This window comes from Agreia sp. (genome assembly GCF_964263775.1).
Classification (GTDB): domain Bacteria; phylum Actinomycetota; class Actinomycetes; order Actinomycetales; family Microbacteriaceae; genus Agreia.
This window is the reverse complement of the sequence record NZ_CAXVWM010000133.1, coordinates 1-57671: the sequence shown is the minus strand read 5'-3', so window position 1 is coordinate 57671 and position 57671 is coordinate 1. Positions and strand designations below refer to the sequence as shown.

53 protein-coding genes, 1 pseudogene and 1 riboswitch (1 of these 55 running past the window's edge) are annotated in these 57671 nt (G+C 66.4%); of the genes and pseudogenes, 34 read left to right on the top strand and 20 right to left on the bottom strand.

All coding sequences use genetic code 11. From position 1 onward, the window contains the following. The 5 genes in view from ACE5CZ_RS10520 to ACE5CZ_RS10500 are tightly spaced (at most 11 nt apart) and all read right to left on the bottom strand, a layout consistent with a single transcriptional unit that may run on beyond the window. Positions 1–360: the start of a hypothetical protein gene (locus ACE5CZ_RS10520; protein ID WP_374947279.1), read on the bottom strand. It extends 522 nt beyond the left edge of the window; 360 of the gene's 882 nt are visible here — the first part of the coding sequence; the start codon lies at positions 358–360; its stop codon lies off the left edge, out of view. Between the two features lie 11 nt (positions 361–371). Next, complete coding sequence (locus ACE5CZ_RS10515) at positions 372–1142, bottom strand: ABC transporter ATP-binding protein (protein ID WP_374947278.1); 771 nt, start codon at positions 1140–1142, stop codon at positions 372–374. Further along, positions 1139–2152, bottom strand: coding sequence for an ABC transporter ATP-binding protein (locus ACE5CZ_RS10510; protein WP_374947277.1), 1014 nt, complete (start codon positions 2150–2152; stop codon positions 1139–1141). The genes ACE5CZ_RS10515 and ACE5CZ_RS10510 overlap by 4 nt, the downstream gene beginning before the upstream one ends. Then, entirely contained in the window at positions 2145–3122 is a 978-nt protein-coding gene (locus tag ACE5CZ_RS10505) for a branched-chain amino acid ABC transporter permease (RefSeq protein WP_374947276.1), read from the bottom strand. The genes ACE5CZ_RS10510 and ACE5CZ_RS10505 overlap by 8 nt, the downstream gene beginning before the upstream one ends. An 11-nt stretch (positions 3123–3133) precedes the next feature. Next, positions 3134–4555 carry a branched-chain amino acid ABC transporter permease gene (locus tag ACE5CZ_RS10500; RefSeq protein WP_374947275.1) on the bottom strand — a complete coding sequence of 474 codons (1422 nt, stop codon included), beginning with the start codon at positions 4553–4555 and terminating at the stop codon, positions 3134–3136. A gap of 210 nt (positions 4556–4765) precedes the next feature. Here ACE5CZ_RS10500 and guaB point away from each other — a divergent pair, with 210 nt between their 5' ends. The 8 genes from guaB to guaA all read left to right on the top strand — a co-directional run bounded on the left by guaB (position 4766) and on the right by guaA (position 14173). Continuing rightward, positions 4766–6268 carry an IMP dehydrogenase gene (gene guaB, locus ACE5CZ_RS10495; RefSeq protein ID WP_374947274.1) on the top strand — a complete coding sequence of 501 codons (1503 nt, stop codon included), beginning with the start codon at positions 4766–4768 and terminating at the stop codon, positions 6266–6268. A gap of 37 nt (positions 6269–6305) precedes the next feature. Continuing rightward, the gene (locus tag ACE5CZ_RS10490) at positions 6306–7424 is read left to right on the top strand and encodes a GuaB3 family IMP dehydrogenase-related protein (protein WP_374947273.1); all 1119 of its coding nucleotides are present in this window, start codon (positions 6306–6308) and stop codon (positions 7422–7424) included. 79 nt (positions 7425–7503) lie between these two features. Beyond that, complete coding sequence (locus tag ACE5CZ_RS10485; protein WP_374947272.1) at positions 7504–9231, top strand: glycerol-3-phosphate dehydrogenase/oxidase; 1728 nt, start codon at positions 7504–7506, stop codon at positions 9229–9231. A gap of 99 nt (positions 9232–9330) precedes the next feature. Then, a complete protein-coding gene (locus ACE5CZ_RS10480) occupies positions 9331–9864 on the top strand; it encodes a cation:proton antiporter regulatory subunit (RefSeq protein ID WP_374947271.1) in 534 nt (177 codons plus the stop codon). A gap of 3 nt (positions 9865–9867) precedes the next feature. After that, a complete protein-coding gene (locus ACE5CZ_RS10475) occupies positions 9868–11307 on the top strand; it encodes a cation:proton antiporter (RefSeq protein ID WP_374947270.1) in 1440 nt (479 codons plus the stop codon). Then, positions 11304–12131 carry an SURF1 family cytochrome oxidase biogenesis protein gene (locus tag ACE5CZ_RS10470; RefSeq protein WP_374947269.1) on the top strand — a complete coding sequence of 276 codons (828 nt, stop codon included), beginning with the start codon at positions 11304–11306 and terminating at the stop codon, positions 12129–12131. Before ACE5CZ_RS10475 ends, ACE5CZ_RS10470 begins: the two co-directional genes overlap by 4 nt. 4 nt (positions 12132–12135) lie before the next feature. Continuing rightward, complete coding sequence (locus ACE5CZ_RS10465; RefSeq protein WP_374947268.1) at positions 12136–12588, top strand: DUF3817 domain-containing protein; 453 nt, start codon at positions 12136–12138, stop codon at positions 12586–12588. Next, entirely contained in the window at positions 12584–14173 is a 1590-nt protein-coding gene (guaA, locus tag ACE5CZ_RS10460) for a glutamine-hydrolyzing GMP synthase (protein WP_374947287.1), read from the top strand. The genes ACE5CZ_RS10465 and guaA overlap by 5 nt, the downstream gene beginning before the upstream one ends. Here the strand turns inward: guaA and ACE5CZ_RS10455 are convergent. Beyond that, positions 14157–15323: a DUF418 domain-containing protein gene (locus ACE5CZ_RS10455; RefSeq protein ID WP_374947267.1), complete on the bottom strand. Its 1167-nt coding sequence runs from the start codon at positions 15321–15323 to the stop codon at positions 14157–14159. The two genes, guaA and ACE5CZ_RS10455, sit on opposite strands and share 17 nt — an antisense overlap. Positions 15324–15337: 14 nt before the next feature. Next, positions 15338–16123: a Bax inhibitor-1/YccA family protein gene (locus ACE5CZ_RS10450; RefSeq protein WP_374947266.1), complete on the bottom strand. Its 786-nt coding sequence runs from the start codon at positions 16121–16123 to the stop codon at positions 15338–15340. Between the two features lie 127 nt (positions 16124–16250). Between ACE5CZ_RS10450 and ACE5CZ_RS10445 the strand changes: the two genes are divergently transcribed. Together ACE5CZ_RS10445 and ACE5CZ_RS10440 are read left to right on the top strand one after the other, a co-directional pair. Further along, entirely contained in the window at positions 16251–17288 is a 1038-nt protein-coding gene (locus ACE5CZ_RS10445; RefSeq protein ID WP_374947265.1) for a glycerophosphodiester phosphodiesterase family protein, read from the top strand. Positions 17289–17312: 24 nt separating this feature from the next. Continuing rightward, positions 17313–19724, top strand: a complete 2412-nt coding sequence (locus ACE5CZ_RS10440; RefSeq protein WP_374947264.1) for an ATP-dependent helicase — start codon at positions 17313–17315, stop codon at positions 19722–19724. Positions 19725–19800: 76 nt separating this feature from the next. Here the strand turns inward: ACE5CZ_RS10440 and ACE5CZ_RS10435 are convergent, their stop codons facing one another. Then, entirely contained in the window at positions 19801–20616 is an 816-nt protein-coding gene (locus tag ACE5CZ_RS10435; protein WP_374947263.1) for an oxygenase MpaB family protein, read from the bottom strand. A gap of 53 nt (positions 20617–20669) precedes the next feature. Continuing rightward, on the bottom strand, positions 20670–22223 hold the full coding sequence (locus tag ACE5CZ_RS10430; protein WP_374947262.1) for a hypothetical protein: 1554 nt from the start codon (positions 22221–22223) through the stop codon (positions 20670–20672). A gap of 257 nt (positions 22224–22480) precedes the next feature. On the opposite strand from ACE5CZ_RS10430, the gene sucC reads away from it, so the two are divergent. The 9 genes from sucC (at position 22481) to ACE5CZ_RS10385 (ending at position 33716) form a co-directional block, all read left to right on the top strand. Then, positions 22481–23644, top strand: a complete 1164-nt coding sequence (gene sucC, locus ACE5CZ_RS10425; protein ID WP_374947261.1) for an ADP-forming succinate--CoA ligase subunit beta — start codon at positions 22481–22483, stop codon at positions 23642–23644. Positions 23645–23679: 35 nt separating this feature from the next. Continuing rightward, positions 23680–24567, top strand: a complete 888-nt coding sequence (sucD, locus tag ACE5CZ_RS10420) for a succinate--CoA ligase subunit alpha (RefSeq protein ID WP_374947260.1) — start codon at positions 23680–23682, stop codon at positions 24565–24567. Positions 24568–24658: 91 nt separating this feature from the next. After that, positions 24659–25162: a hypothetical protein gene (locus tag ACE5CZ_RS10415; protein ID WP_374947259.1), complete on the top strand. Its 504-nt coding sequence runs from the start codon at positions 24659–24661 to the stop codon at positions 25160–25162. A 52-nt stretch (positions 25163–25214) separates the two neighbouring features. Continuing rightward, positions 25215–26495, top strand: coding sequence for a DUF6350 family protein (locus ACE5CZ_RS10410; RefSeq protein WP_374947258.1), 1281 nt, complete (start codon positions 25215–25217; stop codon positions 26493–26495). Positions 26496–26497: 2 nt separating this feature from the next. Beyond that, positions 26498–27091, top strand: coding sequence for a phosphoribosylglycinamide formyltransferase (gene purN / locus ACE5CZ_RS10405; RefSeq protein WP_374947257.1), 594 nt, complete (start codon positions 26498–26500; stop codon positions 27089–27091). Further along, positions 27088–28749, top strand: coding sequence for a bifunctional phosphoribosylaminoimidazolecarboxamide formyltransferase/IMP cyclohydrolase (gene purH, locus ACE5CZ_RS10400; protein WP_374947256.1), 1662 nt, complete (start codon positions 27088–27090; stop codon positions 28747–28749). Before purN ends, purH begins: the two co-directional genes overlap by 4 nt. 44 nt (positions 28750–28793) lie before the next feature. After that, positions 28794–30002 (top strand): dimethylargininase, encoded by a 1209-nt coding sequence (gene ddaH / locus ACE5CZ_RS10395; RefSeq protein WP_374947255.1) that lies wholly within the window; start codon positions 28794–28796, stop codon positions 30000–30002. Between the two features lie 169 nt (positions 30003–30171). Continuing rightward, a complete protein-coding gene (locus ACE5CZ_RS10390) occupies positions 30172–31905 on the top strand; it encodes an ABC transporter ATP-binding protein (protein ID WP_374947286.1) in 1734 nt (577 codons plus the stop codon). Continuing rightward, entirely contained in the window at positions 31902–33716 is a 1815-nt protein-coding gene (locus tag ACE5CZ_RS10385) for an ABC transporter ATP-binding protein (RefSeq protein WP_374947254.1), read from the top strand. The genes ACE5CZ_RS10390 and ACE5CZ_RS10385 overlap by 4 nt, the downstream gene beginning before the upstream one ends. Positions 33717–33726: 10 nt before the next feature. On the opposite strand, the gene ACE5CZ_RS10380 is transcribed toward ACE5CZ_RS10385, so the two are convergent. From ACE5CZ_RS10380 to ACE5CZ_RS10370, 3 genes are read right to left on the bottom strand one after another with little or no spacing between them, the layout of a single operon-like run. Then, positions 33727–34131 carry a hypothetical protein gene (locus ACE5CZ_RS10380; protein WP_374947253.1) on the bottom strand — a complete coding sequence of 135 codons (405 nt, stop codon included), beginning with the start codon at positions 34129–34131 and terminating at the stop codon, positions 33727–33729. Beyond that, positions 34128–34499: an MGMT family protein gene (locus tag ACE5CZ_RS10375; protein WP_374947252.1), complete on the bottom strand. Its 372-nt coding sequence runs from the start codon at positions 34497–34499 to the stop codon at positions 34128–34130. The genes ACE5CZ_RS10380 and ACE5CZ_RS10375 overlap by 4 nt, the downstream gene beginning before the upstream one ends. Before the next feature lie 10 nt (positions 34500–34509). Further along, complete coding sequence (locus ACE5CZ_RS10370; protein ID WP_374947251.1) at positions 34510–34962, bottom strand: GNAT family N-acetyltransferase; 453 nt, start codon at positions 34960–34962, stop codon at positions 34510–34512. A gap of 112 nt (positions 34963–35074) precedes the next feature. Between ACE5CZ_RS10370 and ACE5CZ_RS10365 the strand changes: the two genes are divergently transcribed. The 8 genes from ACE5CZ_RS10365 (at position 35075) to ACE5CZ_RS10330 (ending at position 44156) form a co-directional block, all read left to right on the top strand. Continuing rightward, entirely contained in the window at positions 35075–36289 is a 1215-nt protein-coding gene (locus ACE5CZ_RS10365) for an NADP-dependent isocitrate dehydrogenase (RefSeq protein ID WP_374947250.1), read from the top strand. Between the two features lie 167 nt (positions 36290–36456). Next, positions 36457–37653, top strand: coding sequence for an ROK family transcriptional regulator (locus tag ACE5CZ_RS10360; protein ID WP_374947249.1), 1197 nt, complete (start codon positions 36457–36459; stop codon positions 37651–37653). Positions 37654–37732: 79 nt separating this feature from the next. Further along, positions 37733–39007 (top strand): extracellular solute-binding protein, encoded by a 1275-nt coding sequence (locus ACE5CZ_RS10355; RefSeq protein WP_374947248.1) that lies wholly within the window; start codon positions 37733–37735, stop codon positions 39005–39007. 120 nt (positions 39008–39127) lie between these two features. Continuing rightward, on the top strand, positions 39128–40123 hold the full coding sequence (locus tag ACE5CZ_RS10350; RefSeq protein ID WP_374947247.1) for a carbohydrate ABC transporter permease: 996 nt from the start codon (positions 39128–39130) through the stop codon (positions 40121–40123). Continuing rightward, entirely contained in the window at positions 40120–40962 is an 843-nt protein-coding gene (locus ACE5CZ_RS10345; RefSeq protein WP_374947246.1) for a carbohydrate ABC transporter permease, read from the top strand. Before ACE5CZ_RS10350 ends, ACE5CZ_RS10345 begins: the two co-directional genes overlap by 4 nt. Further along, the gene (nagZ, locus tag ACE5CZ_RS10340) at positions 40959–42437 is read left to right on the top strand and encodes a beta-N-acetylhexosaminidase (protein WP_374947245.1); all 1479 of its coding nucleotides are present in this window, start codon (positions 40959–40961) and stop codon (positions 42435–42437) included. The genes ACE5CZ_RS10345 and nagZ overlap by 4 nt, the downstream gene beginning before the upstream one ends. Then, positions 42434–43372 (top strand): ROK family protein, encoded by a 939-nt coding sequence (locus ACE5CZ_RS10335; protein ID WP_374947244.1) that lies wholly within the window; start codon positions 42434–42436, stop codon positions 43370–43372. Before nagZ ends, ACE5CZ_RS10335 begins: the two co-directional genes overlap by 4 nt. A gap of 1 nt (position 43373) precedes the next feature. Further along, positions 43374–44156 (top strand): glucosamine-6-phosphate deaminase, encoded by a 783-nt coding sequence (locus ACE5CZ_RS10330; RefSeq protein ID WP_374947243.1) that lies wholly within the window; start codon positions 43374–43376, stop codon positions 44154–44156. A gap of 19 nt (positions 44157–44175) precedes the next feature. Here the strand turns inward: ACE5CZ_RS10330 and nagA are convergent, their stop codons facing one another. The 3 genes from nagA to purU are packed head-to-tail and all read right to left on the bottom strand — an operon-like array spanning position 44176 to position 46558. Then, positions 44176–45324 (bottom strand): N-acetylglucosamine-6-phosphate deacetylase, encoded by a 1149-nt coding sequence (nagA, locus tag ACE5CZ_RS10325; protein ID WP_374947242.1) that lies wholly within the window; start codon positions 45322–45324, stop codon positions 44176–44178. After that, positions 45324–45683 (bottom strand): YrdB family protein, encoded by a 360-nt coding sequence (locus ACE5CZ_RS10320; RefSeq protein ID WP_374947241.1) that lies wholly within the window; start codon positions 45681–45683, stop codon positions 45324–45326. Before ACE5CZ_RS10320 ends, nagA begins: the two co-directional genes overlap by 1 nt. A 23-nt stretch (positions 45684–45706) precedes the next feature. Next, entirely contained in the window at positions 45707–46558 is an 852-nt protein-coding gene (gene purU / locus ACE5CZ_RS10315) for a formyltetrahydrofolate deformylase (protein WP_374947240.1), read from the bottom strand. 210 nt (positions 46559–46768) lie between these two features. Between purU and ACE5CZ_RS10310 the strand changes: the two genes are divergently transcribed. Next, complete coding sequence (locus tag ACE5CZ_RS10310; protein ID WP_374947239.1) at positions 46769–48016, top strand: MFS transporter; 1248 nt, start codon at positions 46769–46771, stop codon at positions 48014–48016. On the opposite strand, the gene ACE5CZ_RS10305 is transcribed toward ACE5CZ_RS10310, so the two are convergent. Beyond that, positions 48013–49911: a sigma-70 family RNA polymerase sigma factor gene (locus ACE5CZ_RS10305; RefSeq protein WP_374947238.1), complete on the bottom strand. Its 1899-nt coding sequence runs from the start codon at positions 49909–49911 to the stop codon at positions 48013–48015. The genes ACE5CZ_RS10310 and ACE5CZ_RS10305 overlap by 4 nt on opposite strands. Positions 49912–49980: 69 nt before the next feature. Further along, positions 49981–50062, top strand: a riboswitch (ZMP/ZTP riboswitch). Between the two features lie 67 nt (positions 50063–50129). Between ACE5CZ_RS10305 and glyA the strand changes: the two genes are divergently transcribed. The 4 genes from glyA (at position 50130) to ACE5CZ_RS10285 (ending at position 53455) form a co-directional block, all read left to right on the top strand. Further along, positions 50130–51413 carry a serine hydroxymethyltransferase gene (glyA, locus tag ACE5CZ_RS10300; RefSeq protein WP_374947237.1) on the top strand — a complete coding sequence of 428 codons (1284 nt, stop codon included), beginning with the start codon at positions 50130–50132 and terminating at the stop codon, positions 51411–51413. Continuing rightward, positions 51410–52294, top strand: a complete 885-nt coding sequence (locus tag ACE5CZ_RS10295; RefSeq protein ID WP_374947236.1) for a bifunctional methylenetetrahydrofolate dehydrogenase/methenyltetrahydrofolate cyclohydrolase — start codon at positions 51410–51412, stop codon at positions 52292–52294. Before glyA ends, ACE5CZ_RS10295 begins: the two co-directional genes overlap by 4 nt. Before the next feature lie 40 nt (positions 52295–52334). Then, complete coding sequence (locus tag ACE5CZ_RS10290; RefSeq protein WP_374947235.1) at positions 52335–52472, top strand: hypothetical protein; 138 nt, start codon at positions 52335–52337, stop codon at positions 52470–52472. Positions 52473–52537: 65 nt separating this feature from the next. Then, on the top strand, positions 52538–53455 hold the full coding sequence (locus tag ACE5CZ_RS10285; protein WP_374947234.1) for an aldose 1-epimerase family protein: 918 nt from the start codon (positions 52538–52540) through the stop codon (positions 53453–53455). 6 nt (positions 53456–53461) lie between these two features. On the opposite strand, the gene ACE5CZ_RS10280 is transcribed toward ACE5CZ_RS10285, so the two are convergent. Continuing rightward, positions 53462–53626: a hypothetical protein gene (locus ACE5CZ_RS10280; protein WP_374947233.1), complete on the bottom strand. Its 165-nt coding sequence runs from the start codon at positions 53624–53626 to the stop codon at positions 53462–53464. Between the two features lie 642 nt (positions 53627–54268). On the opposite strand from ACE5CZ_RS10280, the gene ACE5CZ_RS10275 reads away from it, so the two are divergent. After that, the gene (locus ACE5CZ_RS10275; protein WP_374947232.1) at positions 54269–54592 is read left to right on the top strand and encodes an ATP-dependent DNA ligase; all 324 of its coding nucleotides are present in this window, start codon (positions 54269–54271) and stop codon (positions 54590–54592) included. A 35-nt stretch (positions 54593–54627) separates the two neighbouring features. On the opposite strand, the gene ACE5CZ_RS10270 is transcribed toward ACE5CZ_RS10275, so the two are convergent. After that, positions 54628–55407, bottom strand: a complete 780-nt coding sequence (locus ACE5CZ_RS10270; RefSeq protein ID WP_374947231.1) for an EI24 domain-containing protein — start codon at positions 55405–55407, stop codon at positions 54628–54630. A gap of 126 nt (positions 55408–55533) precedes the next feature. On the opposite strand from ACE5CZ_RS10270, the gene ACE5CZ_RS10265 reads away from it, so the two are divergent. Further along, entirely contained in the window at positions 55534–55854 is a 321-nt protein-coding gene (locus tag ACE5CZ_RS10265) for a hypothetical protein (protein ID WP_374947230.1), read from the top strand. An 80-nt stretch (positions 55855–55934) separates the two neighbouring features. Here ACE5CZ_RS10265 and ACE5CZ_RS10260 read toward each other — a convergent pair whose 3' ends face one another. Continuing rightward, on the bottom strand, positions 55935–57101 hold the full coding sequence (locus tag ACE5CZ_RS10260) for a MarP family serine protease (RefSeq protein ID WP_374947229.1): 1167 nt from the start codon (positions 57099–57101) through the stop codon (positions 55935–55937). Positions 57102–57220: 119 nt separating this feature from the next. Further along, positions 57221–57671 (bottom strand): annotated as a pseudogene (locus tag ACE5CZ_RS10255) (oxidoreductase); the annotation flags it as partial.

The following is a 57671-nucleotide window of genomic DNA, read 5'->3' as shown; positions in this document are numbered from 1 at the left end:
GCGCACGCGTGTCTCTTCGGGCGTTGCCGGGGCGCACACGGTCTCTTTGAGCACGACCCGCAGATCCCTGGTCACGCCGCGGGGAATCTCCGACGTTCGTGTGGTCGACGATCCGGTCGCGAATACGGAACTCTCGACCGTGGCGCGCGTGACCTTTATGGTCGCGTCGCTCTCGTTGGCGACCTTGATCTCGAGTCGCCGAGGCCCGTAGTCGTCGCGATTCTGCTGGATGTCGACGGTCACGCCCTGGGGAAGCGCATCGAGCGGCACAGGCCCCTGGCATGCGCAGAGGCCCAGCAGTCCGGCCGCCAGGATGCCGGTGCGGGCGAATCGTGGGGCTCGGGCGCCGGGCCTCAGCATGGCCTCGGCTGTCAGCCGCCCACCGTCGGCGTCGAGGTGGTGACCTCGTTCGTCGTGGCGAGGGTTCCGAGGTAGAGCTCGATGACCTTGGGGTCGTTCATCAAATCGCGCCCAGGACCTTCGTACGCATCTTTTCCCTGGTCGAGAACGTAGCCGCGATCACAGATCTGCAGCGCACGGCGCGCGTTCTGTTCGACGATCATGATCGAGACGCCGGCGCGATTGATGCGCTGCACGTTCACGAACGTCTCGTCTTGACGCATGGGCGAGAGTCCGGCGCTGGGCTCGTCGAGAAGCAGCATGCTCGGGTCCATCATCAGGGCCCGCGACATGGCGACCATCTGTCGCTCACCGCCCGACAGCGAACCGGCACGCTGCTTGAGCCGCTTCGACAATTCGGGAAACAGGTCTTCGACGAACGCCAGCCGCGTCTTGAACAGCTTGGGCTTCTGGTACATGCCCATCTCGAGGTTCTCTTCGATGGTGAGCGAGGGAAAGACGTTGTTGTTCTGCGGCACGAAGCCCACGCCCTTCGACACGAGCTTGTCGGCCTTCAACCCGGTGATGTCTTCGCCGTCGAGTTCGACTGTGCCGCTGCGGATGTTGACGAGACCGAAGATGGCCTTGAGCAGGGTCGACTTTCCGGCACCGTTGGGGCCGATGATGCCGACGAGTTCGCCGCGGTTCACGTAGACGTTCGACCCGTTCAGAATGTTGACGCCGGGAACGTAGCCCGCGTAGAGCTCACGGGTGACGAGGACGCGATCGGTGACGGTGCTCACTTGTTTTCCTCTCGATCGACGGGGTTCGCCGCGACGGGGTTCAACGCGACGGGGTTCGACGCGGCCTCGCGCTCTGGCACGGCGATTCCTGCGGCCTCCGCGTCGTGCTCGACCTCGTTGCGGATGAGGTCGGACTCCATCTCTTCCGCGACCTCGAGCTGGCCCTCGATTGTTCCGAGGTCGCTGGCGTGATGAGCCCCGAGGTAGGCGTCGATGACCGCGGGGTCGGACATGACGGATGAGGGCGGGCCCTCGGCGACGACCTTGCCCTCGGCCATCACGATCACCCAGTCGGCGATCGTGTTGACCATGTGCATATCGTGCTCGACGAAGAGCACGGTCATGCCCTCGTCTTTCAGATTCACGATGTGACCCAGCAGCGACTGGGTCAGCGCCGGGTTGACGCCGGCCATCGGCTCGTCGAGCATCACGAGCTCGGGGCTCGACATGAGCGCGCGCGCCATCTCGAGCAGCTTCTTCTGCCCGCCCGACAGGCTCGACGCGTAGTCGTCTTTCTTCGTGTCGAGCTTGAACTTGGTCAGCAACTGCATGGCCCGCTCGGTGATCTCGTCTTCCTTGGCCTTCCAGAGCGGCTTGAACAGCGAGACGAAGATGTTCTCCCCGCCCTGCTTGGTGGCACCGAGGCGCATGTTCTCGAGAACCGTCATGCCGCTCAGCGCCTTCGTGAGCTGGAACGTGCGCACCATGCCCATTCGCGAGACCTTGAAGGCGGGAACTCCGGCCAGGCTCTTGCCCTTGAAAGTCCAGTTGCCCGTGTTCGGCTTGTCGAAACCGGTGAGCAGGTTGAAGAACGTGGTCTTGCCGGCGCCGTTCGGGCCGATGAGAGCGGTGATCGAGCCGCGAGGAATCTCGAGGTGAGCGACGTCGACCGCGGTGAGGCCGCCGAATCGGCGACTCACGGCGTGCGCGACGACGATCGGGTCTTTCTTCTTGACGCCCGGAGCGATCACGTCGTCGGTGATGTCGGATACGAGTGTTTTATCAGGCAAAGTGCAGATCCTTCTTCTTGCCGAAGATTCCTTGCGGACGGAATATCACGAGCAGCATCAGTGCGACACCGACGATGATGAATCGGATCGGGCCGGTCTGGGTCGTCGTGAGCGGGAGGACTCCGGCCTCGATGCCGAGGCTGAGGAGTCCGTCGGTGAGCGACAGGGTGACCCAGAAGATGATGGAACCCACCACCGGGCCGAACACGGTGGCCGCTCCGCCGAGAAGCATGATCGTGTACAGGAAGAACGTGAGCTGGGTGCCGTAGTTGTCGGGCTGCAGCGACCTGGGCAGAATGAACACCACTCCCGCCAGGCCTCCGAGCACGCCACCCAGGATGAGCGCCTGGATCTTGTACGAGAACACGTTCTTGCCGAGGGACCGCACGGCATCCTCGTCTTCACGGATTCCCATGATGACCCGGCCCCAGGGACTGCGCATCAGAAGGAAGACAAGGAGGCAGGCGAGGGCGACGAGGCCCCAGCCGACTATGCGGATCCACCATTGGTCTTGGTTGAAGACCAGGGGAGTTCCGGTCAGCCCCCAGCGGCCCTCCGGCAGCGGGTTGACGGCATTGAAGGCCCGTGCGGCGCCGTTGATGCCCTCTGAGCCGCCCGTGACGTCCGAGAACTCGGGGGTCTTGACCGATAGTCGGATGATCTCGGCTGCCGCGATGGTCACGATGCTCAGATAGTCCGCCCTGAGTCTCAGGGTGGGTATTCCCAAGATGAGTGCGAACACGGTGGCCGCGGCGATGGCCGCGAGGAACGAGCCCCAGAGCGGCCAGCTGTAGACCACCGAGGTGATCGCGAACGCGTAGCCGCCGACGGCCATGAACCCCGCCTGCCCGAAGTTGAGCAGGCCGGTGAAGCCGAAGTGGATCACGAGCCCGATGGTTGCGAGTGCGTAGGCCGCGGTTGTCGGCGAGAAGATCTCGCCGATGGCGAGCCAGATGAAATTGCCGTTCATGGTGACCTTCCCTAGCCGACGCGCTCTTTGCGGCCCAGGATGCCCTGGGGCCTGACGAGCAGAATGATGATCATGAGCACGAGCGGGGCGACGAACTTGAGGTTCTCCGGAATCCACAACGTCGACAGGTTCATGATGAGGCCGATGACCACCGCTCCCACGAGAGCGCCGTATGCGGAGCCGAGTCCACCCAGGGTGATCGCCGCGAAGATGAGAAGCAGGATCGACGCGCCCGTGTCCCACCGGAGCGACTGGTAGTAGCCCACGTAGACACCGGCGAGGGCGGCCAGCGCACCCGAACCCACCCAGACGACGCGGATGACGCGCTCGACGTTGATGCCGGATGCCGATGCGAGCGCCCGGTTGTCGGACACGGCGCGCATGGCCTTTCCGATCTTGGTCTTGGTGAGCACGAGGGCGACGCCGAGGATGACCACGATCGCGATCACAGCTCCCGCGACGTCGGTGAACTTGAGGCTGACCGAGCCGATCACGAGGAACGGCTTGGTGCTGTTCGGCAGGGTCAGTCGGTCGGGTCCGAAGAGGAGGACGAAGACATACCTCAAGGCAAGCGAGAGACCGATGGTGACGATCATCATCGGAATCAGGCCCAGCCCGCGCTTGCGCAGCGGTCGCCAGATGCCGGCATCCTGGGCCCACCCGAACAGGCCGCCCAGTACCATCGCCGCGGGAATCGCGATGACGGCGGGGAGCCCGATGATTCCCGAGAACAGATAGGCCATCAGGGCGCCGAAGGTGACCAGCTCTCCGTGGGCGAAGTTGTTCAGCCCGGTGGTTCCATAGATGAGGGACGCGCCGATCGCCGCCAAGGCGATCAGCAGACCGAAGATGAGGCCCGTGACCAGCTGCGGCCAGAAGCGCAGCCAGAACGTGTCGGCCGTGACCGGCGCGGTCGTCGACGTCGATCCGGTCTCGTCGCCGGCGCCCGGGGCCGGCTCGCTGGTGGAGGAGTCGGTGGGAGCCGCGACGGCGCCCTTGGTGTTGTCGGGCGACAAGAAGAAGATGGCGGGCACCTCGGTGTTGCCCGCGAACACCTCGACCTCGGCCGGGTTCGTCGACGGGCGCGGATAGCCGGTCTCGACCGGCAGCGCGTCTTCGTCGATCGTCACCGTATAGGTGCCCGCTTCGCTCACGGGGATGACGGCCTTGCCGTCTTCGCCGGTGACCCCCGTCTCGGTGCCGCCTTCGCCCTCGACGGTGATCGAGACGTTCGCGACACCGGCCTTATCGGCGTCGGTGCGCACCCACGCCAAAATCGATTGCTCCGTCGTGGTGGACGTGGAAACGGCCGTGTCAGCAGCTGATGCGCCGAGGGCGGATCCTCCGAGCACGACGGATAGACAGAGAACGACAGACGCGATGAGCATCGCGATCAATCGAGCCGACTGCCCGGGTCTTATGCCAGCGAGCAAGGGTGCACCTCCTGTGAGGAGCTCCGGACGGGACCGGGCTCCGGTATCTATGGTCGAGCAACGTTGCTAGAACATAGCGCCCCATTGTTGCCTTCTTGTTTCGACACGAGAGAAAAACTCAGGGGCGCGCAGGTACTTTCTTACACTGGAATAACGTGCGCACCTAACCGTTACTCTTGTGGAGAGATTTTTCTACTAGGTGAGGTGCATGTGGACCAGGCGGATCCCTTCGGTTTTATCGGACTGACGTACGACGACGTGATGCTCCTGCCGGGGCACACAGACGTCATTCCGAGCGAGGCCGACACCGCGTCGAGGTTGACTCGCCGCATCGACGTCGCGACGCCCCTTCTCAGCGCCGCCATGGATACCGTCACCGAGTCGCGCATGGCCGTCGCCATGGCGCGGCAGGGCGGTCTCGGCATCCTTCACCGCAACCTCTCGATCGCCGACCAGGCGAGCCAGGTCGACCTGGTGAAGCGCAGCGAATCGGGAATGGTCACCGATCCGGTCACCACGACCGCCGATGCCACCGTCGCCGAGGTCGACGCCCTCTGCGGTCACTTCCGCGTCTCCGGTCTTCCCGTCGTCGACCAGGGCGGCGTGCTCGTGGGAATCATCACCAACCGCGACATGCGCTTCGTCTCGCAATTCGAGAAGGCCACGACCCTGGTGCGCGACGTGATGACCAAGGCTCCACTCATCACCGGTCGCCAGGGCATCGATCCCGACGACGCCGTCGCCATCTTCGCCCAGCACAAGATCGAGAAGCTGCCCATCGTCGACGAGCAGGGCAGACTCACCGGCCTCATCACGGTCAAAGACTTCGACAAGAGCGAGAAGTACCCTTTCGCCACGAAAGACTCGGCCGGGCGCCTGCGCGTCGGGGCCGCGATCGGATTCTTCGGCGACGCCTGGCAACGCGCCACGAGCCTGCTCGAGGCGGGGGTCGATGTCATCGTGGTCGACACGGCGAACGGCGACAGTGCCGGAGTGCTCGACATCATCCGCCGGTTGAAGCGCGACAGCGCGTTCGAGGCGGTCGACATCATCGGCGGCAATGTCGCCACCCGCTCGGGTGCGCAGGCGTTGGTGGATGCCGGTGCCGACGCCATCAAGGTCGGCGTCGGCCCCGGGTCGATCTGCACGACGCGGGTCGTCGCCGGGGTCGGCGTGCCGCAGGTGACGGCCGTCTACGAGGCGTCCCTCGCGGCCAAGCCGCACGGCATCCCGGTGATCGCCGACGGAGGGCTGCAGTACTCGGGCGACATCGCCAAGGCGCTCGTCGCCGGTGCCGACACCGTCATGCTCGGCTCGCTGCTCGCCGGCTGCGACGAGAGCCCGGGCGACCTGGTCTTCGTCAACGGCAAGCAGTTCAAGAACTATCGCGGAATGGGCTCGCTCGGTGCCCTGCAGACGCGCGGCGAGAAGACGTCGTACTCGAAGGATCGCTACTTCCAGTCCGATGTTCCGAGCGACGACAAGCTCATCGCCGAGGGCATCGAGGGCCAGGTTCCCTATCGGGGCCCGCTCGCGAGCGTCGCCTACCAGCTCGTCGGCGGCCTGCGCCAGTCGATGTTCTACACGGGTGCCCGCACGATCGGCGAACTCAAAGAGAAGGGCCGTTTCGTGCGCATCACGGCCGCTGGTCTGAAGGAGTCGCACCCCCACGACGTGCAGATGGTCGTCGAGGCGCCGAACTACCGCCGGTAGGCTCTCGGCCCTACCGGTAGGCTTGTGGCCCGTGAGTATGGATATCGAAATCGGTCGCAACAAGCGGGGCCGTCGCGTCTACGCCTTCGACGACATCGCCGTCGTGCCCTCGCGGCGCACCCGCGACCCGCACGACGTGTCGATCAACTGGACGATCGATGCGTACCATTTCGGCATGCCGGTGCTGGCCGCCCCGATGGATTCCGTGGTCTCCCCGGCCACGGCCATCCGCATGGGACAGCTCGGCGGCGTGGGGGTGCTCGACCTCGAGGGCGTCTGGACGCGCTACGAGAACCCCGAGCCGATCCTCGACGAGATCCGCACGCTCGATGAAGGCTCGGCGACCGCGCGCATGCGCGAGATCTACGCCGAGTCCATCAAACCCGAACTCGTCACGGCCCGCCTGGCCGAGATCCGCGCGGCGGGTGTCACCGTCGCCGCAGCGCTCTCGCCGCAGCGCACCCAAGAACTCTACGAGACGGTCGTCGCCGCGGGCGTCGACCTCTTCGTGATCCGCGGAACGACCGTCTCGGCCGAGCACGTCTCGAAGAGCACCGAGCCGCTGAACCTGAAGAAGTTCATCTACGAGCTCGACGTGCCGGTCATCGTGGGCGGCGCAGCCACCTACACCGCCGCGCTGCACCTCATGCGCACCGGGGCCGCCGGCGTGCTCGTCGGATTCGGCGGAGGAGCCGCGGCGACCACCCGCGCGACCCGCGGCCTCCACGCGCCCATGGCCACGGCCGTCGCCGATGTCGCCGGGGCTCGCCGCGACTACATGGACGAGTCGGGCGGCCGCTATGTGCACGTCATCGCAGACGGTGGCCTCGGCACCTCGGGCGACATCGTGAAGGCAATCTCTGTGGGAGCCGACGCCGTGATGCTCGGCACCGCCCTGGCACGCGCGACCGATGCGCCCGGTGGCGGATATCACTGGGGCAGCGAGGCGCACCACACGCAGCTTCCCCGAGGAAACCGGGTTCACGTGGGACAGGTCGCCCCGCTCGAGGAGATCCTCAACGGACCGTCGCCCGTCGCTGACGGCACGGCGAACCTCATGGGCGCGCTGCGTCGCGCCATGGCGACGACCGGATACTCCGACCTGAAAGAATTCCAGCGCATCGACGTGGTGGTCGCTCCGTATCTGACCCACTAGCCACCTGATCCGGGTCGCCGTTTACTGACCCGTCCCGGGTAGACTGAGGCGACCGATTCTCTATGACGAGGAGGCCCAAATGGCTGAAGCGAACAGTGTGTCCCGGTCGACGAAGCTGGGCCCCGAAGAGCGTGAAGCCGCCATCGAGGCGTTGAAGAGCAAAGAGCTCGACATCCTGGTCGTGGGCGGCGGCATCGTCGGGGCGGGAGCCGCACTCGATGCTGCGACGCGCGGATTGCGGGTGGGCATCGTCGAGGCGCGCGACTGGTCGAGTGGAACGAGTTCTCGCTCGTCGAAGCTCGTACACGGCGGCGTTCGCTACCTCGAGCAGCTGAATTTCCGCCTCGTGCGCGAGGCACTGATCGAACGAGGGCTGCTGCTGCAGCGCATCGCGCCGCACCTCGTGAAGCCGGTTCGCTTTCTCATTCCCCTCAAGCGCCGCTTCATCGACCGCTTCTACATCGGCGCCGGCATGGTTCTCTACGACCTCTTCTCGTACACCGGCGGTCGCCCACCCGGCGTTCCGCACCACCGCCACCTGACCCGCGGCCAGGTGCAGCGGGCCATTCCGAGCATGGCGCACGACGCCCTCATCGGAGGCATCACCTACTACGATGCCCAGGTCGACGACGCGCGCTATGGCGCTTCGGTCGTGCGCACAGCCTCGTCGTACGGCGCCCACGCGGCGAGCCGGGTGCGAGTCGAAGGATTCGTCAAGGTGGGCCAGCGCGTGGTCGGCGTGCACGCGCACGACCTGCAGACGGGTGAGAAGTTCGAGATCCGCGCCAAGCAGGTCGTCAACGCCACCGGCGTGTGGACCGACGACACCCAGGCCATGGTCGGTGAGCGCGGGCAGTTCAAGGTGCGCGCATCGAAGGGCATCCACCTCGTGGTGCCGCGCGACCGCTTCCAGTCATCGATGGGCCTGCTGCTGCGCACCGAGAAGAGCGTGCTGTTCGTCATTCCGTGGGGTCGGCACTGGCTCGTCGGCACCACCGACACCGACTGGCACCTCGACAAGGCCCATCCTGCGGCGACCGCCGCCGACATCGACTACGTTCTCGAGCACGTCAACACCGTTCTGAACGTGCCCCTCACGCGTGACGACGTCGAGGGCGTCTACGCGGGTCTGCGCCCACTCCTCGCGGGAGAGAGCGACCAGACGTCGAAGCTGTCGCGCGAGCACCTCGTCGCGCATTCCGTTCCGGGCCTCGTCGTGATCGCCGGTGGCAAGTGGACGACCTACCGGGTCATGGCGAAAGACGCGATCGATGCGGCCGTCTCGGCACTCGACGGCAAGATCGCGGGCAGCGTCACCGAAGACATCGCGCTTCTGGGGGCGGAGGGCTACCAGGCGGCGTGGAACAAGCGCAGCAAGATCGCCCGCAAGTTCGGCGTGCACACGGTGCGCATCGAGCACCTGCTCAACCGCTTCGGAACGCTGACCGACGAATTGCTCGATCTCATCACGGCCGACCCCGAACTCGCCGAACCCTTACCAGGAGCCGACGACTACCTGGCCGCCGAGGTCGTCTACGCGGCGAGCCACGAAGGCGCTCTGCACCTCGAAGACGTGCTCGCGCGACGAACGCGCATCTCGATCGAGGCGTGGGACAGGGGAGTCTCCGCGGCTCCGGTCGCCGCTCGACTCATGGCCGGTGTGTTGGGCTGGGACGAGGCGCGGATTGAGCGCGAAGTCGCGAACTACCTGCGCCGGGTCGCTGCGGAGCGTGCGAGCCAGGAGCAGCCCGACGACATCTCGGCCGATCGCATCCGGCTCGAGGCGCCCGACATCGCGGGCGAGTAGCAGGCCCCTCGCCAAGCTGAGGCAACGGACGCGTCGTTCAGCGCGCGGGTAGACTGAGGTCTTCCGCCCGCACGTTGCAGCCACCCGAGGAGTTCAGTCATGGTCGATGTTCGACGGGTCAAGCTTCCGGGAGTGGGGGTGCTTCACACCTTCATCACGGCCGACGGCGGCAAGGTGGGCGTGATCGCCCACCGCTCGGGCCACAGCGACCTGATCACGTTCGCCGACGAAGACAACACCTCAGACGCGGCGAAGGTCTCGCTGCGCCTCAGCGAAGATGAAGCACGCACGCTCGCCGAGCTTCTCGGCGGCACTCAGATCACCGAGTCGCTCACCGCCCTCGACCAGATACCCGGTCTCAGCATCGACTGGTTCACGGTCGACTACGAAGACCACATAGCCGGGCAGCCGCTGGGCAACACGGCCGAGCGCGACATCGTCGGCCTCACCGTCGTCGCCGTCGTACGGGGCGAATCGGCGAACCCCGCTCCCGCGCCCGACTTCAAGGTCTTTCCGGGCGACACCCTCGTCGTGGCCGGGTCGCCGGAGAAGGTCGCCAAGGCGTTCAACTTCTTCCGTACGGGCGAGATGCGCGCCAAGAGCGGTGCCGTCGACGGTTCCCCCGGGCGCTAGGCGATGCACTTCGGGCCCGATCTGCTCATCCTGGGCGCCCTGTTCGTCATCGCCTACGTTCTCGGCCGGCTCGGCAAGGCCATCGGCCTGCCCGCGATTCCGATCTACATGGCCGTCGGCCTGCTGGCGAGCCCCAACTTTCACTTCTTTCCCCTCGAGTTCGTGCACACCGAGTACATCGAACTCATGGCCGTGTTCGGGCTCGTCTTGCTGCTGTTCAACCTCGGCCTCGAGTTCGATCAAGACGAGTTCTTCTCGAACGCCGGCAAGCTGATCATCTCGGGCGGCTCCTATATCGCCTTGAACATGGGCGCCGGGTTCGCTTTCGGATTCATGCTGGGGTGGGGAACGCGCGAGGCGCTGATCGTCGCGGGAATCACCGCGACGAGTTCGAGCGCCATCGTCACGAAACTGCTCATCGAGCTCAAGCGCCTGGCCAATCCCGAGACGCCGATGATCCTCGGCGTCACCGTCGTCGAAGACATCTTCATCGCCATCTACCTGGCGATCGTCTCTGTCGTGCTGTCGGGCGAGACCGAGGTCTGGCCCGTGGTCGGCAAGCTCGCAATCGCATTTTTGTTCCTCATCGTGATGTTCACCGTTGCCCGCTGGGGCGGGCGCTTCGTGTCGCGACTCTTCCGCACCAAAGACGACGAACTCTTCACCATCCTGTTCTTCGGCCTGGCCATCATGTTCGGCGGCATCGGCGAGATCCTCGGCGTGACGGATGCCATCGGCGCGTTCCTGATCGGACTCGTGCTGGGCGCGACCCGGTACCGCAACCGCATCGAGAACATCGCCATCCCGCTGCGAGACGTCTTCGGCGCGTTCTTCTTTCTCAACTTCGGACTCGGGCTCGACCCGACGAAGTTCGCGCCGGTGATCATGCCCGTTCTCGGCGCCGTGCTGATGACCGTGGTCTTGAACGCGGGCGCCGGCCAGTTCGTCGCGTGGCTGAACAAACTCGGTCCACGGGCCGGCATCAACGCGAGCGTCATCCTGCAGAACCGGGGCGAGTTCGCGCTCATCCTCGCAACCCTGTCGCTGTCTGCGGGGCTCGACGAACGCATCCAGCCGTTCGCCGGCCTCTACGTTCTGATCATGGCGATCATGGGCCCGATTCTCGCCGCGAACTCGGAGAAGATCGCGAATCTCATCCTCCGGCCCGCGTCGTCGCAGACCGCTCAGGCGAAGAGGATGCGGGATCCCCTGCTCGACGAGGAGATCGCGCTGGTCAGCGGGGCGACGGCCGGGCAGAACGTGTCGTTGCCCCGCGCAGACGACACCAGCGAGCCGACGCTCGGCACGACGCCCCGGGCCGGCGCGGCAACTCAGGAGCCCGTCGCGGGCGACATCGACGCCCTCATCGAACAGGCGATGCGCCAGAGCGACGACCTCGGGTCCCGGGATCTCGGCGCCCGGGAGAGAGACAGCGAATATTGACCCTCTTCAGCGTTATGCGCCGGCCGCGATGGATCGGCGCTCTGGTGCTCGCCCTCGTGCTTGCGGCGGTCTTCGCGGGTCTGGGGCAGTGGCAGCTCGAACGGGCGGTGTCGAGCGGCCAGGTCGATGACCGGCCCACCGAGACCGTGCAGCCGCTCTCGTCGGTCGCCTCTCCGCAGCAGCCGGTGCTTGCCGTCGAAGCGGCGCAGCGCGTCTCTACCCGGGGCACGTTCGAGCCAGAGGACTACGGGATCGTCGCAGACAGGCTCAACGACGGTGACGCCGGCTACTGGGTCATCGGACACCTCGCGGTCGATGAGCTGGGAACACCCGCCCTCGCGGTCGCCCTGGGCTGGGCGGCCGATCGAGACGCCGCCATCGCGTCGCGTGACGCGCTGGCCGCCGAGCCCCGCGCATCCGAGCCCGAGGCCATCGACGGACGCTACGTCGACCCCGATGCGCCCGATGTCGACGACGCCGAGTCGAGCGATGGCGATTCGTTCGACCTCACCACCATGAGCCCGGCGGCCCTGGTCAACATGTGGACGGCGCTCACGGATTCGACCGATGTCTACGGCGGCTACGTCATTGTGAGCACGGCCCCCGACGGCCTCGACGTGATCGACGCTCCCGAACCCGATCGCTCGGTCGAGCTCAACTGGCTCAACATCTTCTATGCCGCCGAGTGGGTGATCTTCGCGGGTTTCGCCGTGTTCCTCTGGTACCGCCTCGCGCGGGATGCGTGGGAGCGCGAAAAGGACGAGCTCGAGGAGATCGAGCACGACGCTGCGGCCCGGAGCCTCGCCGAGCACGGAATACACTAGACGCATGGCCCTCGAACCGAAACCCCGCGATTTTCCGCGCATCCGCAGTGCGGTCACGCTCTACCGGGTCTCGTCGATCATCACCGGTGTGATGCTGCTTCTGCTGTGCCTCGAGGTCGTGCTCAAGTACGTTCCCGCGTTCGGCGTCGAACTCGAACTGGGCGGCCCGCGGGGCTTTCTCGCGCTGGTTCCCGAGGGCACCGTCGCCGCAGTCAATCTGTCCACCGGCATCCTGATCGCCCACGGCTGGTTCTATGTGCTCTACCTGTTCGCCGACTTCCAACTGTGGAGTCGCATGCGCTGGCCGTTCCGGAAGTTCGTGTTGATCGCCCTGGGCGGCATCGTTCCCCTGCTCTCGTTCTTTCTCGAGGTCAGAATCACCCGTGAAGTGAAGTCGTACCTGGCCGGCCGCGAGGCCGAGTTGTCCGCACCCGCCCCCGTGGAGGTCACCCATTAGCACGTCCAGCCCCGACAGCCAGTCCCGGCCCGTTCTCGTCGTCGACTTCGGCGCGCAATATGCCCAGCTCATCGCCCGGCGGGTGCGCGAGGCCAGCGTCTACTCCGAGATCGTTCCGTCGTCGATCACGGCAGAGGAGGTCGCCGCGAAGTCCCCGGTGGGTATCGTGCTCTCGGGAGGTCCGTCGAGCGTGTACGAGCCCGGGTCGCCCGAACTCGATCCCGCCATCTTCGACCTGGGCGTTCCCGTCTTCGGCATCTGCTACGGATTCCAGGTCATGGCGCGCGCCCTGGGCGGCGAGGTCGCCAACACCGGACTGCGCGAATACGGATCGACGGACATGGCGGTCACGGGAGAGGGCGGCTCGCTGCTCGGCGGCCAGCCCGGGTCGCAGACCGTGTGGATGAGCCACGGCGACTCGGTCTCGCAGGCACCCGAGGGCTTCGAGGTTCTCGCAAGCACCTCGTCGACCCCCGTCGCCGCGTTCGGCTCGAAGGAGCGCCGCATGTACGGCGTGCAGTGGCATCCCGAGGTCAAGCATTCCGAGTTCGGCCAGCGCGTGCTCGAGAACTTTCTGCACGACACGGCCGGAATCCCCGCCGACTGGACCAGCAGCAACGTCATCACCGACCAGGTCGCCCTGATAAGAAAGCAGGTCGGCGACGGCAAGGTCATCTGCGGCCTGTCCGGAGGAGTCGACTCCGCCGTAGCCGCAGCACTCGTGCACGAGGCCGTCGGCGATCAGTTGACCTGCGTCTTCGTCGACCACGGTCTTCTCCGCCAAGACGAACGCAAGCAGGTCGAGGTCGACTACGTCGCCTCCACCGGTGTGCGGCTCGTCACCATCGACGCGCGCGAACAGTTCATGGATGCCCTCGCGGGAGTGACCGATCCCGAGCAGAAGCGCAAGGTCATCGGCCGCGAGTTCATCCGCAGCTTCGAGGCCGCCGCCGAGGCGCTGGTGCTCGAGGCGGCGGCGACCGACGGCGGGCCCGTCAAGTTCTTGGTGCAGGGAACCCTGTACCCCGACGTCGTCGAATCGGGCGGCGGAACGGGCACGGCCAACATCAAGAGCCACCACAATGTGGGGGGCCTTCCCGAAGACCTGCAGTTCGAGCTCGTGGAGCCCCTGCGCGCCCTGTTCAAAGACGAGGTGCGCGCTATCGGCCGCGAGCTCGGGCTCCCCGAGGTCATCGTGGGACGCCAGCCGTTCCCCGGCCCCGGCCTCGGCATCCGCATCGTCGGCGAGGTCACCTGGGAGAGGCTCGAACTGCTGCGCCAGGCCGATGCCATCGTGCGAGCCGAGCTGACTTCGGCGGGCCTCGACGATGAGATCTGGCAGTGCCCTGTCGTGCTGCTGGCCGACGTTCGCTCCGTGGGGGTGCAGGGCGATGGCCGAACCTACGGCCACCCCATCGTGCTTCGCCCCGTGTCGAGCGAAGACGCGATGACGGCCGACTGGACCCGCCTGCCCTACGACCTGCTGGCCCGCATCTCGAACCGCATCACCAACGAGGTAGCCGGTGTGAACCGCGTGGTGCTCGATGTCACCAGCAAGCCGCCGGGAACTATCGAGTGGGAGTAGCGCTTTCCCCGCGCTGAATTGCACTGGCTGGGTCTCGGTGCACTCGCCACGCACGACGCAGCGTCAGACGCGCGAACAGCCACTCCAGTGGGCCCTGCGCGAAGAGCAGTCGCCAGGCGACGGCGAAGACGAGTGAGCCGATCGCGAGGCTGATAAACAGCATCCACGAGAACGCGTCGCTGGAGGCGTCTGGATGCAACTCGGCGACGAGTGCGATGACGAGCACCTGCGCCGTGTAGATGCTCAGGGGCATCGAGCCGGCCGCGACCAGCGGGCGCACGAGCATCCGGCCCAGCGGGCGCACGAGCATCCGGCCCGGGCCACCCGCGAGCCGGCCGGCGCCTGCCACGGCGAGGCCCACGATTCCGATGGCGAGTGCGCCCGACGAGATCGCCTCCGCGGTGGTGTCGGAATGCGCCACGACGGGATCGCCGAGGGCTGCCGAGAGTCCGTAGCCGAGCGCGGCCACGATCGCGCCTCCGATGATCATGATGCGCAGCACGCGGGGTCGGGTGACTCCGAATCGGGCGAGCGCGAGACCCGCGAGCACGTACGCGAGCCAGACGGGCGCCGGATAGTACGAGTCGAGCCACGAGACCGGGATGGAAAGAGCGCTGTCGGCCGCGACGGGCAGCGGCCCGATCGGCGATGTTGCCGCCGCGATCGCCTCGACCACGGCCGGGCCGAGAACGGCGCAGAGGACGGCGAGGGCGCCGAGGGCCCAGCGGTTGACGAACAGCAGCGGCACGCAGACCACGAACATGAAGCCGTAGGAGTCGAGGATGATCGCAATGTTCGTTCCGAGCAGCCAGAGGCCGAGCCCCAGGGCGATGAGCAGCAGCGCCCGGATGACGATCGACAGCCTGGCGCGCCCCCGGCTCGCGCCGACGACGGCCGCCCCGCGGGGCACCGGATGAGCTCCGCCGGTCATCAGGCCGAGCGAGATTCCCGCGAGAGTGGCGAACAGGATCGAGCTGCGACCGTCGTAGAAGGCGTTGCCGTCACCCGGCAGGGTGTGGGCGGCCAGCATGCCGAGAATGGCCAGGCCCCGCGCCGCATCCAGGCCCGGGATGCGCGAATCGCGCCGATGAGAAACGACAAAGGCGGGGTCGCCCCGAAGGACGGCCCCGCCGATGTCGTCTGCGGACACGCGAGTGCGGGCTGCTAGTTGCGGAAGATCGCGATGAGGCGAAGCAGCTCGACGTAGAGCCACACCAGCGTGACGGTGAGGCCGAAGGCGGCCGACCAGCCGTATTTGCGGGGCGCGCCCGTCTTGACGCCGCGCTGCACGAAGTCGAAGTCGAGCACGAGCGAGTAGGCCGCAAGAATGACAGCGAAGACGCCGATGATGATTCCGAAGATTCCGGCGCGGGCGCCGAACATGTTGTCGGCCGGAAAGACGCCGGCGATCATGAGCACGAAGTTCAGCAGCGAGAAGACGGCGTAGCCGACCATCGCGACGAGGAAGATCTTGGTCGCGCGCTTGGATGCGCGGATCTTTCCGTTCGCGAACAGGGCCAGCGTGGTGCCGAACACAGCCAGGGTGGCGAGCACGGCCTGCACGACGATGCCCTCGTAGCGCTGCTCGAAGAACGCCGAGATGCCGCCGATGAAGAGGCCCTCGGCCGCGGCGTAGAGCAGAATGAGCACGGGCGAGGGCTCGCGCTTGAACGAATTGACGAGGCCGAGAACCAGCCCGACGAGAGCGCCGGCGATCCAGACTCCGGGAACGACCCAACCGACGACGGCCGCGGCCAGCAGCACGACGAACATCAGTGCGGTCTTGACGATGGTGTCGTCGTAGGTCATGCGCGAGGTGTCGGCCGGGGTGGCCGAAGGGCGCTCGTACAGGTCTTGCAGCTGTGTGCTCGACATCGTGGGCGCAGCGTCAGCAGCGCCCTTTCCGTTGAAGACGGGGTTGCGTGTGAACGCGGGGTTCGCCGACGGCATGGGTTCCTCTTGTACGTAGGTGGACGGAGTTCAAATCTACCCGGTCGACAGGGAGCTTCACCCGTGGACCGGGCGATTTCGCAGGCTTTTCGCCCAGAGCGCAGGCGATCCCGGTTAGCGTGGTGGTGTGACCGCACCCCGGCTTCCTCTTGTCATCGGACATCGTGGTGCGCCCGGGTATCGCCCCGAGCACACCCGGTCGTCGTACGAGCTGGCCATCGCGCTCGGTGCCGACGCCGTCGAACCCGACATCGTCGCATCCCGAGACGGAATCCTCGTGCTGCGGCACGAGAACGAGATCTCGGGAACCACCGATGTGGCGTCGCGCGCCGAGTTCGCCTCGCGCCGCACGACGAAGTCGATCGAAGGCGTGCGGCACACAGGCTGGTTCACCGAGGACTTCACCTGGGCCGAACTCTCGACGCTGCGCGCTCGCGAGCGTCTGCCGGCTATCAGGCAGTCGAGTTCGTCGTTCGACGGGCAGGCCCCGATCATGCGCTTCTCCGATCTTCTGCAGCTTCTCGATCGCGCCAGCGAAGAGAACGGCCGTCCGATCGGGCTCGTGGCCGAGATCAAGCACGCGAACTACTTCGAATCGGTCGGCCTGCCCCTCGACGAGCTCGTCGCTGCCGAGCTGACGAGCGCCGGTTGGAACTCGGGCGACGGACGCCTCACCGTGGAGTCGTTCGAGAAGACCGTGCTCGACCAGCTGCGGAGCCGGGGCATCCGGTCGAAGAACGTCTTTCTGCTCGAGGCGGCCGGTTCGCCTCCCGATCTGGTCGCCCGCTTCGGCACGGGCGCAGACAGCTACGCGTCGTTTCTCACCCGCGACGGTCTTCGGATGCTCCGCCGCGACGTCGAGGGGATCAGCGTCGACAAGAAGTTGATTCGGCCGCGTGTCGAGTCTGAGAAGGGCCGGATGTCGTCGGCGCTCGTCGATGACGCCCACGCAGCGGGGCTCGAAATCTACTGCTGGACTCTGCGGCCGGAGAACACGTTTCTCGCCCGCGCCTTTCGACAGGGCCCGGATGCGTCGGCGTTCGGCGACTGGGAGAGCGAGTTCGCGTCGATTCTGGCGACGGGCATCGACGGGGTCTTCGCCGACCAGGCCGACCTCGCCGTCGCCGCACGCGACGCCCTGTTCGGATCGCGGGGAACTGTCTGAGGTTCGGCTTAAACTTGAGGCGACATGACAAGCCTCTTCGACCTTTCCTCGACCGACCCGGGCGCCGCGAGCCTGAAGCCCGTCATCCTCGACGGTTCAGGCCCGAGCGGCGCAGAAGGCGACCTTCTCGACGGCCTCAATCCCGAGCAGCGCGAGGCGGTCGAGTACCGTGGCCCCGCACTGCTCATCGTCGCGGGCGCCGGCTCGGGCAAGACGCGCGTGCTCACCCACCGTGTGGCCAGCCTCATCGAGAGCCGCGAGGCCTGGCCGAGCCAGATCCTGGCGATCACCTTCACCAACAAGGCCGCTGCCGAGATGCGAGAGCGGGTCGAGCACCTGCTCGGGCAGGCATCCCAGGGAATGTGGATCTCGACGTTCCACTCGGCGTGCGTGCGAATTCTTCGTCGAGAGGCCGAGAACTTCGGCTTCACCAAGAGCTTCACGATCTACGACTCGGCCGACAGTCGCGTGCTCATCAAGCGCATCATCAAAGAACTCCAGGCCGATACCTTCGGGTTCACGGTCGGGTCGGTGTCGGCCAAGATCTCGAAACTCAAGAACGAACTCGCCGACGTCGAGAGCTACGCGCGCACGGCCAACTTCGCTGATCCTCAAGAAGCCCTCTTCGTCGAGATCTTCCGTCAGTACACGCGCAGCCTCCAGGCGGCCAACGCCTTCGACTTCGACGACCTGATCAGCCAGACCGTGTTCTTGTTCCGCGCCTTTCCTCGCGTGGCAGAGCAGTACCGGCGCCGGTTCCGCCACATTCTGGTCGACGAGTACCAAGACACGAACCACGCGCAGTACTCGCTCATCCACGAGTTGACCCTGTCGCCGGGCTCCGTCGACCCCGGGCAGCCCCCCGTGGCGGGCGCCTCGCTCACTGTCGTCGGCGACTCCGACCAGTCGATCTACGCGTTCCGTGGCGCCGACATCCGCAACATCGTCGAGTTCGAGCGCGACTACCCGGGCGCCAAGGTCGTTCTGCTCGAACAGAACTACCGATCGACCCAGAACATCCTGTCGGCCGCCAACGCCGTGATCTCGAACAACTTCGATCGCAAAGACAAGAAACTCTGGACCGCCATCGGCGATGGCGACAGAATCCTCGGCTACACGGGCTACTCCGGGCACGACGAGGCCCAATTCATCGCCGACGAGATCGCCAAGCTGCACGACGCCGGCACGGCATACAAAGACATCGCCGTCTTCTACCGCACGAATGCGCAGACCCGGGCACTCGAAGAGATCTTCATCAGGTCGGCGCTGCCGTATCGGGTACTCGGCGGCACGAAGTTCTACGAGCGCGCCGAGATCAAAGACACGATGGCCTACCTGATCTCGGTTGCCAATCCGCAGGATGCGCTTGCGCTGCGGCGCATCCTGAACAGCCCGAAGCGCGGCATCGGCCCCGCCACAGAGACGCAGCTCGCCAGCTTCGCCGAAGCGAACGAGATCTCCTACCGCGAGGCGATGAGGCAGGCGGGCTCGCTGGGGCTGGGCCCGAAGGTCACATCGGCGATCCTGCAACTCGCCGCATTGCTCGATGAGGCGTCGGAGATGAGCGATCCCGGGCGTGACCAGGGCGCGGCGTCGGTGTTCGACATTCTGGGCCTGCTGCTCGAGAGAAGCGGCTATGTCACGGCGCTGCGCGCCAAGCGCGACCCGCAAGACGAAGCGCGCGCCGAGAACGTCGAAGAACTCCTGGCGGTCACGAAAGAGTTCGGCAAGAACAACCCCGACGGCGGGCTCATCGACTTTCTCACCGAGGTCTCGCTGGTGGCGGCGGTCGACGACCTCGACGACTCCAGCGGAACCGTGTCGCTCATGACTCTCCACACGGCCAAGGGCCTCGAATTCGAGGCCGTGTTCCTCACCGGCATCGAAGAAGACCTGTTGCCGCATCGAATGTCGGCCAATGAGCCGGGTGGTCCGGCCGAGGAGCGCCGCCTGTTCTATGTGGGCATCACCCGCGCGCGCAGACGCCTGTACCTGTCGCTCGCCATGACGCGCGCCCAGTACGGCGAGACGGCCGTTGCGATGCCCAGCAGATACCTCCAGGAGATTCCCGCCGAGCTCATCGAATGGGTGCAGTCGCCAGGCATGGCCACGTCGCGGGGAGGAACTCAGCCTCGCGCACTCAATGCCAACCGCTCGTCACGACAGGCATGGAACACGTCCGGCTCTCAGTCGAGCGATTTTCCGGCTCTTCCGCCGCGCCCGAAGGCCGAGTGGGCGAACACGATCACCAACAAGGTGCGCGACAACGGCGACCTCGAGCTGGCGGCCGGCGACCGCATCCGGCACAGCGATTTCGGCGAGGGTCGGGTGAATCAGGTCACAGGAGAGGGCACCAAGCGTGTGGCGCACGTGATGTTCGAGAGCGCGGGAGCCAAGAAGCTGCTGATCAAGATCGCGCCCATCGAAAAGATCTGACGTCGAGAAGTTCTGACGTAGAAGAGATTTGACGTCGAGAAGCTCTGACGTAGAAGAGATTTGACGTCGAGAAGCTCTAACGTCGAGAAGCTCGATCGGCAGCGTCGCGCAGCGCGCGGTCGCGGGGCAGGTGCCGCAGCGCGCGCGGTAGACGCGGATACACGACCCGGGTGACAGCCAGCAGTGCGGTGAACACGCGGCGTCTGGCCGGCGACCAGGGCAGATCGAACTGCTCGCGAAGGGGCGGTGGCAGCAGTGCCGCGGTCACGATCCGTGCGACGGGCATGCCCGCCTTCAGCCAGAACGGCGCGGCAGTCGGGTGCAGGAGGGCATGCGCCACCCGTCGAGTCGTGGCGTCTGTTCGCAGCGATTCGACCTCGAGCGCCCAGTATTCGCGGAATGCCGCCCGATTCGCCGGCCACAGGTCGTGGGGAACCTGAAGGGCGGTGCCGAGGACTGCGTAGTCCTGGTAGACCTGCTCGGCAGACGCGTCATCGAGAGGTCCGTACACACGTTCGTGCAGGTCGATCGCCGAGTCGTAGAGCGTCGCCGCGACCCACAGTTGCAGTCGCGGATCGAACGCCGAGTATCCTGCAGCGGCGCCCCGCGCAGTCGACCGCACCGGTGCGTGTGCGCGCGACACGAAACGCACCGCCTCGGCGATCTGGTCGGGACTGCCGTAGACGACGGTGTAGACGTAGCTCAGCGTGCGGATCAGGCGATCGAGCGGCCGTGACGCGAAGTCGCTGTGTTCGGCGACCCCGCGCCCGACGCCCGGATTCGCCAGCTGCAACAGGATGGCACGGCCGCCGGCTGCGATCAATACCGACTCTGCGGCGATGTCACCGATGCGACGCACAGGCGGGCTGTTCGCGGGTCGAGCGTGGGCCACGGGGTTCCTCTCGGCGTCGGATAAGGCGAGGGCCGACGACAAACCCCGACGGCTCACCGGGCGGTCGCATGCAGCCCGCGGACGGCGAGCCTTCGTCGCCACAGTACCCCGACGCCGAGCAGCATTCCGAGACCGAGGGCGGCCCCGGAAAGCAACAGCAGCGTGCCCGTGCCCGTGCTGCCGGTGTCTGCGAGTACCGGCAGAGCAGCCGGCTGCGGCGCGGGAGGTGTTTCGGGAACGGGCGGCGCCGCGACGAACGTCACCTCGCTCGCCGTACCGAACGGCGACTGCCACGGCAGGATGCGCGCGCCGCCCTGTTCGACAGGGGTTCGCGAGCCGTCGATGCGTTCGACCCAGACGTAGTATCCGGGCGCGGGCAGAGTGCATTCGGGCGTTCGGTAGGTGCCCGGACCCGTCTCGATGAGAATCTCGACCGCGCACACGATCGGAGCGTCGATCGGGGCCTCTGCGGCGGGAGAGATGGGATCGGCGAAGGGTCCGAGTAGCGAGCTCTCGACGATGACGGGAACAGGCAGCATGCCGTTCGCATCGGCGGCGGGCATGGATCCGGTGGTCGGGGGAGTCGACGGGCGATAGAGGCCCCAGCCGGCAAGCAGGCCTTCGCGGGTGGGGTCGACCAGAGCCGAGACGGTCAGTTCATCGCTGATCGCGTCGTCCGCGCTGGCGGCGCTCGCGCTGGCCTGAGTGGCCACGATGGGTTGAAAACCCTTCGTCGAGGGCACGGTCGCGGTGATGGTGGCCCTGCCCGAGGCCGACCCGGGACGTGCGACGAGCACCTGCTGCACATCGTCGCCGGCGAGCCCGGCGGTGAAGGCCGAGCCGTAGGGGAGGCCGTCATAGCGGACCGTGGCCACGACGTCGGAGCTCGGGACCGTGCCTGTCGTCGTGATCGACAGCACATCGCCGTTCGACACCGATCGTTCAGCCTTTCCGTCGTCGAAGACCGCACCCGACAGGCTCATCGTGCCCGAGTGGCTTCCCGCCGCCAGCACTGTCGTTCCCGTCGACAGGAAGTCGACGGTCAGGGTGCTCGTGACGGTCATGCGGCCGTGTTCGTCGACGGGCGTGAGCGCGACGGCGCCCGCGACGCTCCGAGACGCGCCCAGCGGGCCCGCGGCGGTCTCGAGGAGTTGACGGCTTCGGTCGAGCACGGCTTGGCCGGACGCGCCGGCCCGTTGGGCGTAATACTCCGGGCTCTGGCCGTTGAGGCTGGCGATGCTCCACGTCGCGAGTTGCCCCGCTGCGGCTTCGGTCGCATCGGTCGACGACGCGGACGTGCGTGAGATGTACGCGAGACGAGCGAGGTCGTCGGGAGCGAATCGTGCGAGTGCGCTCGCGTCGACGAACTCGTAGTGGTGGCCGGTGGGTGCCTTCTTGCCGGCTTCGAGGCAGAAGACGAGCGATCCGTCGTCGAGCCGGTAGGAGCCGATCCATGCGACCCCATCGTCGGCGAGGTGCCCGACCCCGTGGCCCGTGGAGGCTGCGGCGGTTGCCGGGGGTGCCCCGGCCAGGAGGAGTCCGAGGGTCGTGGCGACCGTGGTGAGAGCGGTGAGAAGGGCGGCGATGCGCCGGCGAGATTGTGTCATGCCGATCACCCTCGCGGGCGAGGGCAGCCTCGTGGCGCCGCTGACCGATCTCGGTGGATCGCAACGGAGTTCGTCGCGTTGTGGAGGACTGGGCGTGTGGCCGCTCGCATGTGTGCGTGTTCTTCAGGGCGGTAAGGTTTCAGGTGGCGAAAGTCTGCGGCGGAGCAGCCAAATCTGTCAGCCGCAGCTCGCCTGAGTACTCTCCGAGCCGAGCACCAACCCCCGTGCCGGCTGAGACCTAAGCGGATTGGATGAGCGTGGATCTGTTCGAATACCAGGCACGAGACCTGTTTGAAAGCTACGGAGTTCCGGTCCTCCCGGGCATCGTCGCGGACACCCCGGAAGAGGTGCGCGCTGCCGCCGAGAAGTTGGGCGGAGTGACAGTCGTCAAGGCGCAGGTCAAGGTTGGCGGCCGAGGCAAGGCCGGCGGCGTCAAGGTTGCGAAAGACCCGCAGGCCGCGTTCGAAGCGGCCGAGGCGATTCTCGGCCTCGACATCAAGGGCCACGTGGTGAAGCGAGTGATGGTCGCCGGCGGCGCCCGCATCGCCGAGGAGTTCTACTTCTCCGTGCTGCTCGACCGTGCCAACCGTTCGTACCTGTCTCTGACGAGCTACGAGGGCGGCATCGAGATCGAGCAGCTCGCAGTGGAGCGTCCCGAAGCTCTTGCCCGTGTCGAGGTCGACCCCATTGCGGGGATCGACCTCGAGACGGCCACAAGCATCGCGGTCGCCGCGAAGTTTCCCGCCGAGCTCGTCGACAAGGTCGCACCCGTGTTCGTGAAGCTGTGGGAGGTCTACACGGGCGAAGACGCCACCCTCGTCGAGGTCAACCCACTCGTGCTCACAGAAGACGGCGACATCATCGCACTCGACGGCAAGGTGACCCTCGATGAGAACGCCGGGTTCCGGCATCCGAACCACGAGGCGCTCGAAGACACAGACGCGGCCGACCCCCTCGAGGCCAAGGCCAAGGCGGCCGACCTCAACTACGTCAAGCTCGACGGCGAGGTGGGAATCATCGGAAACGGTGCTGGTCTCGTGATGTCGACCCTCGACGTCGTATCGTACGCCGGCGAGAAGTACAACGGCGTCAAACCGGCCAACTTCCTCGACATCGGCGGCGGAGCCAGTGCCGCGGTCATGGCCGCCGGCCTCGACGTGATCCTCGGCGACGAGCAGGTCAAGAGCGTCTTCGTGAACGTCTTCGGCGGAATCACCGCGTGCGATGCAGTGGCCAACGGAATCGTCGGCGCACTCGAGGTTCTGGGTGACACCGCCACGAAGCCCCTCGTGGTGCGCCTCGACGGCAACAAGGTCGACGAGGGCCGGGCCATCCTCGCCGCGGCGAATCACCCCCTGGTCACCCTGGCGACCACCATGGACGAGGGCGCCGACAAGGCCGCCGAACTCGCCTCCCACTGACTATTCCTCGCGAGAAGATAAGGACCACTACAAGAATGTCGATTTTCCTCAATAAGGATTCCAAGGTCATCGTGCAGGGCATCACCGGCGGCGAAGGCACCAAGCACACCGCGCTCATGCTCGCCGCCGGAACGAAGATCGTGGGTGGGGTCAACGCCCGCAAGGCGGGCACGACCGTCACCCACGGCGAACTCGAGCTGCCCGTCTTCGGCACGGTCGCGGAGGCGATCTCCACCACGGGTGCCGACGTATCGATCGCCTTCGTTCCGCCGGCCTTCGCCAAAGACGCCATCATCGAGGCCATCGACGCCGAGATTCCGTTGCTCGTCGTCATCACCGAGGGCATTCCCGTCGGTGACGCGGCCGAGGCCTGGGCCTATGCCACGCAGAAAGGCAACAAGACCCGTATCATCGGCCCGAACTGCCCCGGCATCATCACCCCCGGCGAATCGCTCGTAGGCATCACGCCGGCGAACATCACGGGTAAGGGGCCGATCGGCCTGGTGTCGAAATCGGGCACGCTGACGTACCAGATGATGTTCGAGCTACGCGACCTCGGCTTCTCGACGGCCATCGGCATCGGAGGCGACCCCATCATCGGCACGACGCACATCGACGCGCTCGCGGCATTCGAGGCCGACCCCGAGACTAGGGCGATCGTCATGATCGGCGAAATCGGCGGCGACGCCGAAGAGCGCGCTGCAGAATTCATCAAGGCGCACGTCACCAAGCCGGTCGTCGGGTACGTGGCCGGCTTCACTGCGCCCGAGGGCAAGACGATGGGCCACGCCGGGGCGATCGTCTCGGGCAGCGCCGGAACCGCCCAGGCCAAGAAAGAGGCCCTCGAGGCGGCCGGCGTTCGCGTCGGCAAGACCCCGAGCGAGACGGCCGCGCTGCTGCGCGAGGTCTACGCGGCACTCTGATCCATACACGAACGGCGGGCATCCTTCTCTCTAAGATGAGGGTGCCCGCCGTTCGTCCGAGAGCGCGTGCGTCGTCAGAATGGGGATCTCGATGGGTGAGTCGCAGAGCCGCTGGGAGCGCATCCGGCTCGCCCTCGTGACGCCCGAGCTGATCTACGGCACCATCATCAGCTCGGCGGTCATCGCCGTAGCCGAAGACGACGACGATGACTTCGACGTGTTCGTGGTCACATTCGTGACGATGCTCGTGTTCTGGGCGGCTCACGTATTCGCGATCGCCGTGGCGAACCACGGAAAGCGCGACGGCCGCATCATCGGAATCGGGCAGGCCTTCCGCGACGGGATCCACCATTCGGTGGGACTCCTGTACGCGTCGATCATTCCACTTCTGTTCCTGATCCTCGGCTCCGTCGGGGTGATCGACGAGGACACCGCGTACCTCGTCGCGCTTGTCGTCGGCACGATAGTCCTGGGAATCCTGGGCTGGATGGCGGTTGCCGACGCGGGCAGGCCGTGGCCGATGAGACTACTCGGCGGCATCGGAACGGCACTCTTCGGATTGGTCATCATCATCTTCAAAGCGGTCCTCCACTAGAGCGGCGGGGTGCCCTGTCAGCCATGGGCGCAGGGGGTACGCTCGGCACGGCATGAATCGACCATTTACCGCATTCCTCGCGTTCCTCGACGCGCTCCTCGTCGGAGCCATCGGCCTCGGAATCCTTCTGGTTCCCCTCACGATCCTCTGGCTCACCCAGTTCGAGCTGGCCGTCGACTACGGTGCGTTCTGGCGGGTGGCTGCCAACTTCTGGCTGCTCGGCAATGGTGTCGACCTGCTCGTCACGATCGATCCCACCCTGGCCCTCCGGCTGGCCCTCGAGGGAGCCGGTGTTCCATTCGAGATCGGGTTCGCCCCGCTCGGCGTCGCGGTGTTGACGCTGTTGCTCGGCTGGCGATCCGGCCGGCGGCTCGCCGATTCCGAGCATCGCCTGGTGGGCGGCGCGGTCGGCGTTCTGACGGTCGTGGGCATCGGATGGCTGGTCGCCGTCGGGGCGGGCTCCGACAGCGCCCGCCCGTCGGCGCTCCAGGCCCTCGTCTTTCCCGCGGCCGTCTACGCGATCGGCCTGGCGACGAGTATCTTCTCCCGATCCGGCGCCGCGGCCGCGACGGATGCTGCGGGACAGGCGGTCGACATCGTGTCTCGCAGTCTCGGCGCGATCGTCGCGGGGCTGCCGACGCCGGTCAGAACAGTGGCGTCGCTCTCGGCGCGAGGCGGCGCGCTCGCCGTCGCCGCGCTGATGGCTGTGGCCGGGGTGCTGGTCTCCGGCCTCGTCGTGGGCCACTACGGGCAGATCATCTCTCTGTACGAATCGCTTCAGTCGGGCCTCGTGGGCGGCATCGCCCTGACGGTCGGACAGCTCTCGCTCATCCCGAACCTCGTCGTCTGGGGCGCGTCGTGGCTGCTCGGCCCGGGGTTCACCCTCGGCTCAGGCAGCATCGTGTCGCCGGTGGGCACGCAGGTGGGTCTCCTGCCCGGCCTGCCGGTTCTCGGAGCGCTGCCACTGGGTGTTCCCACGCTCGGCTATGCGGTGATCGTCGTTCCCGTCGCGATCGGTTTCGTCGTGGGCGTTCTCCTGAAGCCTCGGCTGAGCACGAAGGACGCCCCCGCATCCCCTCTGGTCTTGGTTCTGTCAGGCCTGGGTGTCGGGGTCGTGGGGGCCAGCATTCTCGCCGTTCTCGCTCTCTGGTCGGGTGGAGCCGCCGGTCCGGGACGCCTCATCGACATCGGGCCGGATCCGGCCGAAGTGTGGCTCTGGTCAGCGATCGAACTCGCTCCGAGCGCCGCGCTCGGTCTCACGGTCGGCCTCACGCGACGACTGTTCGGCGGATCCGGCCGCGTCGACCCGAAGACGGATGCCCATAAACTGTGACGGTGCTGTCGCTGGTCGTACTCATCTCCGGCGGAGGATCAAACCTCCGCGCCCTTCTCGACGCGCAGTCCGATGCCGAGTTTCCGGCGCGAATCGTCGCGGTCGGCGCAGACAACGACGCCGACGGGCTGTCCCACGCCGACGAGTTCGGCATCCCGACCTTCACGGTCGTGCCCACGTCGTTCGAGTCGCGGGCCGCGTGGGGCGATGAGCTTCTCGAGCAGATCCAGGTGTGGAACCCCGACCTCGTCGTGTGCGCCGGATTCATGCGCATCCTGCCACCCCGCGTCGTCACAGCGCTGTCTCCCCAGCTGATCAACACCCACCCCGCGCTGCTTCCGGCGTTTCCCGGTGCGCACGCCGTGCGCGATGCTCTGGCCGCCGGCGTCTCCCAGACGGGCGTCACGGTGCACATCGTCGACGAGGGCGTCGATACCGGGCCCGTGATCGTGCAGGAGGCCGTGGCCATCGAGCCCGGCGACACAGAATACGAACTTCACGAACGAATCAAGACGATCGAGCGGCGCCTCCTCACCCAGGCCGTGCTCGACATCGCGAACAGCAGAGTCGACCTCAGGGAGCTAGCCACAGCATGAGCGGTCCAATCCACGATCCGAACCTCTACACCCAGCGCGACGTCGTGCGCATCGATCGGGCACTGATCTCGGTGAGCGACAAGACCGGGCTCCTCGAACTCGCCGCCGCCCTCGCCGGAGCCGGAGTGGAGATCGTCTCGACCGGGTCGACCGCCAAGACCATCGCCGATGCGGGCTTCGCCGTCACCGAGGTGAGTCAGGTGACAGGGTTTCCCGAGTCGCTCGACGGTCGGGTGAAGACACTGCACCCCGCGGTTCACGCGGGCATCCTGGCCGATCTCCGTCTCGAGTCGCACAGGGTCCAGCTCGACGAGCTCGGCATTCGTCCGTTCCAGCTCGTCGTGGTCAACCTCTACCCGTTCCGCGAGACCGTCGCGTCGGGAGCCGAGAGTTCCGCCGTGATCGAGCAGATCGACATCGGAGGACCCGCGCTGGTGCGCGCATCCGCCAAGAACCACGCCAACGTCGCGATCGCCGTCTCGCCGTCGAGCTATGCAGGCATCATCGAGTCGCTGCCGGCGGGTACCACGCGTGCGAGTCGTCGTGATCTGGCCGCGAAGGCGTTCGCCCACACGGCGGCCTACGACACGGCCGTCGCCTCATGGTTCGCCGACACAGCGACGGATGGCGCAGCCGCCGACACGGCGACGGATGGCGCAGCCGCCAATACGGCGACGGATGGCGCAGCCGCCGACACGACCGGGTTCGGCGATGCACTCTCTATCGAGGGCACCCTATCGGCGACCCTGCGCTACGGAGAGAACTCGCACCAGCCGGCCGCACTCTACGTGCGAGAGGACGGCACGGGCATCGCCCAGGCCGCCCAGCTGCACGGCAAAGAGATGTCGTACAACAACTACGTCGACGCCGATGCGGCCGTGCGCGCCGCCTTCGACTTCGACGAACCCGCCGTCGCCATCATCAAGCACGCCAACCCGTGCGGCATAGCCGTGGCGCAGTCGAGCGACGCCGACGCGATCGCGGGAGCCCACGCCCGGGCCCACGCCTGCGACCCCGTCTCGGCCTTCGGAGGGGTGATCGCGGCGAACCGCATCGTGACGAAAGCCATGGCGGAGGGTGTCGCGGAGGTGTTCACCGAGGTGCTGGTGGCGCCGGGCTTCGAGCCCGAGGCGCTCGAGATCTTGAAGGCCAAGAAGAACATCCGACTTCTGACGCTTCCCGAAAGCTACCAGCGCGACGCGATCGAGATCCGACAGGTGAGCGGCGGCTTCCTCGCACAGAAGCCCGACGGATTCGCCGGGTTCAGCTCGGTGAAGTGGCAGCGGGTCGCCGGCAAGCACGTCGACGACGCGACCCTTGCCGATCTCGAGTTCGCGTGGAAGGCCTGCCGTTCCGTCAAGTCCAACGCGATCCTGCTCGCGTCGGGCGGGGCATCCGTCGGCGTCGGCATGGGCCAGGTCAACCGGGTCGATTCGTGCCACCTCGCGGTCACCCGCGCGGGAGACCGGGCCGCGGGTTCGGTTGCGGCATCCGACGCATTCTTTCCGTTCGCCGACGGACTGCAGGTTCTGATCGATGCCGGAGTGACCGCGGTCGTTCAACCGGGAGGATCGGTTCGCGACGCCGAAGTCATCGAGGCGGCCCAGGCGGCGGGCGTCACCCTGTATTTCACAGGTGAACGGCACTTCTTTCACTAGAGGCGTTCGTCATGCGCACAGAAAGCAGAAGTAGGGTCGCGCCCATGGATTTCTTCCGACCGCGGCCGATCGTGGCCTCCGTTGTGGCTGCGTTGCTCATCGCCGCCATCACGCACCTGGCCACCATGCTCTCGTTCTTCGTCGGCAGTGACCCGCAGTCGATCGTGCTGCTGCAGATCAACAACTTCTTCGTGCCGTCGACGCTGCTGCTGCTCGTGCTGGTGTTCGTGTTCGCCCTCACGACCCGCCTGTCGCGCTGGTATACGGCGGCCATCGCGGGACTGGTGTCCGGCGTGGTCGCCGCAGTCGTGGGCACCGGCATCCAGACCCTCGCCCAGGGCAACGCGCTCGACCCCAGGGTGATCGCCTACGTTCTCAGCACCCTGGGAAACATCAACCTGATCTTCCTCCTCACGGCGACCGTGGCCACGGCCACGCTCGGTCGTCGCGTGTATTCGGCGCTCAGTCGGTCTGAGGCGCCGCCGCGCACGGCGTCGGGAACGGTTCTGGTGCGGCGGCCATCCTCCAACCTCGCAGAGGGCATCGTCACTCACCTGGAGCGAGCCGAGGTCGATCCGCAGCTCGCCGACGAGCAGTGGGAATCGTACGTCGCGACGCTGATCGGGGCGGGATGGAGGCCGGTCGAGGTCGAGCGCGCCTCAGAACTGGCCGATTCGGTCTTCGTCGAGGACTCCGTCGTGATGTTCGGCCGACTCGCCGTGCTCGCGAGCCCCGCGGCGCCGACCCGCATAGCCGAGATCGTCGACGTGGAGAAGAGCGTGCGCTCGCTCGGCCTCGATGTCACGCGAATCGTGCAGCCGGGCACCCTCGACGGGGGAGACGTGCTGAAGATCGAGAAGCGTGTCTACGTGGGGCGTGGCGGACGCACGAACGCCGAAGGCATTCGGCAGCTCCGTCACATTCTGGCCCCGCTCGGCTACACCGTGATCGCCGTGCCGACCTCGAAGGTTCTGCACCTGAAGAGTGCGGTCACGGCCCTTCCCGACGGCACGGTCATCGGATATCCGCCGGTCGTCGACGACCCGAAGATCTTCGACCGTTTTCTCGCCGTGCCCGAAGAGGCCGGAGCGCACGTCGTCGTGCTTTCCGACGACACCGTGCTGATGTCTTCCGCCGCCCCAGAGTCGGCGCAACTCATCGAGAGCCTCGGCTATCGGGTGATCGCCGTCGATATCACGGAGTTCGAGAAGCTCGAGGCCTGCGTGACCTGCCTCTCGGTTCGCGTGCGCTGACCGGCGCGTAGCGCGTTGCGCAGCGGCGGCAGTCGGGAGTAGCTTAGAAGGCTGCCCGGATCCGGGTGGATCCCCACCCCCCTGTTCTCGAGGTTTCTCCGTGTTCACGCCCGCACCCCCGTCCACCCTGGCCTCTTTGGGCCGGTTGTACCGCTACGCGAAGCCGGCGATGCCGCGCATCTACGTTGCGATCGTGGCGTCTCTGCTGGCGAGCCTCGTGGCATTGGCGATTCCCCAGGTGCTGCAGTGGCTCGTCGACGGGCCGCTCACGGGAACCGACGTGTCGCTCGTCTGGTTCTCGGTCGGCCTCGTGCTGGCGCTGGGCGTTGCCGAAGCGGCGCTGATCGCACTTCGACGCTGGCTGGTGCTGACCCCCGGAACGCACGTCGAGGCGCACATGCGCAACAGCCTCTATAGCCAGCTGCAGCGTCTGCCCGTCGCCTTCCACGATCGGTGGCCAAGCGGTCAGCTGCTGTCGCGCGCGATCGGCGATCTCAACCTGATCCGTCGATGGATGGCCTTCGGCTTCGTGATCCTCATCGTGAATACACTGACGCTCGGAATCGGGTTCGTCATCCTCGTCTCGCTCAACTGGGTGCTCGGATCGATCTTCGTCGTCGCGTCGATTCCCGTGCTCGTCTACGGCTACGCGTTCGAGAAGCGATACTCCCTCGCGGCCCGTCGGGGGCAGGATCAGCAGGGCGACCTGGCCACGGCGGTCGAGGAGAGTGTCCACGGCATCCGGGTGCTGAAAGCCTTCGGCCGTGGCTCGCACGCGCTGAAACGCTTCGAGACGCAGGCAGAGCAGTTGCAGGGCACCGAGCTCGAGAAGGCGCGTGCCGTCGCGGGCATCTGGCTCTGGCTTCTGCTCGTGCCCGACGTCGCATTCGCAGTCGCCCTGGTGGTCGGCGTGTGGCTCGCCCGGTCCGGGCAGTCCAGCGTCGGTGAGCTGGTGGCCTTCTTCGCCACCGGCACAGTGCTGCTCTTTCCGATTCAGTCGATGGGGTTCTTTCTCGCCATGACGATCGACGCCAAGACGGCGACCGATCGCTTCTTCGAGGTCATGGACGAGGTCGACACCATCGTCGACCCGTCCACGCCCCAGACGATCCTCGATCCTCGGGGCCGGCTCGTCTTCACGAACGCTCATTTTCGCTATCAAGACTCACCGGCTCGCTTTGCCGACCTGCTCGACGGCATCGACCTCGTGATCGAGCCGGGCGAGACGATGGCCCTCGTAGGCCTCACCGGTTCAGGCAAGACCACCCTCACCGCCCTTCCGGCGCGCCTCTACGACGTCACGGGGGGTGCCGTGACGCTCGACGGAATCGACGTGCGGGATCTCGCGCTCGACGAACTCAGGGGTCACATAGCGATGGCCTTCGAAGATGCGACGCTGTTCTCGGCGACGGTTCGCGAGAACGTGCTGCTGGGCCGACCGGATGCGACGGAGGCCGACCTCGCCGAGGCGCTCGACGTCGCGCAGGCGCAGTTCGTCTTCGACCTGCCGAACGGGCTCGACACCCGCGTGGGAGAAGAGGGGCTGAGCCTCTCGGGCGGCCAACGCCAGCGGCTGGCGCTCGCCCGGGCGGTCGCCGCCCGTCCGTCGGTTCTGGTGCTCGACGATCCGCTCTCCGCCCTCGACGTGACGACCGAGCAGTTGGTCGAGGCCGCGCTTCGCCGGGTGCTCGCGTCGACCACAGCCCTGATCGTGGCGCACCGGCCGTCTACGGTCTCGCTCGCCGATCGAGTTGCGCTGATGCAAGACGGACGCATCACGGCTGTGGGCACCCATAGCGAGCTCATCGCGAACAACGAGCACTACCGGTTCGTCATATCGAGCCTCGACGACCAGCCCACGAACTCGACAGCCGCGCCAGTCGCCACGGAGATCCCCTCATGAGTCAGTCCAGTGTGACCGGTACCCGTGGCGAAGAGCGCGACGACTTCTCGCGCGCCGAGAGTCGCCAGATCCGGGCCCGCAGCATCCGTCTTCTGGGATCGCTGCTGCAGCCTCTCCGGGCTCGACTGATCGTCGGCATCATCGTGATCGTCGTGTCGACCGCCGCCCAGGTGGCAGGGCCCGCCCTGATCGCCTTCGGCATCGATCGGGGTCTGCCCGCCCTGAGCGAAAACGACTGGATGCCGCTGGCGCTCGCGGGTGCCGCGTACCTCGCGACGGGCGTGATCGGCGCGGCACTCGTGGCGTGGTTCACGGTTCTCTCGGCACGCATCAGCCAGGCCGTGCTGCTCGACCTGCGGCGCCGGGTCTTCCTCCAGACCCAGCGTCTCAGCCTGGAGTTTCACGAGAGCTATACCTCGGGACGCATCATCTCGCGTCAGACCAGCGACCTCGATTCGATCCGCGAACTGCTCGACTCGGGAATCAACAACCTGGTGCAGGGAGTGCTCTACATGGCCTTCGTGGGAGTGGCGCTGCTGCTCGTCGATCCCCTGAGCGCCTTGGTCCTCATCGTGTCCCTGGTGCCGCTCGCAATTCTCACGAGATGGTTCCAGCGCCGCTCGCAGCGCGTGTTCCGGCAGACCCGTACGGCGTCGGCCAACGTCATCGTCAAATTCGTCGAGACGATGACGGGCATCCGCGCGGTCAAGGCGTTCCGCACCTTTTCGCGCAACGAGCACGACTTCGGCAAGCTGGTCGAGGAGTATCGCGACGCCAACGCGCGGGTCATCCGGCTCTTCGGTATCTACAACCCCGGCCTCGTGCTGATCGGCAACGTGACCGTCGCGATCGTGCTGCTCGTGGGAGGTCTCCGTGTCTTCGACGGTCAGCTCGCGGTGGGGGCGCTGCTCGCGGTCGTGCTCTACACCCGTCGATTCTTCGACCCGATGGAGGACATGGCGATGTTCTACAACTCCTACCAGTCGGCCGCCGCAGCCCTCGAGAAGATCTCGGGGGTGCTCGAGGAGCGCCCCAGCGTTCCGGATCCGACGCGTCCGATCGATCTCTGGACCTCGAAGGGGCATGTGCGGTTCTCCGACGTCGAGTTCGCGTATTCCGGCGACCGTGTCATCCTGCCGAGCTTCGATCTCGACATTCCCGCTGGGCAGACGATTGCGCTGGTGGGTTCGACCGGCGCGGGCAAATCGACTCTCGCGAAGCTGGTATCGCGGTTCTACGACCCGACCACCGGGGAGGTGGCACTCGACGGCGTCGACCTGCGCTCCCTGCATCCGAAAGACCTGCGTCGAGCCGTCGTGATGGTCACCCAGGAGGCCTATCTCTTCTCGGGCACGGTCGCCGACAACATCGCGATCGGCAAGCCCGACGCGACGTTCGACGAGATCGTGGTCGCGGCGAGGTCGGTGGGGGCCCACGCGTTCATCGAGGGCCTGCCCAACGGCTATGAAACCGATGTGAACAAGCGGGGAGGGCGTGTCTCCGCCGGCCAGCGGCAGTTGATCTCGTTCGCGCGCGCGTTTCTGGCCGACCCCGCCGTGCTCATCCTCGACGAGGCCACAGCATCGCTCGACATTCCGAGCGAGCGCCTCGTACAGGACGCGCTGCAGACCCTGCTCGCCGATCGTACGGCCATCATCATCGCGCACCGGCTGTCGACCGTCGCCATCGCCGACCGGGTGCTGGTCATGGAGCACGGCCGGATCGTCGAAGATGGAACGCCCGCTGAGCTCATCGCCGGAACGGGTCGATTCGCGACGCTCCACGCCTCCTGGCGCGAATCACTCGCGTGAGAGGGCGACGCTACGGTGTCCAGGCGAAGACGGTCTGCCCGGCGACGTAGATGTGCCACGCGCCCGAACAGGTGATGGCGGCATCTGTGGGAAGGGACTCGACCCACCAGGTGTCGTCGAGGCGGGGTGTGCTGGCACTGGCGCACTCTGCGCCGATCGGAGCGGCAAGGGGGGCCGGGATGCTGTATCCGAGAATCTTGGTGTTGTCTGCCGTGTCGGTCTTGATGCGGATCGTGGTGGCGTCGCCCTGCACGAAGTCGGGCAGTGCGACGGTGCTCGTCGCGCCTGCAGCCTCGGGCTGGGTGGCATAGATCGCACTCTCGATGGGCGGGTTTATTGCGTTCGCCAACGTGCATCCCGAAAGGAGCGCGGTGACCGCGAGGATGGGGGCGGCACCCAGCAGACGACGCTTCACTGCTGCTCCTTTTCGTTGGCTTGCAGGGCTGTAGTCGGGGCTTCCGTCGGAATCCACCGTGCTACAGCGTAGTCGACCCGATACCCGCACCCTGTCGACGTGCGCACGAGCGGGGTCGCCTCGGCGACGTAGTATGCGTGAGCCCGGGCCTCGTTTCCCCGGGGTGGATGTCCGCCGGCCCGGAGTACCCGCCACCACGAGTGGCCTGCTCCGGAGTGCCGCAGGATCGTGCCGACGGCCCGCGAAGCACGGGAGCCGAGCATGGCTGCGACGTCACCGTAACTGAGCACCCTGCCCGGCGGAATCGAGTCGACCAGGTCGAGCACATCGAGCGCGAACTCGTGACCGGGCGCGGTCGATCGTGCCACCGATCAGCGCTCAGAGGGAGAGCGCGGCGATGGTCTCGCCGTATTGCGTTTCTCCGATGCCGGAGAAGCCGAGCCGGTAGAAGAAAGCCTCGGGGCCATCTTCGCCGGGTTCGAACATGACGGTGATGCGGTCGTAGCCGCGGTTGCGCGCCTCGTCTGCCAGCGACAGCACAGCGAACCGTCCGACGCCTCTGCCCTGCGCTGCGGCCGCCACGTTGATGCTCCAGATGCAGCCCTTGAACTCTTCGTGGTCGCTGTCGGGGTCGAAGTTTCCTTGGATGAAACCGACTACCTCGTCGTCGTCGAGGACGACGCGGGGCCACGCGGTGACCGGGTTGACGTAGGCCTCTGCGATGGAGTGCGAAACGGGGGCGACGTACTGCTCTTGACCGGGCTTCAACGTGAGGGTGTTCGCCGCCACGATGTTGCTCGCCGACAACTCAACCAGTCTCAGTTCACCCATGGGCCAAGGCTAGCCCGCCTCGCACCCGCCCGCTAGTTTTATCTCGACGTAGAGATATCTGGGCGAGCGGCTAAGCTGATCAACAGTCCGAAAACACGTGAAGGAGTGGCCGTTGTCCAAGATCAGAGTTGAAGGAACCGTCGTCGAACTCGACGGCGACGAGATGACACGAATCATCTGGCAGGCGATCAAGGACACCCTGATCCACCCCTACCTCGATATCGACCTCGACTACTACGACCTCGGCATCGAGAACCGCGACGCGACCGACGACCAGGTCACGATCCACGCGGCCCATGCCATCCAGAAGCACGGCGTCGGCGTGAAATGCGCCACGATCACGCCCGACGAGGCGCGGGTCGAAGAATTCGGCCTGAAGAAGATGTGGAAGTCGCCGAACGGCACGATCCGCAACATCCTCGGGGGCGTCATCTTTCGCGAGCCGATCATCATCTCGAACATCCCGCGCCTGGTACCGGGATGGAACAAGCCGATCATCATCGGGCGTCACGCGTTCGGCGACCAGTACCGCGCCACCGACTTCGTCTTCAAGGGCAAGGGCAAGCTCACGGTCGAGTTCACCCCCGAAGACGGTTCCGAGCCGATGAAGTTCGAGGTCTACGACGCCCCCGACGACGGCATCGCCCAGGTTCAGTACAACCAGGATGCGTCGATCCGCGACTTCGCGCGCTCGAGCCTCAACTACGGCCTCAGCCGCAACTACCCGGTCTATCTGTCGACGAAGAACACGATCCTCAAAGCGTACGACGGCCGATTCAAAGACATCTTCGAGGAGATCTTCGAGGCCGAGTTCAAGGAGAAGTTCGACGCGGCCGGCCTCACCTACGAGCACCGCCTCATCGACGACATGGTCGCCTCTGCCATGAAGTGGGAGGGCGGCTACGTGTGGGCCTGCAAGAACTACGACGGAGACGTGCAGAGCGACACCGTGGCCCAGGGCTTCGGCTCTCTCGGACTGATGACGAGCGTTCTCAGCGTTCCCGACGGATCGGTCGTCGAGGCCGAGGCGGCGCACGGAACGGTGACGCGTCACTACCGCATGCACCAGCAGGGCAAGCCCACGTCGACGAACCCGATCGCGTCGATCTACGCCTGGACTCGCGGCCTCTCGCACCGCGCGAAGCTCGATGACAACCCGGCGCTGGCCGAGTTCGCCCAGACGCTCGAAGACGTGGTCATCACGAGCGTCGAAGCGGGTCACATGACGAAAGACCTGGCGCTACTCGTCGGGCCCGAGCAGAAGTGGGAGACCACGGAGGAGTTCCTCGACACGCTCGACAAGAACCTGGCTGCCCGGCTGGCCTGAACTCCCGCAGCCGCAGAAGAAGAGGCGCCCCATACCCTTTCGGGTGCGGGGCGCCTCGTCGTCGGTGAAAGAGTCTGCTCGCATTCGATTGTTACGACCCCGTAAACATTGCGGATCATGCGATAAAAGTCTTGTCTCCTGTTTGTTCGTAAGCTTTACTAACAAACATGACTGCATCGGAAGTGCAGCGAGGCTCTTCCCGTTCCGCGTCGGCGTACCCGCCGCGAGCGCACCAGGGTCTCGCGCAGGGGAGGGCCCTTCGGCCCAACGGCAAGATCGTGCCCGGCGACGCCCGAGGCCACAATCTCTCGCTGGTCCTGCAGACGCTCTACCGCACCGGCACCCAGAGCCGCGCCGACATCGCCCGGGTGACGGGCCTCACCCGTGTGACCGTGTCGGCCCTGGTGGCGGAGCTCATGGTCGATGGTCTCGTGCTCGAACTCGGGCAGCGTGAGGACACGCGCCCGGGAAAACCGGCGACGCTGATCGATCTCAACCGCAGCGGATTTCAGATCATCGGTCTCGACCTGTCGGAGCACGCCGTCTTCCGAGGCGCCGTGCTCGACCTCGACGGCACCATCCTCGCGCGAGCCGAAATCGCTCTGGAACACGGCGTCGGCGAGACTGCCCTGGCGCTCGTCGTCGACCTGACCCGTCGACTCGTCGAGGCTGCGACGGCGCCCCTTCTCGGCATCGGAGTGGGCTCGCCCGGGGTCGTCGACCTGGGCGGGGTCGTGCGTGCAGCGCCGAACCTCGGCTGGGTGGATGTGCCCCTGCAGCAGACTCTCGCCGACGAGTTCGGTGTGGCCGTCATCGTGGCCAACGACGCGAACGCCGCCGTTTTGGCGGAGCACAGTTTCGGCGACGCGGACAGCGACGCGATGCTGGTCAAAGTCGGCCACGGTGTCGGCGCCGGGCTCCTCCTCGGAGGCATCCCGCTTTTCGGATCACGCTTCGCCGCGGGCGAGATCGGCCACGTCGTCGTGGGAACCGATGGGGGAGCGACCTGCGTGTGCGGCAAGGTGGGGTGCCTCGAGACGTGGCTCAGCATCCCGAATCTCACGGCGAAACTGGGCCGCAGCGCCCCGGAAGATCGAGACGAGACGCTTGCCGAGGCCGGCCAACGGCTCGGCATCGCCCTGGCGCCGGTGGTCGGCGCGCTGAACCTGAGCGAGATCATCCTCAGTGGCCCCACAGAACTTCTCGACGGTGTGCTCGCCCAGGCGACCATCGAGACGCTCCGCAGCAGGACGATGGCCGAGTTCCATGGCTTTCTGACGCTGCGGATGACCGCGCTCGGGCAGGACATAGTTCTGCGGGGTGCGGCCGTCATGGTTCTCTCCGACTCCCTCGGGGTGTCGTAGTCGAGCCCAGCACCACCACGGCCGTCGGTGCCCGCCGCAGGCCGCGCATTCACATCAGCCCTAGGAAAAGGACAAGACAATGAGGAAGAAGACACTGGCCGCAATCGGCATCGGCATGGCCGCAGCCCTGGCCCTATCCGGATGCTCCGGGTCGTCGGGTGCGTCGGATGACGGTGCAGAGGGGGCCGACATCCGCGTCTGGCTCGTCGGCACGGACACTCCCGACGAGGCGCGTGAGTACCTGAAGACGACGTTCGAAGAAGAGAACCCCGGCTCGACGCTCACGATCGAGGAGCAGGCCTGGACCGGACTCGTCGACAAGCTCACGACGAACCTGTCGGGCAGCGACAGTCCCGACGTGGTCGAGGTGGGCAACACCCAGGCGGCGGCTTTCACCTCGGCGGGTGCCTTCCTCGATCTGAGCGACAAGTACGAGGAGCTCGGCGGCGACGACCTGCTTCCCGGTTTCGTCGAAGCAGGCTCCTACGACGGCAGCTTCTACGCCGCCCCGTACTACTCGGGTGCTCGGCTGGTCTTCTACAAGAAAGACCTGTACGCCGCGGCCGGCCTGAGCGTGCCGACGACGCTCGACGAGTACGTGGCGAACGGCAAGGCCCTCGCGGCGGCCAACCCCGGGGTCTCGGGAATCTACTTCCCGGGCCAGGACTGGTACAACGCCCTTCCCTACATCTGGGAGACCGGCGGTGACATCGCGGTGGAGGACGGCGATTCGTGGAAGGCGTCGCTGTCGAGCCCCGAGTCGATCGCGGGCCTGACGATGATCCAAGACGTGATGAGCACCGCGTCGTCCGCTCCGAAAGACGGCAACGAAACGAGCCCCGAGGTGCCGTTCTGTGCGGGTGAAGTCGCTCAGCTCTCCGCTCCCAGCTGGCTCAAGGGGTCGATTCTCGCGCCTCTCGACGCCGAGGCTCCCGGCTGCCCCGACCAGGAGTCGAACCTCGGGGTCTTCGCGCTTCCCGGTGCCGATGGCGGCGCTGCCCAGGTGTTCGCGGGTGGCTCCAACATCGCCATCGCAGCCAAGAGCGCCCATCCCGAGCTCGCGACCGCAGCGCTCGAGATCATGCTGAGCGACGAGTACCAGACGATCCTCGGCAAGGCCGGCCTCGTGCCGGCCAAGGTGTCGCTCGCCGAGACGGTCGGAACCGATGAGGTCGCCCAGGCCATCGCATCCGCCGCGGCGAATGCGAAGCTCACGCCGGCCAGCCCGAAGTGGGCCGACGTCGAGGCCGCTGGAGTACTGCAGGACTTCTTCGTGAAGATCGGCCAGGGCGGCGACGTGACGAAGCTGGCCACGGAGGTCGACGCGAAGATCGACGACATCCTCGCCGGCTAGAGCCCCGCAGAAAAAGGTGGTGGTCGACGCGCGAACGCCGGCCACCACCAGCCCAATGCAGGGATCGCCCTAGGAAAAGGGACCTCGCAGCACTCTTCGATCGTAGTAGGAGCAACTCGTATGACGACCCGCAGTCTGGCCCTCGAGGTCGCGCCCGGTGGTATCGACGGATCACGGCAGGTGGCGCCGGTGCCGCCCGAACCGTCGCGCCGTCCGCGACGCCGCAGAGCTGCATCGAGGATGGCCCCGGCGATCCTGTTGATCCCCTCGTCGATCATCCTGATCGTCGTCATCGGGTATCCGCTGCTGCAGCTGATCATCATGTCGTTCCAGGAGTTCGGCCGCGAGCAGGTCTTCGGCAAGGAAGCGCCGTTCATCGGCTTCGACAACTACGTGCGTGTTCTCACCGACGCGCAATTCTGGGCAGTGCTGGCCCGCAGCGTGGCGTTCGCCGCCGTGAACGTGGTGGTCACCATGCTGATCGGAACCCTCATCGCGCTGCTTCTCGGTAAGTTGAACAAGGGCTTCAAACTTCTGGTCTCGGTGGGGCTGCTGCTCGCCTGGGCCATGCCGGCGCTCACCGCGGTGATCGTATGGGGGTGGATGTTCGACACCCAGTACGGCGTCGTCAACTACGTTCTCGGCATGGTCACCGGCCAAGACCTGCACGGCAACTCGTGGCTGAGCAATCCGCTCAGCTTCTTTCTGGTGGCGACCATCATCATCACCTGGCAGTCGGTGCCCTTCGTCGCCTTTACGATCTACGCCGGGCTGACCCAGGTGCCCGAGGAGGTGCTCGAGGCTGCCCAGCTCGACGGAGCGAACGGAGCGAAACGGTTCCTGCTCGTGACGTTTCCGTACCTCAAATCGATCTTCATCGTGGTCACCGTGCTGCAGGTGATCTGGGACCTTCGTGTGTTCACCCAGATCTACGCCCTGCAGGGCATCGGCGGAATTCGAGACCAGACCTCCACACTGGGCGTCTACATCTACCAGACGTCACTCGGCACCGGCGACTACGGAGCCGGCGGGGCGATCGCCGTGATCATGGTCGTCATCATGATGGCCATCTCCCTGTACTACGTGCGCCAGAGCATCAAGGACGAAGAGCTATGACCCGCACCCGCCTGACCAGCGTCGCCCTCGGAATAGTGGCGGTGATCGTCTTCATCTTCTCGGTCTTTCCCGTCTACTGGATGATCAACACCTCCCTGCAACCGAACAACCAGATCCGCTCGGTCGTGCCCAACTTCGTGCCCGCGAACTTCACGCTGCGCAACTACGAGACGGTGCTGTTCGACACGACCCGCTCGGACTTCATGCCCGCCCTCGGAAACTCGTTGATGGTGACTATCTCGACGGTGGTCATCGCTTTGGTGTTCGCTTTCCTGGCGTCTCTCGCGGTCACCCGGTTCAGGTTCCGCAGCCGCAGAGGGTTCATTCTCGCGATCCTCATCATCCAGATGATCCCCGCAGAGGCCATGATCGTGTCGACCTACCGGGTGCTCGACAGCTGGAGCCTGCTGAACACGATCGCCGGGCTCACGCTCGTCTACGTGGCCACGGTTCTTCCGTTCACGATCTGGACCCTGCGCGGCTTCGTGAACGGCATCCCGATCGAACTCGAGGAGGCGGCGATGATCGACGGATGCTCGCGCACGGGGGCGTTCTGGAAGATCACCTTCCCCCTTTTGGCGCCGGGCCTCGTCGCCACGGGCGTCTTCGGTTTCATCCAGGCATGGAACGAGTTTCTGCTCGCCCTCGTCGTGAACTCGAGGCCCGAGATGATGACCCTGCCCGTGTGGCTGCGCACTTTCCAGGTGTCCACCGGCACGACCAACTGGGCTGCGATCATGGCCGGCTCGACGCTGATGGCGATTCCCGTCGTCATCTTCTTCCTGGTGGTGCAGGGCCGCATGACGGGCGGGCTCGTGAGCGGGGCGGTGAAGGGATGACCCGGCAGGACATCCTCCAGACCCTGCTCCCCGGCTTCGTGGGCACCGAGCTTCCCGACTGGCTGCGCGCCCTGCTGGCGGAGGGCCTGGCCGGCGTGTGCCTGTTCGGCGAGAACGTCTCGTCGGGCGAGCAGCTGCGGCGACTGACCGCCGACATCCGAGCCGCGAACCCGGCGGCGCTCATCGCCATCGACGAGGAGGGCGGCGATGTGACGCGACTCTACGCCGATGTCGGCTCGCCCTTTGCGGGCAACGCGCTGCTGGGGCGCATCGACGACGAAACGCTGACGTGTGCAGTGGGCCGACGAGTCGGCGCCGAGTTGCGCGCGGTGGGCGTGAACCTCGATTTCGCACCGGATGTCGACATCAATTCGAATTCGGACAATCCGGTCATCGGGGTGCGCAGCTTCGGCGCCGCGACCGACCTCGTCTCGCGACACGGCGCCGCGTGGACGCGGGGCCTGCAGTCGCAGGGAGTCGCGGCCGGCATCAAGCACTTTCCCGGCCACGGAGACACGAGCCAGGACTCGCATCTCGCGCTTCCCGTCGTCGATTTGGCGCATCAGCGACTTCGAGGGCGCGAGCTCGAACCGTTCAGGGCGGCGATCGAGGCGGGCGCGGCAACCGTCATGACGAGCCACATCCTGCTTCCCCGCGTCGATGCGGTGAATCCCGCAACCTTCTCTCGCGAAATCCTGGGCGGCATCCTGCGCGACGAGCTGAAATTCGAGGGAGTGATCGTCTCCGACGCCCTCGACATGGCCGGAGCGAGCGCTCAGACGGGTATTGCGGTCGCGGCTGCCCGCGCGCTGGCGGCCGGATGCGACCTGCTCTGCATCGGCACGAGGAACACCCGCAGCCAGCTCGAAGACATCGTCGCAGAGGTCGACGCCGCTTTGCAGCGGGGCGATCTCGAGCCGGCACGGCTATCGGATGCGGCGGGCCGGGTTCGCGCCCTCGCACACGAACTACGTGAGACTCGTGCAACGCTTGCCGCGCCGGGGCTCGAACCCGACGTGGATTTCCCGGCGTATCCCTCGCTCGCGGACGCCTTCGAGGTGTCGCCCGACGCAGCGCGGTTTCTCGCCGCCGCGTCGAGCCCCGTGGTCGTCCGGATAGACACAGAGGCCAACATCGCGGTGGGCAACTCGCCGTGGGGACCCTTCTCCTCCGGCCTGACTCTCGAGACCGTCGGCCTCACCGCCTCGAACCCGGTCGACGTGCGGGCGCTCGATGCTGATCGACCAGTGATCGTGATCGGTCGCGACAACCATCGACACCCCTGGGTGACACACATGATCGACGAGGTACGCGGGCGCCATCCGGCGGTCGTCGTCGTCGACATGGGCTGGCCGGGTGACGATCGCCGCTACGCGGACATCGCGACTTTCGGCGCATCCCGCATCGTCGGCCTCGCCCTTCGGCGCATGATCGACGCGGCGTGTGCCGCACCCGTGAATGGAGACAGCCGATGAGGCTCGGAATAGACATCGGCGGCACGAAGACCGACGCCGTCGCCATCGACGAACGAAGCGAGATCGTGGCACGGCTCAGGCTGCCGACGGGATTCGGCGCCCAGGCCGTTGTCGACACCGCCGTCTCGGCGATCGAGCAGCTCGCGGAGCGCACGCTCACGCCCATGCGGGCGTTCTCGAGCATCGGCATAGGCATTCCGGGCACGGTCGACACGACGACGGGCGTGGTCTCGCACGCGGTGAACCTCGGCGTCGAGGAGCTCGACCTCGCCGCTGCCCTCGAGGCCAGGCTGGCCGTCGACGTGCGGGTCGAGAACGATGTGAAGGCGGCCGCTCTCGGCGCCTTCCAGTTGATGTTCCCGCCTCGTGAGGCCACCCTCGAGCAGCACTCCATGGCGTACCTGAACCTCGGCACCGGTCTCGCTGCGGGACTCGTCCTGAACGGTGAACTCTGGCGCGGGTCGCGGGGAACCGCCGGCGAGATCGGTCACATTCCCGTCGACCCGCTGGGAGTGCTCTGCCCGTGCGGCCAACGAGGGTGCCTCGAGACGGTCGCATCGGGCTCCGCCATCGCCCGGCAGTGGCCGAGCGACGAGCAGATACCGGTGCTCTCGCTGCTCGAGGCCGCTCGCGCCGGAAACGCGAGGGCACAGGCGATCCGACTCGCGCTCGTCGAGAATGTGGCGGCGGCCGTGCGCATTCTCGTGCTGACCGTCGACGTCGAGGTCGTCGTCGTCGGGGGAGGGCTCAGCCACCTCGGCCAGCTGCTGCTCGACGAGGTGCGGTCGGTGCTGGATGCGTGGGCTCGCGACTCGCCGTTTCTCGCGTCGCTCGACCTGCCGGGCCGGGTTCGGTTCGTGCCCGACGACTTTCCGGTCGCGGCAGTCGGGGCCGCGCTCGTCGGCCGTTCGCTGGCCCCGGTGGGAGAGCTCTGACGTGGCCGAGATCGTCATCACCGAGTCTGCCGCGGCGGCGGCGCAGCTCGGGGCCGACGCCGTGCAGGCGCTCGTCGCAGAAAAACCCGACGCCGTGCTGGGCCTCGCCACCGGGTCGACGCCGCTGCCCCTCTACCGCGCGTTGCAGCGTCGGGTGGCGGCAGGCCTCGACCTCTCGCGCGTTCGCGCGTTCGCGCTCGACGAGTACGTCGGACTGGAGCGGGGTCACCCGCAGAGCTACGCCTCAGTCCTCCTTCGCGAGGCCGTCGAGCCGCTGGGCCTCGACGGCGGCGCAGTTCGCGTGCCCGACGGGAGCCTCGAGGGCATCGAGACGGCCGGTGCGCGGTACGAAGCCGCGATCGAGGCGGCGGGGGGAATCGACCTGCAGGTGCTGGGCATCGGCACCGACGGGCACATCGGTTTCAACGAGCCAGGATCGTCGTTCGCCTCGCTCACCCGGGTGAAGACGCTGACCGAACAGACGCGGCACGACAACGCGCGGTTCTTCGATTCGGCGGGCGAGGTTCCGATGCACTGCGTCACCCAGGGGCTCGGAACGATCCTACGTGCGCGGCATCTGCTGCTGCTGGCCTTCGGAGAGAGCAAGGCCGCGGCGCTCGCGAATGCGGTCGAGGGGGCGCTCTCGGCGAGCGTTCCCGCCTCGGCCATCCAGCTGCATCCGAGGGTCACCGTGCTCGTCGACGAGGCCGCCGCATCGGGTCTCGCCCGCGCGGACTACTACCGTTACGCCTGGGCGAACAAGCCGCGCTGGCAGGGCCTCTAGCGGCTCACTCCAGGGCGACTCACACTAGGCGGGTGCCGTTCGCGAACACCGACGTCGCGCGCCACTGCTCGTCGAGCAGAACAGCGTCGGCGGCGTAGCCGGGCCGCAGATAGCCCAGCCGCCCGTCGAGCCCGAGCGCCCGGGCCGGGCTGGCCGTGAGCGCGCGCACGGCGAGCACCGGGTCGATTCGCGCGAGTTCGATCGCGTTGCGCAGCGCCGCGTCTTGGGTGAGGGTCGATCCGGCGAGGGTCTCGGTGCCGCTGAGGAGGGCCTCGCCGTGCGTCACGGTCACGTCGAGCGACCCGAGCGTGTACTGGCCGTCTCGGGCACCCGTGGCCGCCATGGCGTCGCTGACGAAGACGATGCGATGAGGGGCGGCCAGAAAACTGAGGCGAACGACTTCGGCATGCACGTGCACGCCGTCGAGGATGAGTTCCAGGGCGACCCGGGGATCGTCGAGTGCCGCGACAACGGGCCCGGGCGCGCGGTGGTGGATGCCGCGCATGGCGTTGAAGGCGTGGGTCAGAACAGTGGCGCCGCGGTCGAAGGCCTGCTTCGCGAGGTCGAGCCCGGCATCCGTGTGCCCGATGGCGACGACGACGCCCGCGGCGACGAGGCGGTCGATCGCGTCGAGGGCGTCGGGCAGTTCGGGGGCCACTGTGATCTGCCTGAGCGTGCCGGCGGATGCCTGCAGCAGCGCCTCGACAGCGGCAGGCTCGGGTGCAACGAGGTGCACCAATTCGTGTGCGCCGCGGTGCAGCGGCGAGAGGAACGGTCCCTCGAGGTGAGATCCCAGGATGAGCGGATCGCTCGAGGCCAGTTCGGCGATGACGCGAAGGCTGCCGACCAGCTGGTCGAGAGGATTCGCGACCAGGCTCAGCACCGACCGGGTCGTTCCGTGCGCCCGGTGCACGGCCAGGGCCGCGCCGATCGCCTCTCCGCCGTCGTCATAGGAGGCGCCGCCGGCACCATGGCCGTGCAGATCGATGAATCCCGGAGTCAGCCAGTGGCCGCGGGCGTCGATCCTGTCTGCCGCGGCCACCGATGGCGCCAGCGCCCGCCAGCCGTCGCTCGTGCCGGTCGTCGCGATCGTGTCGCCGACCACGAGCATCCAGAAGTCGTCGACGATGCCGTCTGCGTCGAGTTTTCGGGCGCCGTGCACCAGCATCAGCTGAGCTCTCGGCGTCCGGAGATCACGCCGCTGATGGCGGCGGCGACGCCGAAGACGACCGCGAGAATCGGCTGCCCGAGCATCAGCCAGGCGAGGGCCGCGGAACCCATGATGAGAATCTCGATCAGAGCCTTGCCGAACGCATCGAGTTGCACGACGGCGCGCGGCGAGCAGAACAACGCCCACAGCAGGATCGCGAACAGGGGCGTGCCGATGCCGAGGACGACGTTGAGCCAGGGCCCGGGCCACGCGACGAACCCCCAGATGCCGAGGGTGACGAACGCGAACAGTTCGAGTACGAAGCGGATCACGTCGGCGATGCCGAGTCTGCCGGCGGCTGTCTCTGTCTGATTCACGGTCACCAGCGTACCGACCGAGCTCAGCGGAAGATGATCGTGCGGGCGCCGTCTTGCAGCACCCGATGCTCCGAGAACCACTTGACCGCCTGCGTGAGCGTTCGGCTCTCCTCGTCTTGGCCGATCGAGACGAGCTCGGATGCCGTGCGCGAGTGATCGACTCGAACGACGTTCTGCTCGATGATGGGCCCTTCGTCGAGGTCGCTGGTCACGAAGTGGGCCGTGGCGCCTATCAGCTTCACACCCCGCGCATGCGCCTGCTTGTAGGGGTTCGCGCCCTTGAATCCGGGCAGAAAAGAGTGGTGGATGTTGATGGCCCGGCCGGCGAGAGCCGCGCACAGTTCGGGGGAGAGGATCTGCATGTAGCGGGCCAGCACGACGAGTTCGATGTCGTTCTGGTCGACGACCTCGAGAACCCGGCGCTCGAACGCGGCCTTGCCCGCGGCATCCGTCACCGGCAGGGACTCGAAGGCCACGCCGTAGAAGCCGGCGAGTTCGGCGAGCACGGGGTGGTTGCTCAGAACAAGAGGGATGTCGATTGCCAGCTGGCCCGCGCGCTGGCGGAACAGCAGGTCGTTGAGGCAGTGGGCGGCGGTCGATCCGAGAACGAGGGTTCGTAAGGGTCGACCGACGACGTCGAGCTGCCAGTGCATGTCGTAGCGCGCGATGACCGGGGCGAGCGCGCGCTCGAAGACGGAGCGATCGGCATCGGATTCGACCTGGAGGCGCATGAAGAAACGGCCGGTGTCTGCGCTCGAGAACTGCTGGCTCTCGGTGATGTTTCCGCCGGATTCGACGACGGCGCCGCTGACCGCGTGCACGATGCCCGGACGGTCTGCGCAGACGAAGGTCAATACCCAGTGGGAACTCGTCAACGCCCTCGCCTCTTCTCGTCTCGTTCTGCCTCCCGTTACACTAGTGGGTGGCCGACGGATATCGTTCGGCCCCGGGCAGGTACGACGTCGTCATCGGTTCTTGAGGTGTCGTGCCCGATGTGCGGGCTCTATTTCGATGCCGCCCTCGTCAGGCTGGCGTGACGCCGCCTCTGTTCGCCCTTTCTCGTTAGTTTGGTTCGTTCGCTCGCTGTGACTCACCCGTTCACTTCTCCCACCGCCATCGTGCCGACGGGCAATCCCGGACGACCCTTCCCCTGGGGCGGTCTCCTGGTGCTCGCATCGGCCGTCTTCTTGTCTGTGACCGCCGAGATGCTCCCCACGGGCCTTCTTCCCGAGATGAGCATCGAGCTCGAAGTGGGTGAATCGCAGATCGGTCTGCTCGTATCGGTGTTCGCGTTCGCGGTGGTGCTCACGAGCATCCCCCTGTCTCGCCTGACCCGCAGCGTCTCTCGGCACCGGCTCATCGTGCTCGTGCTCATCGTGGTGTCGTTGTCGAGTGCGGTCACCGCGATCGCGCCCACGTTCGAGGTTCTCGTGGGCGCCCGCATCGTGGGAGGCATGGCGCACGGCCTCTTCTGGGCCGTGATGGGCGCATACTCGGGTTACCTCGTTCCCAAAGAACAGCTCGGTCGGGCCGTCGCGATCACCACGGGAGGCGGCACCCTCGCGTTCGTGCTCGGGGTTCCGCTGGGCACCATCCTGGGCCAGGCGATCGGATGGCGCAGCGCCTTCGGGGCGATCGCGGTGCTGTGCATCATCGGCGCCGGCCTCATGCTGTGGCTGCTGCCCCGGGTAGAGCGGCCGGCCAAGTCGCAGGCGCTGCCCGAACGGCATCCGTCGGGCCGTCGCAAACTGGATGCGACGGTTCCCGCCGTGGCCCTGCTGTGCCTGCTGGCCGCCGTCGTCATGATCGGCCACTACTCGTTCTACACATTCATCGCGCCGTACCTCACGGGTGAACTCGGGGTCGATTCGCGCGATGTGGGGCTGCTGCTCGCCAGCTACGGAATCGCCGGCGCCGGCGGCCTGCTGCTTGTCGGCACCGTCTTCGGGCGTCGTCCCACGCTCGGCCTGGTACTCGGGGTCGCTGTGACCGCCATCTCCGTCTCAGTCATGGCCGTCTTCTCGAACAACCCGATGATCGCACTGCCCGCGTTCGTGCTGTGGGGCCTCGTCTTCGGCACCCTGCCGCCGCTTCTCGGCGCCCGTCTGCTGCACGTCGCGTCGGTCGATATCCGAGACACGGCCAGCGCCGTCTACTCGACGTTCTTCAACATCGGAATCGGTGGCGGTGCCCTCGTGGGCGCCGCGCTGCTCGACGGCCTGGGCCTCGACTCGCTGCCGATCGCCTATCTCATCATGCTCGCGGTGGCCGGCGCACTCCTGATCGCGGCAGAACTCCGCTCCCGCCGCGGCCGCCGCCCGAGCCCGGCTTAGACCGTGAACTCGATGACGCTGGCGGGGCCGACGTTGCCATCTGCGTCTTCATAGCGAATAAAGAGTCGGTACGAGTGCGCTGCGTTCGGGTACGAGTTGGTGTAGTCGCCGCTTGGGTCGAGGACGTAGTGCTGGAATGAGCTTATTTTGTCACCCGAGTCGAGATGGTGAATCTCGTTGACGACCATCGCCTCGGGCTGACCGCTGAGGGTGATCGACCACTGGCCGTCTGGAAAAAAGTGGCCGGAGATCGGAGAATCGATTGCTGGGGCTTCGAGCGTGACAGGCGTGGGCACGCTCGTGGCAGATGTCAGTCCATCCACCGTCTGCTGCACGGAAAACGTGTGGGACCCGGCCGCGACGGTGTCTCTAAAATCGGTCGACGAGACCGACCAGCCTCCGTCGTCGTCCGCGGTCGTCTGGGCGACGATGGCTCCAGTCTGATCGACGATGTCGATCTGCGCTCCAGCCTTGGCACCCATCCCGGCCGCTGACGGGTACAGGCGGTTGCCGACGCTGGGCACGAAGGTTGCGTTTGTCAGGGCCGGTATCTGGGGGTCCGGGTCAACGGGAGGATCCACCGGAGGGTCGACCGGGGGTGTAGTCGGCTCGGGACCGGGGACCGGCACCTCCACCGAGGGCACGGTGGGCTCGATAATGGGCGCCGTCGGAACCGCGGGCGGGATCGCCTCGGGCGCGGACGCGGCGGGCGTACGAGGCGGTGTCGGCGCGACCGGGGCGATCGGCGAAGGCGCCGGATCGACTGTCGGAGCCGGGGCGCTCGTCGGCTGGGGCTCGGCTCCGGGAGGCACGGCGATGACGCCGCCGCCGCCGGCGTCGCCACCGAACTCCTCGTTCGACGCCGCGCTGGATTCAGCCGACGACTCGCGGGGAGCGTTCCACAGGCCCGGGCCGAGCGTGACGGCGCCGACGACCGTCGCGGTGAGCGCCAACGCGCCGACGATTCCGCCGATGATTCCGGCGGCGCCGACTCCCGCCGCGCCACCCACGCCACCGGCGTTGCTCGCGCCGCCAGAATCGCTGCTGACGCTCGAGGGCATGGATGCGGCGGTGACCATTCCGCTTGCAGCGCCGCTACCCGCCTGCAACCAGGTGAGGAACCCGGCCGCGCCGGAAACTCCGGCCGCCAGGGGAAGCAGCACGAGCGCGAGTCGCGAACCCACCTGTCGGGCTTCGTCGGCGACGATCGTGCACGAGGTGCACGTCGTGAGATGCCCGCGTACTCGCTTCGACTCGCGGGGGCCGAGCGTGCCACGGGCGAATGAGCCGAGTTTGTCGATTGCCGCCGCGCACTCGGGATCCGTCGTTCGCTGCAGATGCGCCTGGATCCACGCTTGGCGCAGTCCCTCTCGCGCGCGGTAGGTGAGCGCAGAGACGGCGTTCGCCTTCATGCCGAGCAGGGGAGAGATCTCCTGAGACGAGAGCTGTTCGACCTCGCTGTACCAGAGCGCTTCCTGCCAGCGAGTGGGAAGGCTGCGGAACGCGTTGACGGTCAGGCTCTTGTCGAGCGCTGCGAGTGATGCCTCCTCCTCGGTCGACGGGTCGGCGATGAGGTCGAGGTCTTCGCTGGCGTCTGCGCTCTTGGCGCGAGCCCACTGCATCGACACGTTTCGGATCGTGGTGAAGAGGTACGGGCGGAACGCCGCCGTCGGACCGCCGCCCACGGAGATGGCCTGGAACACGCGCGCGAACGCCTCGGAGAGAAGGTCGTCGGCATCGAAGCGGTGGCTTCGCGCCACGGAGTGGCCGGCCTTGGAGTGCCGCACCCACAGTTCGCCGAATGCGGCTGAGTTTCCGTTGCGGGTCAACTCGACCAAGTCCATATCCGACGCGTCGACGATCGACCGGCCGGGCGGGTCGAGGTGGGCGGCCATGACGGCATTACTCCTCGTGTTCGGGGCGCGTCGTGCAGCAATGACTCTACCGGATGCCTCATGTAGGCTTCTCGGTGTCGCAACTGGCGTTCAGATGGTCACCATCGGGAAGCGACTGACACGAATTCGGCCGCGCGCCTGGGTCGACCCGGATACTGCTGCACCCCGTCGCTCGCGCGGCGACATAATTCCGTTTCTGTCATGTTTAGGAGCCAGTCTTGTCTGATCACACGCCTTCCTCGTTCAACGAGCCCCTCGAGACCGTCGATCCAGAGATCTTCGCGGTCCTCGAAAAAGAACTGGGTCGCCAGCGCGACACGCTCGAGATGATCGCGAGTGAGAACTTCGTGCCGCGCGCGGTGCTGCAGTCCCAGGGCTCCGTTCTCACGAACAAGTACGCCGAGGGCTACCCGGGCCGCCGCTACTACGGTGGCTGCGAATTCGTCGACGTGGCCGAAGAGCTGGCCATCGCGCGGGCGAAGAGCCTCTTCCAGGCCGAGTACGCGAACGTGCAGCCGCACTCCGGCGCCACGGCCAACGCGGCCGTCCTGTCGGCCATCGCCACCCCCGGCGACACCATCCTCGGTCTCGAGCTGAGCCACGGTGGCCACCTCACCCACGGCATGAAGCTCAACTTCTCGGGCAAGCTCTACAACGCGGTCTCCTACGGCGTCGACCCTGAGACGTTCCTCGTCGACATGAACGTGGTGCGCGACAAGGCGCTCGAGCACCGCCCCCAGGTCATCATCGCGGGATGGTCGGCCTACCCCCGCCACCTCGACTTCGCCGCGTTCCGAGCCATCGCAGACGAGGTCGGCGCCAAGCTCTGGGTCGACATGGCTCACTTCGCCGGACTCGTCGCCGCGGGGCTCCACCCGTCGCCCGTGCCTTTCGCCGACGTGGTGTCGTCGACCGTGCACAAGACCATCGGCGGTCCGCGTTCGGGATTCATCGTCAGTCGCGACACAGAGCTGGCCAAGAAGCTCAACTCGAACGTGTTTCCCGGCCAGCAGGGTGGGCCGCTCATGCATGTCATCGCCGCAAAAGCCACCGCATTCAAGCTCGCGGCCGAGCCGGAGTTCCGTGACCGCCAGCAGCGCACGATCGACGGCGCACGCATCCTCGCCGACCGCCTGACCGCAGATGATTCACGCGCCGGCGGCCTCGACGTGCTCACGGGCGGCACCGAGGTGCACCTCGTGCTCGCCGACCTGCGCAACTCGCCCCTCGACGGGCAGCAGGCCGAAGACGTTCTGCACGAGGTGGGCATCACGGTCAACCGCAACGCCGTCCCCTTCGATCCGCGCCCCCCGATGGTGACCTCGGGTCTGCGCATCGGAACCCCGGCGCTCGCGACCCGCGGATTCGGAGATGTCGAGTTCACCGAGGTGGCCGACATCATCGCCGAGACCCTCAAGCCCGGCGCAGACGCGGCTGGGCTCCGCGCCCGGGTCGGCGCTCTGACCGAGGCGTTCCCCCTCTACCCGGGGCTCGTCCAGTGACGGCCGTCGTCCTCGACGGCGTCGCCACCGCCGCATCCATCAAGTCGGAACTCGCCGAACGCGTCGTCGAGCTGAAGAAGCGGGGCATCCACCCCGGCCTCGGAACGCTGCTGGTGGGCGACGATCCCGCGTCCCGTTCGTATGTCGCCGGCAAGCACCGCGACTGCGCCGAGGTCGGCATCGAGTCGATCAGGGTCGACCTGCCGGCCACAGCGAGCGAGCACGACGTGCGCGACGCCATCGAGGCGTTGAACGCCGATCCGCTCGTCACCGGCTACATCGTGCAGCTTCCGTTGCCGAACGGCATCGACGAGAACGCGATGCTCGAACTCATGGATCCGGCCAAAGATGCCGATGGACTGCATCCGACGAACCTCGGGCGTCTCGTTCTCACGGTCGACCCGTCGACGGTCTCGGGGCGCCCTGCGCCTCTTCCGTGCACACCGGCCGGGATAGTCGAGATTCTGCGCCGCTACGACATCCCTCTGAATGGCCAACACGTCGTGGTGATCGGTCGCGGTCTCACGGTCGGTCGGCCCCTCGGGCTGCTGCTCACCCGCAAGGGCATCGATGCCACGGTCACGCTCACGCATTCGCGCACGAGCGACCTCGAGGCCGAGGTGCGCCGCGCCGACATCGTCATCGCGGCCGTCGGGGTGCCCGGTCTCATCACAGCAGACTGGGTCAAGCCCGGTGCGGCAGTGCTCGACGTGGGCATCACCCGCGTGGTCGATGCAAACACCGGCAAGGCGAAGCTGACGGGCGACGTCGACCCCGGAGTCGCCGCTGTCGCGGGCTTCCTGTCGCCTGTTCCCGGCGGCGTCGGTCCGATGACTCGTGCGCTGCTGCTTCAGAACGTGGTCGAAGCCGCGACGCCGTAGTCTCGGCGAGAGCACGATCCCACCACAGAAGGAGGAATGTATGACGCACGAACATCCCAAACCTCACGATCCGGGCAAGAAGACGGTCGACGAGAAAGACGATACGGTCCTCGAGGAGATCGAGGAGTCGTTTCCGACCGATCCCGAGCCGGCCGAGGGGCCCGCGCCCGCTGCGTGACCCACGGTTCGCTCGGCCCGGGCCTCCGGATGCCCGGGGCCGGGCGACGCCCGAGGCTGGAGTTCGTGAGAGCAGCGACAGGCACCCAGTTTTCCGTGGCATTCGGCGATTCCCGAGCGACGATCACGGAGTTGGCCGCTGGTCTGCGCGGCCTCGTGCTCTATGGTGTCGAGGTCGTGCGGGAGTACCCCGAGCACTCGCTGCCCCCCATGGGCCAGGGCATCGTTCTCGTTCCCTGGCCGAACCGCATCGCCAAGGCCGCCTGGGTGCTCGACGGCACGACCCAGCAACTCGACATCACAGAGCCTTCGACAGGCAACGCCACCCACGGACTGCTGCGCAACACGGCCTACACCGTTGCCGAAGAGGGTGATGGATTCCTCACCTTGCACGCGCGCGTGTTCCCGCAGCACGGCTATCCCTTCCAACTCGACACCTCGGTGAGCTACGAGCTGAGCGAGGCGGGCCTCACAGTCACGCATGCCATCACGAACGAATCGCAATCGCCGGCCCCCGTCGCCGTGGGTGCGCATCCGTATTTCGTCATCGGATCGGTACCCACCGAAGACCTGACCGTCACCATCGCTGCCGATACCGTCTTCGAATACGACGATGTGTTCATTCCCACGGCTGAAGTCTCGGTCGACGATTCCGAGCTCGATCTTCGAGCCGGCCGGAGGCTTTCAGAGGTCGACCTCAACCATGCTTTCGGAACTCTGACGGGAACGGGCGGGCAGAACGTGCACTCGCTTGCGTCTCCCGATGGCCAGCGGGTCGAACTGTGGACCGACGCGAATTTCGCCTACGTGCAGGCGTACAACCCGCGGCAATTTCCTTTCGAAACGGGAACCGGTCTGGCAATCGCTCTAGAACCGATGACGGCCCCCGCCAATGCGTTCAACACCGGCGAGGGCCTGCGCTGGGTCGAGCCCGGCGCGTCATGGATGCTCAGCTGGGGCGTTCGGTACCGCCCAGCGACTTAGGTTTCGTCAGACGTTCTTGCGACCCGTAAGGGCCCTGACGATGAACGCGATGATGGCGATCACGAGAAGAATGATCCCCACGTAGAGCAAGAAGTTCAGCGACGAGACAAACCCTCCCGTGAACAGGAGGATGACGGCGATGACGGCGACGATGATAAAAAGCAGGTTCATGAGAATGTACCTTTCGGCTGGGGATCGACTGAAAGTGTCGGCCCCCCAATTTAGGGCACCCGTCGCGGTTTGCAAAACGATTGTGCAGTTATCGTGGCCGAAGGTACCGCGTGCCACGACTGTGTGGTGCCGAGTAGCGGGTCTTTCTGCCGACGTAAACCCCTTGTTCGGGGGCAGGGGCACGCCTAGCCTGAAAAGGTAAACAAACTCTGGAACGGAGTGAATTCATGTCTCTTTTATTCGATAGCGTGCCCTCGACGACGACAGCACGCGACTCAGCTTCTGCAGGGCGTGCGAAGTCGCAACTCACGTGGCAACTCGTTTTCGATGGAGTCTGGCTCGCCCGTCGCGACGGGCGATTCGCAGGAATGGTGCAGGGCGGCGTAGTGCAGGGAGTGCCAGGCCAGTCAGTGAAGCTCACGGATGCCTGCGGAAACATCTGCGGTCTCTACAAAACACTCGACGACGCGAAGGCTGCATTGGCTGCACGTTCGATGTGACGCGAAGTGCTGCCCGAATTCGCACAGATCCGTCGAATTTGGCAAGCCCATGCCTGTAATCTCATTTGTGGGTAGCTTCGTGTAGGAGCTCACGTGGAATTGGATCCACGTGGGCCCTTCGTCAAGAACGGACGTTTTTCATATGGGCAGACTGATCTACGGCACCGGAGACACCGACGTCGAATTCGAGGATCGGCTGCTCGCTCACCTCAAAGTGGTGATCTCGACCAAGCTTCGTCGCAACGAGGCATTCATGCTGTCGTGGGAGCACGGCACCGATGAGGGCAGCGGTCGCAGCACCATCTGGATCCACCCCTCTATTCCCCTGCACTTCCGCTTCTACGGAAACAAGTCGCCCGCGCTCAACCGAGTGTGGATCGAAGATCTGATGCTGGCGGCCAACAGCACAGGCGGCCTCAGGCCGGTTCCGGAGCCCGACGAGAACGCCGAGCCCGCGAGCTCATAGGCTCTCACAGGCCCACAAGCTCACAGGCCCGTCGTTCAGGCGCTGCTTTCGCCATCGTCTAGTGCCAACCGCGCGAGCACGGTGCCACCCGCGACGGCTGCCGGCATGACGAACACGGCGCCGAACGGAATGAGAAAGACGAGGTAGCTCGCGATTCCGAATCCGAGCGCGGTGGGACGGACGGCACCGAGAGCCCGTCGGCGCTCGCGCAGTGTGTGTCCTCGCGCGTCGAACGCCCTGCCCGTGAGTTCCAGTGCGAGAAACCATCCGGCGACCCCGGCGCCGAGAACCGGAACGACGCTCTGGCCGACGACCGGGATGAATCCGAGTGCGAACAGTCCGACGCCGATCAGTGCCGTCACGAGCAGAATGCGCAGGGCATCGAGGATCCCCCGGAACAGCGAAGGCCACATAGCCGTCTCCACCTCGTTCTGGATGCCGCCAAGCCGGTTCTCGACGCTCCGCCAGATCTTCTCGTAGAACGGATCCCCGATGGCAAGGGTGATCGCCGTATAGGTGTAGACGACGAGGAGCGCGCCCAAGGCCACGAAAGCGATGATGGCCGTGATTCGCAGGGCCGTTCTCCAGCCCTCCTGCCACTCGTCGGCGAACGGGGTCGCCCACTGTGCCAGTGCAGGTGCGTTGATGAACAGCACGACGAGCGCCGCGAGATAGACAGTTGCGACGATGAGCGCGGGAAGGGCGCCGAAAAGCATCAGGCGGGGATCGCTTCCCCACATCTTCAGGCCACGGCCCAGAAGCGCGACCCCGTCGAAGAACTGACGAACGACGCTTCGGGCGGGTGCGGGCGACATGGCTTCTCATGCTACGGGGACTGCGCTGAAGAACGAAAGCTCCGGGCGCTGCTACCTCAGTAAATGGATCATCACAATGCCCGGGGCAACGGCACCGGGGTGGAGGACTCTAGAAAGATGAAAAGGATGAGCTATGCGGGTGGAACCTTCGTCACGAGTGACGAGGTGGCCGATGCGCTCGTGCACTTCGTCGCTACGGTTCCGCGCAACCGTCGCAACCAGGTCGTCATCGTTCCGGGCTTCGATCCCGACGGCATGCCTACGCCTGTGGCTCTCGTGCTCGGTCCGGCGAGCCAGATCATGACCCAGCACGAGGCCGTGTCGTATGCCGAGCCCGAGACGCAGGGGGTGGCCGAGCAGGTGCGCGTTCAGGCGCGGTCCCATGAAGACACCGCGCGGGTCGAGAGCACGAACGGCAAGGGAAGCCTCGACTACGACGTCTTCTGAAACCCAGCGGGTGCCGAACGCGAAAAGCCAGGCAAGCCCATCTTGGGCTCGGGGCGTGATGTTCTCTCACTCGTTTTCGGTCAGGGCGAGCACGCCCCCGTGTTCACGGGTGCCGTCAGCGCCGTAGCCTGCGCAGCCACGGGTGAGAGTTCCCTCATGGTGAGCGCGTAGCCGACGTTCTGGACCGAGCTCGCCCGTGCGAAGATCACGCCGGCGACCTGGCCGTCGAGCGTGAGAAGCGGGCCGCCCGAGTTGCCGGGCTCGACGTCGGCGGCCAGCGTGTAGGCATCCCGCGTGGTGCCGGAGGAACCATCGGTGATCAGTTGCAGCGGACCGGTGGCCAAGACCTCGGCGCCCGCGATGGAGAAAGGACCGCCGAAGGGATATCCGGCGACCACGGCCGCGCTCGTTGCCGGCAGTGTCTCGGCCAAGGGGATCGCGTCGGCCGGGAGCCCGTCGACGGCGATCACGGCGAGGTCCACGGTCGGATCGAAATAGACGATGCGCCCCGGCCGGGGTGCCTGGCCGGGAACCTCGACGACGGGCTCGGAGATTCCCGCGACCACGTGGGCGTTGGTGACGACCCTGTCGGTCGCGACGGCGAAGCCGCTCCCCGACATGGTGACTCCGCACTCGTACGCCGTTCCGGTAATCCGCACGACGGACTGGGCGGCCGTGGTGAGTGCCGGGCTGTCGGTGCTGATCGTCGGAATCGACGGAGGCGAGCTGGGTGCGCCCAGCGCGTCGATGACCCACGGCGCTCCGTCGGTGACAGCAGCGGTGCGCAGTTGGGCCAGGAGGCTGGAGACCTGCTGCGGAATGAGGCCGTCGAGGGTGCGCAGGATCGATGAGGAGGCGACGGCCTGAGTGAGTGGGGCGACACCGAGGGTCGAGACACCGGATGCGACGGTCACCACGACGAGAACGGCCGCCGTGCCGCTGCCCACGAATCCGAGTGCTCGATCGACGAATCCGAGCTTGGCTCTCGCGATGCCCGTGCCCACGGCTCGGCCGATGGTGGCCCCGAGCAGGTAACCCGCGGTCACCAAGATGGAGGCCGTGCCGATGACTCCGGCGATCCGCCACTCGGGCTCGGCAATCCAGGCGACGACGAGCGGGATGGCGAAGTATGCGCCGATGCCTCCGACAATCACGCCGGCGAGACCGAAGAGGGAGCGAACGATGCCGATGCGGTACCCCGCCACCGCGCCGGCGATCAGCACGATTATGACGATCGCGTCGATCACCGGCAGAACTCTGTCATTCGATGTTCTCCGAAACGTCTGCGGGCTCGTGGACGGCCTCAGCCTTGCGGATGCTCCTGCGAAAGTTCTCGGAAGCGGCCGCCGACGGCATACGGGCCGCTCTACATCTTGCCGACGATGTCGGTGGTGGCGTTCCAGAGCGCGGCCGCGTTTTTGGGGTTGCGGGCGGCGGAGGAGGGCGTGCGAACGGCCGGGTAGCCGCGGATGCTGCCGAAGCTGTCGGGCCCCACGTAGGAGTTGCCGGGAATGTTTTCGGTGAGGGCGAAGAGCGTGGGGAGGGTGCCGTTTTCGGCGTCGTTCAAGAGCGGCTGGGCGAGTCCGTTCATCCATCCTGAGATGCCGCCGACGTGCGAGACGAGGTTCGTTTTGGCAATTCCGGGGTGGGCGATCATCGATCGCACTGGGCTGCCGGACTGGTCGAGCCGGCGTTGCAGCTCGTATGAGAACAGCAGGATGTCGAGTTTGGAGTCGCAGTATGCGAACCACGGGCTGTAGCGGCGCGTGCGCCCGGCGAGATCGTTCAGTCGCAGCCGGCCCTGGCGGTGCAATTGC

Bases quoted from the DNA above. Each gene is read 5' to 3' on its own strand.
- ACE5CZ_RS10505 (WP_374947276.1), bottom strand. From the start codon at position 3,122: ATGAACGGCAATTTCATCTGGCTCGCCATCGGCGAGATCTTCTCGCCG.
- ACE5CZ_RS10490 (WP_374947273.1), top strand. From the start codon at position 6,306: ATGGATATCGAAATCGGTCGCAACAAGCGGGGCCGTCGCGTCTACGCC.
- ACE5CZ_RS10485 (WP_374947272.1), top strand. From the start codon at position 7,504: ATGGCTGAAGCGAACAGTGTGTCCCGGTCGACGAAGCTGGGCCCCGAA.
- ACE5CZ_RS10480 (WP_374947271.1), top strand. From the start codon at position 9,331: ATGGTCGATGTTCGACGGGTCAAGCTTCCGGGAGTGGGGGTGCTTCAC.
- ACE5CZ_RS10475 (WP_374947270.1), top strand. From the start codon at position 9,868: ATGCACTTCGGGCCCGATCTGCTCATCCTGGGCGCCCTGTTCGTCATC.
- ACE5CZ_RS10465 (WP_374947268.1), top strand. From the start codon at position 12,136: ATGGCCCTCGAACCGAAACCCCGCGATTTTCCGCGCATCCGCAGTGCG.
- ACE5CZ_RS10450 (WP_374947266.1), bottom strand. From the start codon at position 16,123: ATGCCGTCGGCGAACCCCGCGTTCACACGCAACCCCGTCTTCAACGGA.
- ACE5CZ_RS10440 (WP_374947264.1), top strand. From the start codon at position 17,313: ATGACAAGCCTCTTCGACCTTTCCTCGACCGACCCGGGCGCCGCGAGC.
- ACE5CZ_RS10430 (WP_374947262.1), bottom strand. From the start codon at position 22,223: ATGACACAATCTCGCCGGCGCATCGCCGCCCTTCTCACCGCTCTCACC.
- sucD (WP_374947260.1), top strand. From the start codon at position 23,680: ATGTCGATTTTCCTCAATAAGGATTCCAAGGTCATCGTGCAGGGCATC.
- ACE5CZ_RS10415 (WP_374947259.1), top strand. From the start codon at position 24,659: ATGGGTGAGTCGCAGAGCCGCTGGGAGCGCATCCGGCTCGCCCTCGTG.
- ACE5CZ_RS10410 (WP_374947258.1), top strand. From the start codon at position 25,215: ATGAATCGACCATTTACCGCATTCCTCGCGTTCCTCGACGCGCTCCTC.
- purH (WP_374947256.1), top strand. From the start codon at position 27,088: ATGAGCGGTCCAATCCACGATCCGAACCTCTACACCCAGCGCGACGTC.
- ddaH (WP_374947255.1), top strand. From the start codon at position 28,794: ATGGATTTCTTCCGACCGCGGCCGATCGTGGCCTCCGTTGTGGCTGCG.
- ACE5CZ_RS10390 (WP_374947286.1), top strand. From the start codon at position 30,172: ATGCCGCGCATCTACGTTGCGATCGTGGCGTCTCTGCTGGCGAGCCTC.
- ACE5CZ_RS10385 (WP_374947254.1), top strand. From the start codon at position 31,902: ATGAGTCAGTCCAGTGTGACCGGTACCCGTGGCGAAGAGCGCGACGAC.
- ACE5CZ_RS10370 (WP_374947251.1), bottom strand. From the start codon at position 34,962: ATGGGTGAACTGAGACTGGTTGAGTTGTCGGCGAGCAACATCGTGGCG.
- ACE5CZ_RS10360 (WP_374947249.1), top strand. From the start codon at position 36,457: ATGACTGCATCGGAAGTGCAGCGAGGCTCTTCCCGTTCCGCGTCGGCG.
- ACE5CZ_RS10355 (WP_374947248.1), top strand. From the start codon at position 37,733: ATGAGGAAGAAGACACTGGCCGCAATCGGCATCGGCATGGCCGCAGCC.
- ACE5CZ_RS10350 (WP_374947247.1), top strand. From the start codon at position 39,128: ATGACGACCCGCAGTCTGGCCCTCGAGGTCGCGCCCGGTGGTATCGAC.
- ACE5CZ_RS10345 (WP_374947246.1), top strand. From the start codon at position 40,120: ATGACCCGCACCCGCCTGACCAGCGTCGCCCTCGGAATAGTGGCGGTG.
- nagZ (WP_374947245.1), top strand. From the start codon at position 40,959: ATGACCCGGCAGGACATCCTCCAGACCCTGCTCCCCGGCTTCGTGGGC.
- ACE5CZ_RS10335 (WP_374947244.1), top strand. From the start codon at position 42,434: ATGAGGCTCGGAATAGACATCGGCGGCACGAAGACCGACGCCGTCGCC.
- nagA (WP_374947242.1), bottom strand. From the start codon at position 45,324: ATGCTGGTGCACGGCGCCCGAAAACTCGACGCAGACGGCATCGTCGAC.
- ACE5CZ_RS10305 (WP_374947238.1), bottom strand. From the start codon at position 49,911: ATGGCCGCCCACCTCGACCCGCCCGGCCGGTCGATCGTCGACGCGTCG.
- ACE5CZ_RS10290 (WP_374947235.1), top strand. From the start codon at position 52,335: ATGACGCACGAACATCCCAAACCTCACGATCCGGGCAAGAAGACGGTC.
- ACE5CZ_RS10280 (WP_374947233.1), bottom strand. From the start codon at position 53,626: ATGAACCTGCTTTTTATCATCGTCGCCGTCATCGCCGTCATCCTCCTG.
- ACE5CZ_RS10275 (WP_374947232.1), top strand. From the start codon at position 54,269: ATGGGCAGACTGATCTACGGCACCGGAGACACCGACGTCGAATTCGAG.
- ACE5CZ_RS10270 (WP_374947231.1), bottom strand. From the start codon at position 55,407: ATGTCGCCCGCACCCGCCCGAAGCGTCGTTCGTCAGTTCTTCGACGGG.
- ACE5CZ_RS10265 (WP_374947230.1), top strand. From the start codon at position 55,534: ATGAGCTATGCGGGTGGAACCTTCGTCACGAGTGACGAGGTGGCCGAT.